This is a genomic window from Natrinema longum (genome assembly GCF_017352095.1).
Taxonomy (GTDB): Archaea; Halobacteriota; Halobacteria; order Halobacteriales; family Natrialbaceae; genus Natrinema; species Natrinema longum.
Genome location: NZ_CP071463.1, coordinates 1,858,093 through 1,914,097, shown reverse-complemented (window position 1 = coordinate 1,914,097; position 56,005 = coordinate 1,858,093). Strand labels below are relative to the sequence as shown.

55 protein-coding genes and 1 tRNA gene (1 of these 56 cut by a window edge) are annotated in these 56,005 nt (G+C 65.5%); 28 read left to right on the top strand and 28 right to left on the bottom strand.

What is annotated here, in order from left to right:
• From pheT to J0X27_RS09410, 3 genes are all read right to left on the bottom strand, one after another.
• On the bottom strand, nt 1-103 hold the 5' end (the start) of the coding sequence (pheT, locus tag J0X27_RS09420) for a phenylalanine--tRNA ligase subunit beta (RefSeq protein ID WP_207268894.1). Its footprint begins 1,661 nt before the window's first position; only the first 103 of its 1,764 coding nucleotides appear in the window; its start codon is at nt 101-103; the stop codon falls past the left edge of the window.
• The gene (gene pheS, locus J0X27_RS09415) at nt 103-1,629 is read right to left on the bottom strand and encodes a phenylalanine--tRNA ligase subunit alpha (protein WP_207268893.1); all 1,527 of its coding nucleotides are present in this window, start codon (nt 1,627-1,629) and stop codon (nt 103-105) included. Before pheS ends, pheT begins: the two co-directional genes overlap by 1 nt.
• A 283-nt stretch (nt 1,630-1,912) precedes the next feature.
• Nucleotides 1,913-3,217: a hypothetical protein gene (locus J0X27_RS09410; RefSeq protein ID WP_425491896.1), complete on the bottom strand. Its 1,305-nt coding sequence runs from the start codon at nt 3,215-3,217 to the stop codon at nt 1,913-1,915.
• Between the two features lie 294 nt (nt 3,218-3,511).
• Between J0X27_RS09410 and J0X27_RS09405 the strand changes: the two genes are divergently transcribed.
• Nucleotides 3,512-5,503: a sensor histidine kinase gene (locus J0X27_RS09405; RefSeq protein ID WP_207268891.1), complete on the top strand. Its 1,992-nt coding sequence runs from the start codon at nt 3,512-3,514 to the stop codon at nt 5,501-5,503.
• Between the two features lie 48 nt (nt 5,504-5,551).
• Here J0X27_RS09405 and J0X27_RS09400 read toward each other — a convergent pair whose 3' ends face one another.
• Nucleotides 5,552-7,141, bottom strand: coding sequence for a tryptophan--tRNA ligase (locus tag J0X27_RS09400; protein ID WP_207268890.1), 1,590 nt, complete (start codon nt 7,139-7,141; stop codon nt 5,552-5,554).
• Nucleotides 7,142-7,332: 191 nt separating this feature from the next.
• A complete protein-coding gene (locus tag J0X27_RS09395; RefSeq protein ID WP_207268889.1) occupies nt 7,333-7,716 on the bottom strand; it encodes an ester cyclase in 384 nt (127 codons plus the stop codon).
• A gap of 578 nt (nt 7,717-8,294) precedes the next feature.
• Here J0X27_RS09395 and J0X27_RS09390 point away from each other — a divergent pair.
• Entirely contained in the window at nt 8,295-9,203 is a 909-nt protein-coding gene (locus tag J0X27_RS09390) for an ornithine cyclodeaminase family protein (RefSeq protein ID WP_207268888.1), read from the top strand.
• Nucleotides 9,204-9,236: 33 nt separating this feature from the next.
• On the opposite strand, the gene J0X27_RS09385 is transcribed toward J0X27_RS09390, so the two are convergent.
• The 5 genes from J0X27_RS09385 to J0X27_RS09365 form a co-directional block, all read right to left on the bottom strand.
• Nucleotides 9,237-10,367, bottom strand: coding sequence for an FtsZ/tubulin family protein (locus J0X27_RS09385; protein ID WP_207268887.1), 1,131 nt, complete (start codon nt 10,365-10,367; stop codon nt 9,237-9,239).
• A gap of 103 nt (nt 10,368-10,470) precedes the next feature.
• Complete coding sequence (gene endA / locus J0X27_RS09380) at nt 10,471-11,535, bottom strand: tRNA-intron lyase (protein ID WP_207268886.1); 1,065 nt, start codon at nt 11,533-11,535, stop codon at nt 10,471-10,473.
• A gap of 111 nt (nt 11,536-11,646) precedes the next feature.
• Complete coding sequence (locus J0X27_RS09375; RefSeq protein ID WP_207268885.1) at nt 11,647-12,423, bottom strand: DUF91 domain-containing protein; 777 nt, start codon at nt 12,421-12,423, stop codon at nt 11,647-11,649.
• Nucleotides 12,424-12,705: 282 nt separating this feature from the next.
• Nucleotides 12,706-12,779: transfer RNA gene (locus J0X27_RS09370), tRNA-Ile, on the bottom strand.
• A 76-nt stretch (nt 12,780-12,855) separates the two neighbouring features.
• Nucleotides 12,856-13,452, bottom strand: a complete 597-nt coding sequence (locus J0X27_RS09365) for an FxsA family protein (RefSeq protein WP_207268884.1) — start codon at nt 13,450-13,452, stop codon at nt 12,856-12,858.
• A 137-nt stretch (nt 13,453-13,589) separates the two neighbouring features.
• Between J0X27_RS09365 and J0X27_RS09360 the strand changes: the two genes are divergently transcribed.
• Together J0X27_RS09360 and J0X27_RS09355 are read left to right on the top strand one after the other, a co-directional pair.
• On the top strand, nt 13,590-15,239 hold the full coding sequence (locus J0X27_RS09360) for a DUF255 domain-containing protein (RefSeq protein WP_207268883.1): 1,650 nt from the start codon (nt 13,590-13,592) through the stop codon (nt 15,237-15,239).
• Between the two features lie 82 nt (nt 15,240-15,321).
• A complete protein-coding gene (locus tag J0X27_RS09355) occupies nt 15,322-16,125 on the top strand; it encodes a TrmB family transcriptional regulator (protein WP_207268882.1) in 804 nt (267 codons plus the stop codon).
• On the opposite strand, the gene mptA is transcribed toward J0X27_RS09355, so the two are convergent.
• A complete protein-coding gene (gene mptA / locus J0X27_RS09350; RefSeq protein ID WP_207268881.1) occupies nt 16,122-17,048 on the bottom strand; it encodes a GTP cyclohydrolase MptA in 927 nt (308 codons plus the stop codon). The two genes, J0X27_RS09355 and mptA, sit on opposite strands and share 4 nt — an antisense overlap.
• Before the next feature lie 450 nt (nt 17,049-17,498).
• Between mptA and J0X27_RS09345 the strand changes: the two genes are divergently transcribed.
• The 4 genes from J0X27_RS09345 (at nt 17,499) to J0X27_RS09330 (ending at nt 21,614) form a co-directional block, all read left to right on the top strand.
• On the top strand, nt 17,499-18,638 hold the full coding sequence (locus J0X27_RS09345; protein ID WP_207268880.1) for a site-2 protease family protein: 1,140 nt from the start codon (nt 17,499-17,501) through the stop codon (nt 18,636-18,638).
• Nucleotides 18,639-18,784: 146 nt separating this feature from the next.
• Nucleotides 18,785-19,705, top strand: a complete 921-nt coding sequence (locus J0X27_RS09340) for a nucleotidyltransferase domain-containing protein (protein ID WP_207268879.1) — start codon at nt 18,785-18,787, stop codon at nt 19,703-19,705.
• 383 nt (nt 19,706-20,088) lie between these two features.
• Nucleotides 20,089-20,853 carry a DNA-directed RNA polymerase subunit epsilon gene (locus J0X27_RS09335; RefSeq protein ID WP_207268878.1) on the top strand — a complete coding sequence of 255 codons (765 nt, stop codon included), beginning with the start codon at nt 20,089-20,091 and terminating at the stop codon, nt 20,851-20,853.
• 107 nt (nt 20,854-20,960) lie between these two features.
• The gene (locus J0X27_RS09330; protein ID WP_207268877.1) at nt 20,961-21,614 is read left to right on the top strand and encodes a DsbA family oxidoreductase; all 654 of its coding nucleotides are present in this window, start codon (nt 20,961-20,963) and stop codon (nt 21,612-21,614) included.
• On the opposite strand, the gene J0X27_RS09325 is transcribed toward J0X27_RS09330, so the two are convergent.
• Nucleotides 21,615-22,451 carry an NAD(+)/NADH kinase gene (locus J0X27_RS09325; protein ID WP_207268876.1) on the bottom strand — a complete coding sequence of 279 codons (837 nt, stop codon included), beginning with the start codon at nt 22,449-22,451 and terminating at the stop codon, nt 21,615-21,617.
• Nucleotides 22,452-22,673: 222 nt separating this feature from the next.
• Here J0X27_RS09325 and J0X27_RS09320 point away from each other — a divergent pair, with 222 nt between their 5' ends.
• The 11 genes from J0X27_RS09320 to J0X27_RS09275 all read left to right on the top strand — a co-directional run bounded on the left by J0X27_RS09320 (nt 22,674) and on the right by J0X27_RS09275 (nt 31,932).
• Complete coding sequence (locus tag J0X27_RS09320) at nt 22,674-23,747, top strand: KaiC domain-containing protein (RefSeq protein ID WP_207268875.1); 1,074 nt, start codon at nt 22,674-22,676, stop codon at nt 23,745-23,747.
• 132 nt (nt 23,748-23,879) lie between these two features.
• On the top strand, nt 23,880-24,119 hold the full coding sequence (locus tag J0X27_RS09315; RefSeq protein ID WP_207268874.1) for an amphi-Trp domain-containing protein: 240 nt from the start codon (nt 23,880-23,882) through the stop codon (nt 24,117-24,119).
• Between the two features lies 1 nt (nt 24,120).
• Nucleotides 24,121-24,483: a hypothetical protein gene (locus tag J0X27_RS09310; protein WP_097380880.1), complete on the top strand. Its 363-nt coding sequence runs from the start codon at nt 24,121-24,123 to the stop codon at nt 24,481-24,483.
• Between the two features lie 204 nt (nt 24,484-24,687).
• Nucleotides 24,688-25,116: a universal stress protein gene (locus tag J0X27_RS09305; protein ID WP_207268873.1), complete on the top strand. Its 429-nt coding sequence runs from the start codon at nt 24,688-24,690 to the stop codon at nt 25,114-25,116.
• Nucleotides 25,117-25,239: 123 nt separating this feature from the next.
• Complete coding sequence (locus J0X27_RS09300) at nt 25,240-26,763, top strand: hypothetical protein (protein WP_207268872.1); 1,524 nt, start codon at nt 25,240-25,242, stop codon at nt 26,761-26,763.
• Nucleotides 26,764-26,943: 180 nt separating this feature from the next.
• Nucleotides 26,944-27,909, top strand: coding sequence for a transcription initiation factor IIB (locus tag J0X27_RS09295; RefSeq protein WP_097380883.1), 966 nt, complete (start codon nt 26,944-26,946; stop codon nt 27,907-27,909).
• An 895-nt stretch (nt 27,910-28,804) separates the two neighbouring features.
• Nucleotides 28,805-29,443 carry an Era-like GTP-binding protein gene (locus J0X27_RS09290; protein WP_207268871.1) on the top strand — a complete coding sequence of 213 codons (639 nt, stop codon included), beginning with the start codon at nt 28,805-28,807 and terminating at the stop codon, nt 29,441-29,443.
• A 5-nt stretch (nt 29,444-29,448) separates the two neighbouring features.
• Nucleotides 29,449-29,850: a DUF2073 domain-containing protein gene (locus J0X27_RS09285; protein ID WP_097381683.1), complete on the top strand. Its 402-nt coding sequence runs from the start codon at nt 29,449-29,451 to the stop codon at nt 29,848-29,850.
• Complete coding sequence (locus J0X27_RS09280) at nt 29,850-30,689, top strand: OapC/ArvC family zinc-ribbon domain-containing protein (protein ID WP_207268870.1); 840 nt, start codon at nt 29,850-29,852, stop codon at nt 30,687-30,689. The genes J0X27_RS09285 and J0X27_RS09280 overlap by 1 nt, the downstream gene beginning before the upstream one ends.
• A 368-nt stretch (nt 30,690-31,057) precedes the next feature.
• Complete coding sequence (locus J0X27_RS18230; protein WP_425491895.1) at nt 31,058-31,150, top strand: hypothetical protein; 93 nt, start codon at nt 31,058-31,060, stop codon at nt 31,148-31,150.
• Nucleotides 31,150-31,932: a DUF7089 family protein gene (locus tag J0X27_RS09275; RefSeq protein ID WP_207268869.1), complete on the top strand. Its 783-nt coding sequence runs from the start codon at nt 31,150-31,152 to the stop codon at nt 31,930-31,932. The genes J0X27_RS18230 and J0X27_RS09275 overlap by 1 nt, the downstream gene beginning before the upstream one ends.
• A gap of 587 nt (nt 31,933-32,519) precedes the next feature.
• Here the strand turns inward: J0X27_RS09275 and J0X27_RS09270 are convergent.
• Entirely contained in the window at nt 32,520-33,098 is a 579-nt protein-coding gene (locus J0X27_RS09270; RefSeq protein ID WP_207268868.1) for a DUF7090 family protein, read from the bottom strand.
• A 441-nt stretch (nt 33,099-33,539) separates the two neighbouring features.
• Between J0X27_RS09270 and J0X27_RS09265 the strand changes: the two genes are divergently transcribed.
• The gene (locus J0X27_RS09265) at nt 33,540-34,220 is read left to right on the top strand and encodes a class I SAM-dependent methyltransferase (protein WP_097380888.1); all 681 of its coding nucleotides are present in this window, start codon (nt 33,540-33,542) and stop codon (nt 34,218-34,220) included.
• A 226-nt stretch (nt 34,221-34,446) separates the two neighbouring features.
• Here the strand turns inward: J0X27_RS09265 and J0X27_RS09260 are convergent, their stop codons facing one another.
• Nucleotides 34,447-35,022: a DUF1684 domain-containing protein gene (locus tag J0X27_RS09260; RefSeq protein WP_207268867.1), complete on the bottom strand. Its 576-nt coding sequence runs from the start codon at nt 35,020-35,022 to the stop codon at nt 34,447-34,449.
• 158 nt (nt 35,023-35,180) lie between these two features.
• Entirely contained in the window at nt 35,181-35,417 is a 237-nt protein-coding gene (locus J0X27_RS09255) for a DUF7127 family protein (protein ID WP_207268866.1), read from the bottom strand.
• A gap of 246 nt (nt 35,418-35,663) precedes the next feature.
• Here J0X27_RS09255 and J0X27_RS09250 point away from each other — a divergent pair, with 246 nt between their 5' ends.
• The gene (locus J0X27_RS09250) at nt 35,664-38,039 is read left to right on the top strand and encodes an ATP-dependent DNA helicase (protein WP_207268865.1); all 2,376 of its coding nucleotides are present in this window, start codon (nt 35,664-35,666) and stop codon (nt 38,037-38,039) included.
• 19 nt (nt 38,040-38,058) lie between these two features.
• Here the strand turns inward: J0X27_RS09250 and J0X27_RS09245 are convergent, their stop codons facing one another.
• Together J0X27_RS09245 and J0X27_RS09240 are read right to left on the bottom strand one after the other, a co-directional pair.
• Nucleotides 38,059-38,556: an FAD synthase family protein gene (locus tag J0X27_RS09245; RefSeq protein WP_207268864.1), complete on the bottom strand. Its 498-nt coding sequence runs from the start codon at nt 38,554-38,556 to the stop codon at nt 38,059-38,061.
• Complete coding sequence (locus J0X27_RS09240; protein WP_207268863.1) at nt 38,553-38,879, bottom strand: DUF7521 family protein; 327 nt, start codon at nt 38,877-38,879, stop codon at nt 38,553-38,555. The genes J0X27_RS09245 and J0X27_RS09240 overlap by 4 nt, the downstream gene beginning before the upstream one ends.
• 447 nt (nt 38,880-39,326) lie before the next feature.
• On the opposite strand from J0X27_RS09240, the gene J0X27_RS09235 reads away from it, so the two are divergent.
• Nucleotides 39,327-41,210 carry an SLC13 family permease gene (locus J0X27_RS09235; protein ID WP_207272063.1) on the top strand — a complete coding sequence of 628 codons (1,884 nt, stop codon included), beginning with the start codon at nt 39,327-39,329 and terminating at the stop codon, nt 41,208-41,210.
• 5 nt (nt 41,211-41,215) lie between these two features.
• On the opposite strand, the gene J0X27_RS09230 is transcribed toward J0X27_RS09235, so the two are convergent.
• The 5 genes from J0X27_RS09230 to J0X27_RS09210 all read right to left on the bottom strand — a co-directional run bounded on the left by J0X27_RS09230 (nt 41,216) and on the right by J0X27_RS09210 (nt 45,948).
• Nucleotides 41,216-41,401, bottom strand: coding sequence for a hypothetical protein (locus J0X27_RS09230; RefSeq protein WP_207268862.1), 186 nt, complete (start codon nt 41,399-41,401; stop codon nt 41,216-41,218).
• Between the two features lie 54 nt (nt 41,402-41,455).
• Entirely contained in the window at nt 41,456-41,767 is a 312-nt protein-coding gene (locus tag J0X27_RS09225) for a carboxypeptidase regulatory-like domain-containing protein (RefSeq protein ID WP_207268861.1), read from the bottom strand.
• A gap of 83 nt (nt 41,768-41,850) precedes the next feature.
• Nucleotides 41,851-42,888, bottom strand: a complete 1,038-nt coding sequence (locus J0X27_RS09220) for an ABC transporter ATP-binding protein (RefSeq protein ID WP_207268860.1) — start codon at nt 42,886-42,888, stop codon at nt 41,851-41,853.
• Nucleotides 42,885-44,747, bottom strand: coding sequence for an ABC transporter permease (locus J0X27_RS09215; protein ID WP_224214607.1), 1,863 nt, complete (start codon nt 44,745-44,747; stop codon nt 42,885-42,887). The genes J0X27_RS09220 and J0X27_RS09215 overlap by 4 nt, the downstream gene beginning before the upstream one ends.
• A gap of 55 nt (nt 44,748-44,802) precedes the next feature.
• Entirely contained in the window at nt 44,803-45,948 is a 1,146-nt protein-coding gene (locus J0X27_RS09210; protein ID WP_207268858.1) for a thiamine ABC transporter substrate-binding protein, read from the bottom strand.
• Between the two features lie 108 nt (nt 45,949-46,056).
• Here J0X27_RS09210 and J0X27_RS09205 point away from each other — a divergent pair, with 108 nt between their 5' ends.
• Nucleotides 46,057-47,169 carry an AI-2E family transporter gene (locus tag J0X27_RS09205; RefSeq protein ID WP_207268857.1) on the top strand — a complete coding sequence of 371 codons (1,113 nt, stop codon included), beginning with the start codon at nt 46,057-46,059 and terminating at the stop codon, nt 47,167-47,169.
• A gap of 89 nt (nt 47,170-47,258) precedes the next feature.
• The gene (locus J0X27_RS09200; protein ID WP_207268856.1) at nt 47,259-47,870 is read left to right on the top strand and encodes a DUF5518 domain-containing protein; all 612 of its coding nucleotides are present in this window, start codon (nt 47,259-47,261) and stop codon (nt 47,868-47,870) included.
• A 66-nt stretch (nt 47,871-47,936) separates the two neighbouring features.
• On the opposite strand, the gene J0X27_RS09195 is transcribed toward J0X27_RS09200, so the two are convergent.
• The 3 genes from J0X27_RS09195 to J0X27_RS09185 form a co-directional block, all read right to left on the bottom strand.
• On the bottom strand, nt 47,937-49,217 hold the full coding sequence (locus tag J0X27_RS09195) for an ABC transporter permease (RefSeq protein ID WP_207268855.1): 1,281 nt from the start codon (nt 49,215-49,217) through the stop codon (nt 47,937-47,939).
• On the bottom strand, nt 49,214-49,978 hold the full coding sequence (locus tag J0X27_RS09190) for an ABC transporter ATP-binding protein (protein ID WP_207268854.1): 765 nt from the start codon (nt 49,976-49,978) through the stop codon (nt 49,214-49,216). The genes J0X27_RS09195 and J0X27_RS09190 overlap by 4 nt, the downstream gene beginning before the upstream one ends.
• Nucleotides 49,979-50,206: 228 nt before the next feature.
• Nucleotides 50,207-50,509: a hypothetical protein gene (locus tag J0X27_RS09185; RefSeq protein WP_207268853.1), complete on the bottom strand. Its 303-nt coding sequence runs from the start codon at nt 50,507-50,509 to the stop codon at nt 50,207-50,209.
• 274 nt (nt 50,510-50,783) lie between these two features.
• Between J0X27_RS09185 and J0X27_RS09180 the strand changes: the two genes are divergently transcribed.
• Genes J0X27_RS09180 through rpiA form a run of 3 tightly spaced genes read left to right on the top strand, consistent with a single transcriptional unit; the run spans nt 50,784 to nt 53,315 of the window.
• The gene (locus J0X27_RS09180) at nt 50,784-51,722 is read left to right on the top strand and encodes an ABC transporter ATP-binding protein (RefSeq protein WP_207268852.1); all 939 of its coding nucleotides are present in this window, start codon (nt 50,784-50,786) and stop codon (nt 51,720-51,722) included.
• Nucleotides 51,719-52,561: an ABC transporter permease gene (locus J0X27_RS09175; protein WP_207268851.1), complete on the top strand. Its 843-nt coding sequence runs from the start codon at nt 51,719-51,721 to the stop codon at nt 52,559-52,561. Before J0X27_RS09180 ends, J0X27_RS09175 begins: the two co-directional genes overlap by 4 nt.
• A 46-nt stretch (nt 52,562-52,607) precedes the next feature.
• Nucleotides 52,608-53,315: a ribose-5-phosphate isomerase RpiA gene (gene rpiA / locus J0X27_RS09170; protein WP_207268850.1), complete on the top strand. Its 708-nt coding sequence runs from the start codon at nt 52,608-52,610 to the stop codon at nt 53,313-53,315.
• Between the two features lie 104 nt (nt 53,316-53,419).
• Here rpiA and J0X27_RS09165 read toward each other — a convergent pair whose 3' ends face one another.
• Both J0X27_RS09165 and J0X27_RS09160 read right to left on the bottom strand, forming a co-directional pair.
• Nucleotides 53,420-53,845, bottom strand: coding sequence for a hypothetical protein (locus J0X27_RS09165; protein ID WP_207268849.1), 426 nt, complete (start codon nt 53,843-53,845; stop codon nt 53,420-53,422).
• A gap of 10 nt (nt 53,846-53,855) precedes the next feature.
• Entirely contained in the window at nt 53,856-54,314 is a 459-nt protein-coding gene (locus J0X27_RS09160) for a hypothetical protein (protein ID WP_207268848.1), read from the bottom strand.
• Nucleotides 54,315-54,435: 121 nt separating this feature from the next.
• Between J0X27_RS09160 and fni the strand changes: the two genes are divergently transcribed.
• Entirely contained in the window at nt 54,436-55,497 is a 1,062-nt protein-coding gene (gene fni, locus J0X27_RS09155; RefSeq protein ID WP_207268847.1) for a type 2 isopentenyl-diphosphate Delta-isomerase, read from the top strand.
• 140 nt (nt 55,498-55,637) lie between these two features.
• Here fni and J0X27_RS09150 read toward each other — a convergent pair whose 3' ends face one another.
• Entirely contained in the window at nt 55,638-55,805 is a 168-nt protein-coding gene (locus J0X27_RS09150; RefSeq protein WP_004267503.1) for a DUF1931 family protein, read from the bottom strand.
• Nucleotides 55,806-56,005 lie beyond the last annotated feature (200 nt).

Here is a 56,005-nt window from a genome sequence, read left to right as displayed (position 1 = left end):
CGAGGCCGAGCCCGAACAGGTCTTCCTGTAGCTCTTCGTCGCTCTTCTCGTCGTGGCCGGTCAGGTCACGCAGTTCGTCGGGGTCGATATCGACCGTGGGCATCAGTAGGTCACCTCCGTTTCGCGCAGCAGTTCCAGGTCACACAGCGTCCCGTGGATGTCGCGGATGTCCTCGAAGCCGTACATCAGCATGAGCAGTCGCTCGAGAGCGAGTCCCCAGGCCATCACGTCACACTCGACGCCCAGCGGCTCGAGCATCTCCTCGCGGAAGATCCCCGAGTTGCCGATCTCGACGAGTTCGCCGGTCGTCGGGTGGGTGCCAAACAGCTCGAAACTCGGCTCCGTGTAGGGGTTGTAGTGGGGTTTGAACTGGATGTCCGTGATCCCGAACTGGGCGTAGAACTCCTCGAAGGTTCCCATCAGATCGCGCACCGAGAGGTCCTCGGCCATCACCCAGCCCTCGATCTGGAAGAACTCGAGCAGATGCGTCGGGTCGAGCGTGTCGTTGCGGTACACCTTCTCGACGCTGAAGTACCGCTGTGGCGGCTCGAGATCGCCGATCTCCTCGCCGGAGAGATAGCGCGTCGACAGCGACGTGGTGTGCCCGCGCAGCGCGAGCGCCCGCGCGAAGTCCTCGTCCCACGGCGAGTGATACCCCTCGCCGTCCGGGCCGACGCCTTCTTTGTGGGCGCGCTCGACGCGGTCGACGAGGTCGTCGGGGAGGTCGTCGATGTGGGTCGGCTGCTCGAGGGCGAACCGGTCCCAGTGGGTGCGTGCGGGATGGTCCTGGGGCATGAACAGGCAGTCGTTGATCCAGAAGTCCGCGTCGACGTGGGGGCCTTCCATCTCCTGGAAGCCCATGCCGACGAGGACGTCTTTGACGCGCTCGGCAGTCTGGCGCAGGATGTGGACCTTGCCGCCGTCGAAGCGCTCGGCGTCGGCCTCGACGTTGTACTCGGAGAACTCGACGTCCTCCCACTCGCCGCTGGTGAGTAGCTCCGGCGTGACCTGACCGACCGTCTCGGCCGTCTCGATCCCCGCCATCAGCTCCGTCACCGCGCGCTCGGTCAGGGTTACCTCGCGGACCGTCGACTCGCGGCGCTCGAGCAGGCCGCGGCGCTCGAGCTGGTCGATAATGTCCTCGTCGACGGCGACGCTATCGACCGGCGCATCGTCCACGTCGTCGAGCGCCGCGAGCGCGTTCGCCTCCGCGTCGGCGTCCGGATCCGCGTCGGCATCGGCGGTGAGCTCGCCGCTGTCGATGACGCCGTAGCCCTTGCGCGCGTAGTTCGAGAGCGCGATGTCGACCGCACCGCCCTCAAGCCCCGACGCACCGATGACCTGCCCCATCGAGACGGGGTCGGCGTCGGCACCGGCCTCGAGGGCGGCCTCGTAGAGTCGGATCTCGGGCAGTCCCGTCTCGGCGTAGTCGTGTCCCTCGTCGGTGAGCGTGACCGTTTCGTCGACGCGTTCGCTGACGGCGACCAGTCCCTCGTCCTCGAGTTCGAAGACGGCCCCGGTGACGGTTTCGGGCGGGAGTTCGGTCGCCGCGGCGAGGGCGTCGACGGACGTTGCCTCGTCCGCGTTCGCGGTCTCCAAGACCGCGACCTGTTGTGCTGGCAGTTGCATTCGCTTGTTCGTATCCCTGCGTGTCGGTTAGTTAGCGGTTCCGATACTGTGCGGGGACGGCTCCCCGCTGGGGCCTCGAACGGTCGGTTTCGCCGCGAGCACTCGATGTGAGGGCTCGCGAGTCCACCGGCCCGGGTCACCGGGCGAAGAAGAAACCGAATCCCGATCGCGGTCGCTGTGGTCGGGTGCCGTCACTGGCACGAACCTGGGATTCGGCTGCCATACTCGAGGCCACTCGTGAGCGGCGTAAAAACGTTGTGATGTGAGCTACCACACGGCAGGACTATCCATCCGAGAGCCGCATCGTCTCGAGCGAGCCCGTCTCGACCCACTCGAATCCCGACTCCTCGGCCGCTGCGGTCGCATCGGGGGGCTCGACGGGGGCACACTCGTCGTCGAACTCGATACGGGTCTCGGTGGGCTCGACGGCCGGTAGCTCCGGGAGGAACTCGTCGTCCTCGAGCAAGCCTCGAACGGAGACCGTTCCACCGGCATCGAGCGCCGCACCGACGGCACGGTAACGGTCGTCCTCGGACTGGGGGTCGAGATCCGTCCCGAACGAGTCGTTCTCGACGCGCGTGGTCGTGGTCGATCCCGACAGCGTCCCGAACTCGGTCGTCCGCGTCGACGACTCGTCGGCCCCCGCCGATCGATCGGGGCGACTCGAGTCGCCCGACGACCGTCCGGAGTCGCCCGTCTCGGTCGACCCCTCAGGACGGGTCCGCGAAACCGACGGCGCGCCGCGGAGTTCGAAGCCGTCGATTTCGCGTCGCTCGTCCGACGTGGACGCCTCCGAGGTCGACGGCCGGGTCGAGTCGGTCGCCGCCGAAGACGGCTCGGCGTCCTCGATGAGGGAGTCGACGCTCCCGGGATCCGGGTCGCTTCGTCCGTGGGTCTCGTACTCGAGTGCCCACGGTGGCCAGGGGTCGTCGTGGGGTTCGAAACCGTGGCTATCGGCTCCGAGTGCCGACGACCCGTCGGGTTCCGCCCCGGGAACGTACGCCGCGAGTCCGTACTCGGGACACAGCGGACGATCGAACGCCTCGATCCGCGGTCCGTACCGCTCGCGGAGTCGCTCGAGTTCGGGTTCGGCCGCCAGCGCGCCACGCCAGCGATCGACGCCCGACGAGAGGAGGACGAACCGTGCGTCGGTCCCGGCGAGGACCGTCTCGGTGATCGTCCACAGGACCGCGGGGAGGTTATCGGATGCGAGGGGCGTTTCGGGATAGGTAACTGTCGCCTCGCGGCTCCGCCCGTGGGGATCGGTCGCGGTCAGTTCCAGTCTCCCGGACGTGGCCGAACTCGCGAACGACCAGCCGATCGCCTCGAAGGCGGCCTCGAGTTCCGCCTCGAGATCAGCCCGTGAGTACCGCGCCGTACAGTCGATTCCACGGTCGCTTCGCGCGATGGTCCGCCGGAGCACCGCCGTCCGATCGACGCCCGTCGAAAGGACGTCGGCCACTGCGTCCTCGAGGCCGTTCTCCTCGGCCGGCTCGCCGGCGAGATCCGTCGCCGTGACACCGAACGATCCGAGGACGTCGGCAGCGACCAGCAGGTCGTCGGTCGGATCGCGGGCGGGCCGAGCCATCACCATTTTTCGTATTCACAACTGACCGTATATATCTTCGTCAGACACGGACCCGTCACCGCGAGCACAGCCGACGTCTCCGCGAGTCGCCGCTCGACGACCGGTCACTCCGGGGGGGTCGCTGCCACAACGTCCAAGACGCTCGATTCCGTCTACACCGACGATGACCGATTCGAAGGGGTATCTCGCTCGGATTCCGGGCTGGGAAAGCGGCCGTGCCGAACGATGGGGTGAGAATCGACGGCTCTCTCGAGGACGGTTCGCGAACGAGTCGAACCGACGTCTCGGCGCTCCATGACCGAACGGACGTCACACGACGAGGAGACGATCCAACGGCGACCCGACGATTGCGAGACGATACAGCTACTGATCGGGGACGACGGGTGTCGAACGACGGTCCGGGACCTGCTGACCGACCGGTACGAACTCACGACCGACCGATCCGTTTCGGATGCGGATCTGGTCGTCGTCGAGGCCGACCGCTTTGCCACGTACGAGTCGGAGTTGCGACGGCGCGCCCGACGACCGGCGTTTTGCCCCGTCGTAGTGATACGTTGCGATCCGCGAGCGGATGCGATGTCGCTGCCGGATCCCCACACCAGCGACGACCCGATACTCGTCGATGCGGTCCTCCGGACGCCACTCGATAGCGCGACCTTCCGGCGTCGACTGCAGTCCCTGCTCGTCCGTCGGCGTCAATCGCTCGCCTTACGAAACCGACAGTCGGCCTCGGCCCAGCGAGACGGGGATCGCCATCGTGTCGACCGGTCCGGGAGTCAGCACGGTCGCGTCGACTCCAGCGACGACCCCGACGGCAGCCCCTCCGGCTCCGTTCCCGCCGTCACGGACGGGGCGGGAGACGACCGGTACGAATCGATCTTCAACCGAACCTACCAGTTCACGGGATTGCTCGAGCCCGACGGGACGGTGATCGAGGCCAACGACGCCGCGCTCGAGTTCGGCGGCATCGACCGTGACGCGGTCATCGGAACCCCCATCTGGGAGGCCTACTGGTTCCGTCGTTCGGAGTCACTCCAGCGGCAGACGAAAGCGGACGTCGAACGGGCCGCCGGCGGTGAGTTCGTCCGCCGGAAGATCGAAGTACAGGGCGCGGACGAAACCGCGATCATCGACTTTTCGATCCGTCCCGTTCGGGACGAACAGGGAACCGTAACGCTGCTCGTCCCGGAGGGACGGGATATCACCGAACTCGACGATCGAAGACGGGAGTTACAGCGGTCCGAACGACGATTCGAGGCCGTCTTCGAGGACCCGAAGATGCTCGCCGCACTGCTCGATCCCGACGGGACGGTCCGTCGGGTCAACCGGACCGCGATGACGTACGTCGAGTCCGACCACGCGGCGATACGGGGCGAGCCGTTCTGGGAGACGCCCTGGTGGGACGACGGCGCAAGGGAGGACCTCCGTCGGTGGATCGACCGCGCGGCGAACGGCGAATACGTCGAATACGAGCGCGAACACGCCGGCAAGGAGGCCGATACGTTCACCGTCGTCGGGACGATCCGTCCGGTCACGAACGACGAGGACGACGTGGTTTCGCTCATCGCCTCCGCCCACGACATCACCGAACGCAAGCGACGCGAGCGCGAACTCGAGCGCACGAACGACCAACTCGAGCGGTTCGCCAGCATCGTGAGCCACGACCTCCGGAACCCGTTGAACGTCCTCGCGGGCTCGCTGGAGATGGCCGCGGAAACGGGCGATGCGGAACAGTTCGATCACTGCCGTGACGCGATCGACCGAATGGACGGACTCATCGAGGACCTGTTGGCCCTCGCACGACAGGGCGAGCACGTCGACTCGCTCGCGGCCGTCGATCTACAACGGCTCGCGGCCGACTGCTGGCGAACCGTCGAAACGAACGCTGGGTCCCTTCGATTCGACGGTTCGGTGACGATTCACGCCGACGAGGGACGAGCGCGCCAGCTGCTGGAGAACCTGTTCCGAAACGCCATCGAACACGGCCCCACGAACCCCGACTCGCAGACCCGACAGGACGCCACGGAACACGGCGACGATGAGATCACGGTCACCGTCGGCGGACTCGACGACGGGTTCTACGTCGAGGACGACGGTCGCGGGATCCCGCCGGACGAACGCCAGCGCGTGTTCGACAACGGCTATTCGACGACGTCCACTGGGACCGGGTTCGGCCTCGCGATCGTCGAGACGATCGCTGAGGCACACGGCTGGGAGCTCCGGCTCGTCGAGAGCGCCGCCGGCGGCGCTCGGTTCGAATTCACCGACGCTACCGAGATCGATTGAGCACGACCGAGCACCGTCCTCGGATTCGAGCGCCGTCTCCGCGCTCGGTCACCGTCGCGGTGACTCGAGTTCGATATCGGCGTCCTCGAGCAGGTCTTCGACCTCCTCGCGTTTCTCCTGGTGTTCCGCGAGGAACTCCCGCATGAGCTGGGCTGCCTGCTCCTTGCAGTCGCCACAGAGCCGTTCGCCGCCGACGCACTCGTCGTAGACCCGTTTTGCGAACTCGTCGTCGTCCCCGGCCAGCAGATAGGCGTAGAGTTCGTAGACGGGACACTCGTCGGCCTTTCCGCCCTTCTCGCGTTGTTCCTCGGCGGTCTCGCGGCCGCCGGTCGTCGCCGCCTTGACCTTGTCGTAGCCGTCTTCGGGATCGTCGAGCAGCGAGATGTGGCTCGCCGGGATCGAGGAGGACATCTTGCCGCCGGTCAGCCCGGTCATAAAGCGGTGATAGATCGACGAGGGGGGCTGAAAGCCGTAGCCGCCGTTGTCGACCTCGACCTCCCGGGCGAGTTCCTCGGCCGCGGCGCGGTCGATCTCGAAGGCGTCGACGTGGCTCTCGTAGACCCGTTTCTCGCCCTCGATGGCGTCGATCAGCGCGTCGAAGGCGTCGTCGGTCGCCCGCCGATCGAAAAAGCGGGTCCGGTGGCGGACCGGCTCCATGCCGGCTTCGTTCAATTTCGTCAGGGCCGAACTCAGCGCGTCCGCGCTTACGTCCAGGTCCGACAGCGGCGTCTCCTCGAGCGCCTCGGCGACGTGGACGCACCGAAGGGTATCGTCGTCGAAGTCGGCGGGGTCGAGTCGCTCGTAGAAGTCGGCGACGAGTGTGCGCTCGTCGTCGTCGAGTTCGAAGCTCGCGTAGGCCTTCGAGACCTTGAAAAAGCGCATTCGCTCGGCGAGGTCACGGGCCAGCCGGACGTGGGGATCCTGGTCCGGGCCGACCGGGATCACGGTCGGTTTCGGCTCCTCGAGTTGCGGGTAGAGGATGTCGGCCATCTGGGTGACGACCGACTGCATGTGGGAAACGTCGGTCTCGCCGTCGAACCCGTAGATCGCCTGGAACTCCGAGAAGTTCGCCTCCGCGCCCAGATCGAAGGCCAGATCCTGCACCTCGCGGTTGGTCGACTGTCGGTAGAGTTCCCCCTCCTCGGGGTCGAAGCCGAGCGCGAGCAACGAGAGGAGGTAGTTACGCGCGTGCTCGTCGATCTCGTCCCAGCTCAGCCCGCGGGCCGAGTTGGCCTCGAGGTCGGCGATCAGGCCGTAGGCGTCGGCTCCCTGCTCCTGGTGCCAGATGATCTCGTCGAAGACCAGCTTGTGCCCGATGTGTGGATCGCCGGTGGGCATGAACCCCGACAGAACGGCGGCCGGCTCGTCGTTTTGCAGGGCCTGCGCGACCGGGCGGTAGTCCCGGTGGCCGAAGATGACGCCCCGACGCATCAGGTAGTGGGGGTTTGGCACCTGCTCGAGTATTTCGTCGAACTCCTCGATGCCGAACTCCTCGAACAGTTTGCGGTAGTCGGAGACGCTCGAAGATCCCCAGGGGTCCAGTGCCATGTCGTCGGCACCAGCGGCACCTCCATCGGTCAGCGGTTCCCCGGTCGTCGGTTCCCCGGACTCCTCCTCGAGTGGGTCGTCTCCGGTCATTAGGTGCGTTTTGACGCGCCAGCGCGCAAAAGCCTTCGGCTTCGCCGACGCCGAAATATTCGCTCAGCGAAACTAAAGAGGGTGGGAACTGGAAATTCACGGGGTGACGATCGGCCCGCAGCCAGCGACGATCCGCGAGCAGGGACGAGGCCGGCGAACGCGCGGGCACCAAATCGGATGAGTAGAGTCAGTTACGGTTCGATGACATCTCGAATCGCACCGCCGGTTCCCGAGGCGACCCAGCGTTCGACGATTTTACCGTCTTCGAACCGGTACCACGTTAGGCCGCTTTCCAGGGACACTTCCTCGCCTGTAACAGCGTGCGTTCCCTCCCAGGAGTACCGTACCGCAACCTCGTCATCCTCGGCGATTACACTTTCAAGTGTCACTTTCAGATCAGGGATTGCCTCCCAGACAGTCTCGTAGAAGGCCGCCAACTCCTCGTAGCTCTCGGCGTTAGCCCCGTGTAGTACGAGGTCTTCACTGTAGTCATCAAGGTACTGATCGCGCGTTTCGGGGTCATTGTGCAGTTCGATCGATTCTCGGAGAATCTCAACGTTTTCTTGGGCAGTCATAACTATTGCGAGTACAATTGGGCGATTAAAATAGATTTGGAATGTCGGAGAAGTATTATTTTATCAACAATAAAATGAGACGGACCGATTTCTGAGCGGGTCGTGTCCGAGATCAACCACCTGACCTGGGATTAACGACTGGATCGATTTGGTACTTGTGGAGCACAAACGGTCACTCGAGTTTGCGATGAAGCCCGATATTCAGATGCACGTGAGTAGTCTATTGCTTTCGAATACATCTTGTTCTTGATGAATTGGGTGTCCACCGCTCTCGTCAAAACAGTTCACTCACAGGTAACTGAGTGAAACCAATAGAAGTCGAGTGCTGCAAAGACGTTCTATAGTCCGCAGGCGGATTTTAACAAATTGTAGAGAGACCAGTAATCGCAGCGACAACTGCTTGACCTATACTGAACGTGGATTTCACGTCTAACTCCGAATAAAGAAACCGTATTACCGACTACTGGTACGAAAAGCCGCTCGAGCACGACGGGGCCGCGATTCCGGGCGAACCGGAGGAGTTCACGAACGGCCTCCGCCCCACACTTGTTATGGTCTCCCCGAGTAATGCGACGATCATGACCGATTTTCCCGTTCTGAGGGACGGCGATGTCTACTCGCAGTTCGACTACCAGCAGGTCGTCGACGCCATGCGGGCCGCGGGGACGCTCGAGGCCCCGCCGCGCTGGCACGTCGACGCCGGCGAGGGCGATCTCGTCTTCACTGCGGGGGCCGCAACCGGCCCGGTCAACGCGGCCGGCTTCCGGCTCTACGAGACCTACACGAGCGGCGACGGCCACACAGAACTGGTCGCGGTCCTCGATTCGACGACGGGCAGGTTCGAGGGGCTGTTCGTCGGTCACGCGATCGGCAGGCTCCGAACGGGCGGCATCGGCGGGGTGGCGATCGACGCTCTCGCCCGCGCTGACGGCGAGACACTCGGAATCCTCGGCTCGGGACACCAGGCTCGAGCGCAGGTCGGCGCGGCGTGTGCCGCCCGCGACTTCAACGAGGTACTGGTCTACAGTCCGACGGCCCAGAGCCGGGCGTCGTTCGCGGAGATGGTCGCCGCCGAGGTCGGGCCACCGGTCCGTGCGGTCGACGATCCCGAACCGGTCGTCCGCAAGGCGGACGCGCTCGTCTGTGCGACCGACAGCGAGGAGCCGGTCTTCGATCCCGGCTGGCTCGAGGCCGGCACCCACGTCACGACGATCGGCCCGCGGTTCCGAGACGGCCACGAACTCCCGCTCGCGGTCGTCGACCGCGCCGACGTCGTCGCCACCGATTCGATCCCACAGGTCGACGACTACGATCGGCCCCACATCGCGACCGACGAGCATCGCGAGCGCCTGGTCGAACTCGCCGACATCCTCGAGGAGCCCCACCTGGGTCGTTCGAACGACGACGATCTCACACTGTTTTGCTCGGTCGGGCTAGCGGGGACGGAAGTCGTGCTGGGAACGCGATTCCTCGAGGCGTTCGGGTAGCGGTTTCGCGGCCGCCGGCGGCCGACATCGAGGTCAGTCGGCCGCAGCCCGTAATTCTTCGAGTCGATCCGATTTCACGCCCGCGAAGACGACCGCCGCGAAGACGCGATCGCCGTCCGGTCGGGGCGCGTCGCCGCCGAGGATTCCCGAGCCGCCGATGGCCGACTCGAGCGTTCGTCGCCCCTCGGCGATCGCCCGGCGGTTGAGCCACGCCGGCGGCCCACCGACGATCAACAGGCCGCGCTCGGCCGTCACGGGATCACACTCGAGGGTGTGCTTGCCGCGGATCCCCTTGCGGACCACGGTCTCGATGGCACTGACTGCCTCGCTCGTCTCGACGTCGGGCTCCGACGGCAGGAGGCCGAGGCCGAACCGCGAGCCGCTCGTTTCGACCGTCTGCTCGCCGTATCCGAGCGTGACGATGGCCGACTCGTCACCCAGAATGCGGCGGACGTCGCTCGTATCGATGACCGTCTGGGCGACCGCACCGTCCGAATCGCCACCGCTGGCGAAGACGGCCGCAACTCGCGTCGCCAGGTTGCGGTTACAGCGATCGCGACCGTCGACGAGCCCTTCGCCAGGGCGGAGCCACGCGTCGGTATCGAACGCGATGATCGCGCTCGCGAGCCCGTCGAGTCGCTCGAGACTCTCGATCGCGTTCGCTGCCGCGTCGGGCCGCGGTGGCCCGTCGTCGGCGTGATCGCTCGTTCGATGGCCAGCACTCGACGTCTCGGCCTCCGCGTCGAACTCCCGGTCGGCAGGCAGCGTCGCGAGGACGTAGACCGGCGCGTCGTATCGACGCTGCAGCGCCGCGACGAGTGCGGGAGCCGTGCCGCCGCCGGTCGCCCCCCCGAGACCGACCGTGAGGAGCACGGCGTCGGCCGCCAGCGAGGTCCCCCGACCCCCCTCGAGCGCCCCGAGCAGTTCGTCGACGGACTCCTGGCCGATCGCCAGCCCTCGCTCGAGGCCGGCGTCGGGATCGCTCGCGTCCTCGCCGTACTGAAACCGATGTGACTCGGGAATGACGGTTCGCGCGAGGTCGTCCGCGTCGGTGTCGAACGCGAAGACGTCAGTGAGAAACGAGTGGTCCGCCGGCTCCGCCGCCCGGATCGCATCGGCGATCCGACAGCCCGCGCCGCCGACGCCGATCACCTCGAGTTGCATGCTCCGATCCTCGGCCGTTGGGGTTTTCAGACTATCGGACACCACGATTCGCCCGTCGATCAGGCTCCCGCTCGCGGGAGTAGACGTCCGACTCGAGGACCGATCAGGGGGTCAGTCGCTCGAGGGACCACCACTCGATCCCCGCCTCGGGATCGACCAGCGCGAACACCATCGTCTTCCGGACGCCGTGGGCGAGCCGAACGTCCAGCGCCAGATCGCGGGGTTCGAAGACGTATCCCGCCGGATGGACCCGAACGAGTAGTTCGGAGTGGCCGAGGTTCTCGACGGAGTCCACGTCGGCGTAGGTCCGGAAATCCGCACCGAATTTGTAGCCCGTTTTCGGAACGACCCCGCGTTCCCGCAGGGCCGTGTAGACGATCAGTCGCCGATCGAACCGTTCCCCCTCGACCTCGCGGCCCCGCTCGCGGACCGTTTCGGATTCGAGATCGATCGCTCCCCGCTCGGCGAGATAGGCCGCCTCGAGCAGGGAACACTGCAGCGTCGGCTCGTCGTACTCCCGGCCCTCGAGAGGTTGGCCGTAGAACGTGTGCTCGTAGAGGGAGGTCGGCGGCTCCCAGACCACGACCCGATCGGCGAGGAGGTCGGCTTCGCAGGCCTCGGGGAGCGTGGCGTCGGAACCGGACGTTCCGGTCGGATCCCGGCGTCCGACCTCGAAGTACGTGATTTCGCTCTCCTCGTCGACGACCGCCAGGACGCCCGGCCGAAGTTCGGCGGCGGGGATATCGGTTCGCTCGCCGACGATCCGCAGGGCGTAGGCGATCTCGCCGTCGCGGGGCCCCTTCCCACGGGGGAAGACCGCGAAGTCCGCCTCGCCGCCGGGCGGGTCCGGCACCCACGGCTCCGCGTTCGGCGAGAGGTAAAACCCCCGCGAGCGCAGATCCGCGTAGACGAGAAACCGGACGCCGAAATCGTCGCCGGGTTCGCGGGAAACGAATTCCCTGAATCCCAATCGCTCGCCGCTTTCTCCGTGGACGACCCGCTCGAGGTCCCCCCGGTAGAGCAGGTGCGCCGCCTCGACGGGCGCGAGCGCGATCTCGTTGCCCTCGAGCGGATAGCCATACCCCCGCGAGTCGTGATACCGCTGGCGCGCATCGCCCCCCACGTAGACGACACCCTCGTCCGTCTCGAACCGCCCCTCGAGTGACATAGCCGGGTTTTGACTGGCTGGCACTAAGTGGCTGCGGATCGATCCCTCGTCGGCTGGGATCGGCTGCTGGCCGGACGACCGTACCGCGACGTCCCACTCGCGCTCGGACGGTCAGTCGTCGGCCGCGGATTCCGTCTCGAGTGGGGCCTCGAGCGCACGGTCGCAGGTCGCGTCGAGACAGCGGATGCCGCTGGCGGTTTCGAACGTCGGGAGCCCGCAGCCGCATTCGCCGTCGACGACGCCGGCGGGAACGGCGAAGCCGGTATCGCAGTCGGGGTAGTGTTCGCAACCGGCGATGAGTCCGCCGCGGCGGAGGATCCGCAGGTCGCCGTCACAGTCCGGGGCCGGACACGGCCACTCGCGGTCGAACGCCTGTTTGACCGCCGCGTCGAGGGACTCACAGCCGCGATCGAGACAGACGTTGAACGCGAGGCCGCGCTCGACCCGCATTTTCGGGAGCCCGCAGTCACAGTCGCACTGTTCGTCCCGAACCGTCGCGTCCGCCGGCACGCCGTACCGATCGCCACAGCCGACGCAGTGGACGCCACTCGAGCGCACGAGCGCGCCCCCGCAGTCGGGACACGTGCCCACGGGCGTGCCGGCCGCGGAGGAGGGGTAATGGGCGAACCCCTCCCGTTCGTGGGCGGCGATCCGCAGCGTCTGCGTGTCCTTTTTCGCCACGAGCGTGAAGCCGTCCCTGCGATCGCTCGAGACGCTGTCGGCCCGCGTCAGCCACGCGACGGGCTGGTAGCCGTCGATATCGTGGACGAGGACGGTGTTGTCCGGCTTGACGATCGTCGTGACTCGTCCGCGATACTCCTCCCGGTCGCTGTCTTCGGCGATGACGGTGCAGTCACCCGCGAGCACGCGGATCGCGTCGTCGATCATGGGAGGTCTGGCCCCGCGTTCGTATTTAAACTCGAGGGCGAGCGCACTCGATCCATCGAAAGCGACGAGAGGCTCGTCGGGACGGAACTCGAGAGACAGGTCAGTCGCCGGCTCGACTCGCGAAATCGCTCGCCGCAAAAATATGGGCCAACTCGGATTTGAACCGGAGGAAGACGGTCCTGCTCGCCTCACTCCGTTCGGCTGTGGGCATGCGACTTCCAGGGTTCAAATCCGAGTTGGATTCAATACTTACGGCTCGCGAAATTGCTCGCCGCAAAAGTATGGGCCAACTCGGATTTGAACCGAGAGCCTCCACCTTATCAGAGTGGCGCTCAACCTAATTGAGCTATTGGCCCGCCGCTCCTTCGTCGCACTCGGTAGTTGCCCGGTGGAACGTTTAAACGTTTCTTTCTCCCGGACCCGTGCGAACCGCTACCGACCGAGGGGATCGTCGTCTGGCTCGTCGTCCGCATCGTCCGTCCGTTCGTCGCCGAAATCGATCGTGTAGGCGTCCTCGTCGTCGCCGGCGACGGAGTATGCATCCTCACCGAGGTCGTACGTTCCGCTATCAGCCGACTCGGTCCGTTCCTGGCCGGGTCCACCCTCCGGGAACCCGAACGTCCAGACGCCGCCGCTGGCGAACCCGCCCGTCTTCTTGTCCGCGTAGGGGACGATCACGAACCGCTTGAGCGCGGCACGGATCGGGATCCGGGTCAGCGGAACGGCGAGCAGGAACCCGATGGCGTCGGTCACCAGCCCGGGCGTCAACAGGAACGCGCCAGCGGCGATCAACAGCCCGCCGTCGAGCAGTTCGTTCGTCGGTGGGGTTCCCTCGGCCATCGACCGTTGCATCTTCCGGATCGTCCGTCGGCCTTCCGCACGGACGAGCAACATCCCGACCAGGCCCGTCAGGACGACGAGGAGGATCATCCCGACCCAGCTGAGGAACCCGAACTGGGTAACGATCACCGCGAGCAACACGGCGTCGAGAAACGGGATGAGCAACAGCGCGAAGATCCACCGGAGCATACCTCGACTAGGCTCCGAAGAGTGAAAATCCTTTACTCTCAGCCCCGCCCGCACCGCGCCCTCGAGCGAGCCGGTCGCGAACGCGGGAGGGCACACGCGAACGAAGGGCTTACCCTCGCCACGTGCGTCGCTCCGATATGGACGATACGACCCGCGTCGAGTGGCGCGAGTGGGGAGCGGCGGCCTTCGACGAAGCGGCGTCGGCCGACCGTCCCGTCTTGCTCTCGCTGACCGCGACGTGGTGCGATCACTGCCACGAGATGGACGAGGAGACGTATTCGGAGCCCCGGATCGCGGCCAACGTCAACGACAGTTTCGTCCCCGTCCGCGTCGACGTGGATCGCTATCCGCGCGTTCGCGATCGCTACAACATGGGTGGGTTCCCCTCGACGGTCTTTCTCGCCCCCGATGGCTCGGTGCTGACAGGCGCGGGCTATCTCGGTCCCGACGGGATGCGACAGGTCCTCGACAGCGTCCGAACCATGTGGCAGACCAAAGGTAGCGGCGCGGCGCGCGTCCCCCGGCCGCTGCGGGAGGACAACCCGCCAGCCGGCGAGTTGGCCCCCGATATCGAAACGGGCATGCTCGGACACCTCACCGACACCTACGACGAGACTGCCGGGGGCTGGGGGGAGAGCCCGAAGTTCCCGCTGCCCGACGCCCTCGAGTTCGCGTTGAAACGCGACCGGGAGATGGCGTTGCGATCGTACGACGCGGTCGGCGCGAACCTGTTAGACGAGTACGACGGCGGCTTTTATCGGTTCGCGACCGATCGCGACTGGTCGGGCCTCCAGCGCGAGAAACTGCTTGATTCCAACGGCGCGCTCGTCCGGGCCTTCGCCAACGCCTACCTGCTGACTGGGAAGGACGAGTACCGCGAGCCAGCCGATCGGACGATCGAGTTCCTGACGACGACGCTGTGGAACGACGAGGCCGACGCGTTCGCGAACAGCCAGGCCCCCGGAGCGGCGGACGCCCACAGTCTCGACGCGACGGATCGAGCCGCTGCCGCCGAGCCACCGGTCGACGACGGGATCTTCGCCGGCTCCAACGCCCTCGCGATCGAGGGGCTGCTCACGTACTACTCGTATACCGACAACGAACGCGCCCGCCGGTACGCCGAACGGGCGCTCGCAACCGTCCGCGAGGACTTGCTCGTCGATGGCGTCGTCGCCCACGCACGCGAAGACGACGTCGAACTCGATCACGACGGCGACGCGGTGTGTCTCCTCACGAACCAGGCCCGTCTGCTGGCGGCACTGACGACGGCCGCGAGCACCCTCGAGACGGAGACGCTCGCGGACGCGACGGCCGTCGCGGAGACGACGATCGACCGGCTCCACGACGAGGATTCGTTCCTCGACGGCCCCGCCGAGGGCGTCGGCCTGTGCGATCGGCCGCTACGGCCGCTCGATTCGAACGTCGCGTTCGCGGACGCGTTGATCGATCTGGCGGCCCTGACCGGCGAGGATCGATACCGCGAGTTCGCACGGGAGACGCTCGAGGCATTCGCCGGGGCCAGCGAGCGCTTCGGGGTCCAGATCGCCCGCTACGCGACGGCCGTCTCCCGACTGCTCGAGGGTCCGCTGGTGATCCGGGTCGCAACCGACCCCGGTTCGGACCTCCATCGGGCGGCGCTTCGGCTCGCGGACCACGAGAAAGTCGTCGTTCCCGACGCCGACGGCCTCGCGGCTGGAACGGCGCGGGCCGAGCGGGGCGATCACGTGTCAGCTCCTGCCGAAACTCCGGCCGAGTTGAGCGAACGCGTTCGGACCGTTCTCGACTGACGCTCGGCTCCCTACCGGCCGAACCCGTCGCATCGCCAAACTACCACAGCGTTTATGTTTCTTCAGTGGATTGCGTTTCGACATGGCCAGTCTCAGGGATCTCGGGCTTTCCGAGTACGAAGCTCGAGCCTACCGATCGTTGCTCACCACCGGCCCCACAACGGCCAAGGAGTTGTCCCGGGCGAGCGACGTCCCGATGGGGCGGATCTACGACGTGTTAAACAGTATCGAACAGTACAACCTGGTCCGGAGCCAGACCGCGAGCCGCCCGAAGAAGTACGTCGCCGTCGAGCCCTCGACGGCCCTCGATCGGTTGCTCGAGGACAAGAAACGCGAACTCGAGGAAAAGGCCGATCAGTACGAGTCGATCGTCGACGACCTCGCCGACGAACTCGACGCGGCCGAGCCGGTCGAAGAACAGTTCTGGACCGCCGCCGTCGGCCCCGAGGAGACGATCGATCTCCTCTTGGAGCGGCTGGCAGCCGCCGATCGGGACATCGTAATGGTGTCCTCACACCCCTCCCCCCAGTGGGACATGCAGGCGGTCAGCGAGGAGATCAACGCCCAACTCGAGGACGCGCTCGATCGCGGGGTCTCGGTCGACCTGTTGATGACTCGCGAGATGGTCGGCTCGATGTCGGAGGAGGTGGGCAGGCGCTACCGGGAGACCTTACAGCAACGCGACGACTTCGACGTCCGCACGCACGACGACGTCACGGGGTCGTTCAACCTCATCGACGGCGTCGAGGTGTGTATCCAGGTACCCAACCCGCTGTCCTCGGGCGAGGCCTTCGGCATGATCGACCTGAAGGATCCGGAGTTCGCCGCGAACGTCCACGAGGAGTTCGTGCCGCGCTGGGAACAGGCCGAGCCCCTCGAGTTCTAGTTGCTGATCTCGTCGCGAAGCGTCCCCATTTCGACGATCCGCTCGGCGTGGGCGTTGTGCTGGTGGATCGACTCGTCGTTGGACTGGCTCATCGTGATCACCGCGTCGTCGGCTAAGTGGTCGAACTCGTCGACGACGCCTTCCGCCAGCGCACGGACGCAGTCCTCGACGAACTTCGCGTCGGCGTGGGCGTCGTAGGTCATGTAGTCCTCGTCGGGCCGCTTCGCGAGGTTGTAGATCCGCGCACTCATCGAGTCCCGAGCGATGTCGATGATGTCGTTCAGATCGACGGACGGATCGCCGTTGGCTTCGACAGTCAGCGTCGCGTGACCCCGCTGGGAGTGGCCAGGCTGTGGCACTTCCTCGAGGAACTCCGTGATCGTCTCCTCCTCGACGCCCAGATCCTCGAGCGTCTGCTTCGCGCGGGCCGTCGACATGCCCTGCGAGCAGGGACAGACGGTCATGCCGGTGACCCGTGCACCGATCTCCTCGCGGGTGCCGTCCTCGGTCGCCGTCGCCGACGCGACGATGTCGACGGTGTGTTGGGTCTCGCGATCGCTGGCAGGGGTCTGTTCGCGCCGCATGAACTCGGCCTCCATCGAGACCTCCGCCCGCGACGTGTAATCGTGGCGCTCGAGGAGCCGTTCGGCGGCCTCGCCACAGACCTCCTCGACGCCGTAGGCCTCCTCGCGGGTGGCGTCCTCCAGGATCTCGTCGATTACTTCCATGTTGCGGCTCATGTCCGCGCCCTTGCGCCAGCCGGGAAGATCGACGAAGACCTCGAACTCGGCAGTGAGAACGATCGGCCGCTTCCCCTCGCGGGCGATCTTGACGAGCTTGTCGACGCCGGTAACGCCGACCTGGCTCAGGCCGACGGTGACGTCGGGTGACGTCGCCTGCACGTCCGGCAACTGATGACTCATTGCCCGCATTCAGGGGAGCGATCGATTCAACCTTTCGGAACCAGTAGTTGTTGGCTCGACGGACCCGATAGTACCGTTGCCGTCTCGAGCGGGTCGTCGTTTCTTTAAGTGGTTCCCGTCACAAGGTGAAGCTATGACGGGGCGACCGCCGTTCTCTAGTTCGTTACTTCGGTAGTCGCGATGCGTTCGTTCTCGAGAGTCGGCTGTCTCCCGCTCGCGAACGGTTCGGAGATCGGTCGATGCGAAATACGGTTGTCACTGAACGTCACTGTCCACCCGATCGCACGACAGGGTTGCGAGCAGCGTGAATCGGTTCGGTGGCTCCGATCGCTTTCTTACGGGCAGCAGACCGCTCCGGAGGGACTGTGATTATCTCGCGCGAATAAACGCTGCGGACCATCGAAGAATCGCTTTCAGGTCACCTAAGGCCCCGAGGTCCTAGCAGGACGTGTGCGAAGTTACACTATCACGGAGATCTGGGAGATTCCTATTCGAATCAACACTTCGTTGCTGATCTTCCTCCCGATCCTCGCGTGGCTCATCGGAAGCGGCCAGCAGATCGAACTGTACGCCGGGTTCATCGAAGGGTTCACCGGTGTGGGATTCGACCTCTCCAGGCTCCGGGCCGGGGCGATGCCGTGGCTCATCGGTATCACGGCAGCAGTCGGCTTGTTCGTGAGCGTTACCCTGCACGAACTCGGCCACTCGTGGGCCGCACTACGGTATGGCATCGAAATCGATTCGATCACCCTGTGGATCCTCGGCGGGATAGCGTCGCTGAAAACGTTCCCGAAGGAGTGGGACCGGGAGTTCTGGATCGCCATCGCCGGCCCCATCACGAGCGTCCTCATCGCCGCCGTCTGCTATGCGGGCGTGCTCGTCGCGCCGACCTCTCTCCACGCGGTGCGGTTCGTCGTCGGCTATCTGGCGGTCACGAACCTGCTACTGGCAGGGTTCAACCTCCTTCCCGCCTTCCCGATGGACGGCGGACGGATCTTCCGCGCCCTCCTGGCTCGCTCCCGTCCGTACGGCACCGCAACGCGAATCGCGGCGCGGGTCGGGGTCGCGTTTGCGTTCCTGTTCGCCATCGTCGGCGTCTTCACCTTCCAGCTCATCCTCCTCCTGCTCGCCTTCTTCATCTACGGAGCCGCGACGACGGAATCGCGATCGGTGCTCCTCGACGAACTGCTCGAGGGAATCACGGTCGGGGACATCATGACCAAGGATCCCCCGACGGTCTCGGCCGACACGACGGTCGAGGAGTTCGGCGACCAGCTGCTTCGCGACCGTCGGTCGATCCATCTGGTGACGGACGATGCCGGGGCGGTCATCGGTGTCGTCACGCTCGCGGACCTCCGCACGGCTCGCGGCAACGACCGCGGGACGACCCGCATCGAGGACGTGATGGAGGCTGTGTCCCGCATCGAGTCGACCGCCGACGCCTTCGAGACGCTGGCCGTTCTGAACCAGTCGGGGAACGCGAACGCACTGGTCGAGGAGAACGGGGAACTCGTCGGTGTGCTCTCGAAAGCCGATTACGCACACGCCATGACGGTTCGACGTGGCTTCGGGAGTGAGGTCGCGGGGTAGCCCACTCGCCGGGGCGACAACTGTGAACTCACGTAACAGCGCCGTCCGGATCGTTCTTTAAGTGTCTCCCGTCACAAGGTGAAGCTACGAAGGGCATTTGGCACGCCGGCGTTCTCTCGTCTCCGTTCGACACTCGAGCCACAGCCATGGCCACTGTTCTCCCACGCATCCACGAAACGGTCGACGACCACCTGCGGGCGATCGAACGTACGTACGACGTCGCGGTCGCCGTCGCGGTCGCCCGCGGGAGCCACGCCTGGGGCGGGGCGAGCCCCGACAGCGACTACGATGTCGGCTTCGTCTACGCGCCGACCGATCTGCGCCGATACGCCCATCTCGAGGGTCCCCCCGAAACGATCGTCGAGGACCGAAGCGAGTTCGAATATCAGGGCTGGGACGGACGGACGTTCGTCCGACTGCTTTCCGAGTCGAACGAGAGCGCGATCGACCTGCTGCGGAGCCCGATCCGGTATCGACGCGCGTACGACCTCACCGACCTCGCCGACTACCTCGAGCGGACCTACAACCCGATCGACCTGTATCACACGTGGCGTGGCATCGCGACGAGCAACTATCGCAAGTACATCTCACAGCATCTGGTCCGCACCGACGACGAACTCTTCCCGATCGTCGACGCCGACGACGAGGCGTTCGTCGTCGAAACCGACAACGGAACGATGACCGTCCCGGCCGACGACGAGCGGTTTACCGAGACGCAAACGAAACCCACGGTGAAGCGAAATCTGACGATCTATCGAGCGGCGATGTCCGCGTACTACCTCGAAGAAACCGGCGAGCGTGGTGACCACGAGTTGCCGGCCCTCGAGTTCGAGCGGTTCCTGGACGAGCAGGCACCGACAGTCTTCGACCCCGAGCGGATCGAACGCGCTCGCGAGCTGCTCGAGCGGAAACGAAGGGGTGAGGGCGGAGTCCCGATCGGCGACGCCGTCGGCCGCGAGTTCGCTCACCCACCGACCCCGATCGACCCCGAAATACACGCGAGAGCCGGCCCCGAGACCGAACGGCTGGACCAGTATCTCGACGAGTTACTCGCAGCCGTCCAGTAGCGACTTCGGTCGTCGATCCGCGGGTCCATTTAAGTATCTCTCGTCACAAGGTCAGGCTACGACGGGAGAGACGCCCCCGGTTTTGCGGGAGATTCGATTCACCACAGCCCGGGCTGTCGGCAGTCCGACACTGCTCGATGGCTGGTCGTCCTTCGAGCGACCGTCGTTTAAGTACCTCTGGTCACAAGGTGAAGCTACGAAGGGCTTTTCGCGGACGGACGGTCCCGGTCACGAAGTAGAACGTCGCCGATACCGGAGCGACAGCGCCAGTCACGTGCGAGATCTCCTTTGCACACGTTCCTGTTAGAAACGTTGTGTGTCCGGTTTCCAAGGGTATTGCGCGGAGCGAGCCTTTTTTACTCTCCCTCTCCGAGCGACAGACGATGCAAGACGACGGTGCCGACCCGAGTCCCGATTCCGAGCGACCCGTTGGGGCTGCAGACGGCGTCGCCCCCGACGACGAGCGCCGCCTCGAGACCCGTCCGGGGTCCGGGTCGCTCTCGCGGGCGGACGTCCAGCGCGATTCGACGGTCCGCCGGTGGGGCGTCGTCACGCCGAGCGCGACGGTCATCGGCCGCGCGGAGTCGCCCGAGGGTGACCTCTCCGAGAGCGTGCGCCGCCTCCACGACGAACAGCACGCGGCGACGCCGGGCTACAGCGAGCGCGCCCACCGTCTCGACCGGCTGCGAACCACGCAGGCGCTATGTAACGCCCTCGAGGTGACGCCCTGGCAGCGCGATCTCGCGCTCGGCGTCATGGACGAGATCGACCTCACCGAGTTCGGGAGCCAGCGGGCGATTCCCAAGGTCGCACTGGTCGTGATCCGTCACGTCGTCGACGTCGACCGACAGCAGTACTTCGGGCTCGACGAGATCGACGCGCAGGAACTGTCCGCCGACCGGATGGAGGACCTGTTCACACAGTACCGGGCCCACGACATTACCGACGAAGAGTCGTTCAAGCGGCTCGCGGCCGAATACGGGCTGGATACGACCAGCCTGAATCGCCTGCGCCGGGTCCTCAAATCCCAACTCGACGACGAGCTGCCCGCGTACGGTCACAACCCCTACCGAGATCCGAACCTGCCGGACGTGACGAAGTCGAATGCCGACAGTGCGAGCCGGGTAGCGACCGGAACCGAGAGCTGACCGCCCGGAGAGCGACTCCTCGAGCCGCGTCCGTGCCTCGTCTCGGCTGGCCGTCGCTCGACTGCCGGTGACCGGCGACTTTTCCGTAACGGACACCTACCGAATCCATGGCTGACGCCGATACCGGATCGACGCCGGAGACCGGGGATCGACTAACGATCTACGCGGACTACGTCTGTCCGTTCTGTTATCTGGGGACGCGCTCGCTCGAGCAGTACCGCGACGGTCGCGACGAGCCACTCGCCGTCGAGTGGCATCCCTTCGACCTGCGACGCGGGAAGCGAAACCCGGACGGCTCCATCGATCACGACGCCGACGACGGGAAGGACGAGGGCTACTACGAGCAGGCCAAACAGAACGTCCGTCGGCTACAGGAGGAGTACGGCGTCGAGATGACGCTGGACATCGCGACCGATATCGATTCGTTCGACGCGCAGGTCGCCTCGTGGTACGTCAACGGAGCGTATCCCGACCGCTGGGAGGCGTTCGACGAGGCGATCTACACGGCGCTGTGGCAGGACGGACGCGACATCGGCGACGTCGAAGTACTCGCCGACCTCGCCGACGACGTCGACCTACCGGCCGACGAGATTCGCGAGGCGATCGCAGACGAGAGCCGCCGGGCCGAACTCGAGGATCGATTCGCCCAGGCCCAGCAGACGGGCATCACCGGCGTTCCGACCTTCCTCTCGGACGGGCACGTCGCCCGCGGCGCGGTGCCGCCGGAACACCTCGAGCGACTCGTGGAAGGCGACCAGTAACTACTCCAGTTTGTCGAGCGCGTCGAAGAAATTCCCCCGTGGGCCGACGAGCCTGACGGATTCGGCGGCGAGGGAGACCGATACCGTCGACGGGGGCTCGAGGCGCTGTCGGTTGCGGCCGTCACTGATCACGTACGCGGTGTCGGTGTCGGAGACGGTGAGGGTGAGTTCGGTGTCCGGTTCGACGACCAGCGGCGGCATCGACTCGGTCGCGGCCATTTGCGTGACCACGAGGGTCTCCGCAGTCGGGTGGAGGAGTGGCCCCCCCTCGCTCAAGTTGTAGGCGGTCGAGCCCGTCGGCGTGGCCACGAGCACGCCGTCGGCGTGGCTCTCGGCGTACTGCTGGCCGTCGACGCGGATGTCGACGGTCGCGCCACCGCCGTTCCCCCGGCGGGGCCCGTGGACGACGACCTCGTTGAGGGCGGGCTCGAGCGTCCAGTCCTCGCCGACTCCGGTCGCCCGGAGCCGCGTCAGTTCGCGGCCCGCGACGGTCCCCGTTTCCTCGAGTTCGGTCACGAGAGCAGTGACGACGTCGACCGCATCCGCGGGCGCGACGGCGTTGAGGAAGCCGACTTCGCCGAGGTTGATCCCGAGAAGCGGCGTCGAACCCACCTCGCGGGCCGTGAACAACAGCGTTCCATCACCGCCGATGCTCACGACGAGGTCACGACCCGCCATCGCGGCGACCGGGACGGCCGTCGCCTCGAGTGCCTCGCCGGTCGCTTCGTCGACGACGACGTTCGACCCCTCGCGCTCGAGGGTCTCCACGAGGCTCCCGGCGAGTGTCTGTGCACGTTCGTTCTCACGCTGGGCGACGATTCCGACGGCAACGTCCATCGTCGGCGGATACCCGCCCCGTGATGAAAAAGCCACGCTTGTCCCGCCGACAGCAACAAAGTTAATCCGGTTGGAACGACTTCGGATACGTGAACTCCCGCGACGATTCCGTCGCAGTGTCACCTATGGCCACCGTCTACTCGAGTACCCCCCGTCACGTCGCTGTCGTCACCAGCAGTCGGATCCGCCAGCGACGCTCGCCCAAGACCGGACCCACGCCGGGTGGTCGCCGTGAGTGACGACACCGACGACTGGTTCGAACGGGCACTCGACGACGAGGAGACGGACGAGGAGCGAACGCCGCCGACACCCGAAGCCGAACCCACCGCTAGCGACGGTTCGGCGGGCGACGACGCCGGCAAGCACGACGCTGACACCGAGTCGAACTCGACACGGGAGGGGGACGTGGCGGAGGCGACCGACGACGATGACCCCCTGTTCGAGGAGGAGTTCGGCGACGCCCTCCAGGACGTCGACGCCCCGATGACCGACGCTGCGGCCGATGGGGCCGCTACCAGCGGTCCCGAGGGGTTCGACGATCTCGATTTCGTGTTGGGGGGGAGCGACGAACCCGACTTCGACGAGGAGATCGACTCCGAACTCTCGCGACTCGAACTCGGCATCGAGGGGCTCGATCGGATGATCCAGGGTGGCGTTCCCGAGCGGTCGCTCATCGTTACGATGGGCAGCGCCGGAACCGGCAAGACCACGTTCGGCCTCCAGTTTCTCACCCACGGACTCGAGCAGGGCGAGCGAGCGGTCTTCATCACGCTCGAGGAAAGCCGCGATCGAGTCATCAACAGCGCAACCGAAAAGGGATACGCGTTCGACGAGTACGTCGCCGACGGCCAACTCGCCGTCGTCGACGTCGATCCGATCGAGATGGCCAACAGTCTGGCCTCGATCCGGAACGAACTCCCCACGCTCGTCGAGGAGTTCGACGCCTCGCGGCTCGTCCTCGACTCGGTTTCTTTGCTCGAGATGATGTACGAGGATCGAGCGAAACGTCGCAACGAAATATACGATTTTTCCCGGAGCTTGAAGGAGGCAGGCGTCACCGCGTTGTTGACGAGCGAGGCATCCGAGGAGACGCCTTACGCCTCCCGATACGGCATCGTCGAGTATCTCACGGATGCCGTCTTCGTCCTCCAGTACGTCCGGCCGGACGACTTCCGGGAAACCCGGATGGCGATCGAGATTCAGAAGATCCGCGACGCCAACCACTCTCGAGAAAAGAAACCGTACGAGATCACGGCCGACGGGATCTCCGTATATCAGCAAGCCAACCTGTTCTAGCGACCGGTCCCGCGAGGCAGTGACCTAGCTGGGGAATCAGTCGTCCGTTACAACAGCGGTTCCGGCAGTAACAACGTGTTAGGAACACGTTTGCAGCCCATACTTTTGCGGGCAGCTGTTCGATATCCCCGCATGGCGCAACGGACGACAGCCGACGAGACGCTCCCTCGAGACGAACTCGCCGCCTACCTCCAGGAACTCGCGACGGAGTTCGGGCAAAGCGAGGAGGCAGTCACCGTGCCGGTCGGGAACAAGAACGTGTCGCTCGACCCGCCCCAGAACGTCGACGTATCCGTCGAGGTCGTCGAACGCTCGTCGATGCTCCGGGGGAACCGTGAGACGGTCGAGATCGAACTGAGCTGGAAACCCTAACATGGCTGCCGCCGACTCCGTCCTGATCTTCGTCCTGAGCCTGCTCGTGGGAACGATCGGTATTCTCGCAGGCGCGCGGCTGGTGTTAGACCGGGATGCGAGCGTCGTGAACGCGGCGGTGACCGCGCTGATCGGCGCGGTCGCCTGGGCGATTACGAGTTTCTTCGTCGGGTGGGTTCCCATTCTGGGCGTCCTGTTGATGTTGATCATCTGGGTCGGGGTCATCAACTGGCGCTATCCCGGTGGCTGGGGATCGGCGGTCGCGATCGGCTTCATCGCCTGGATCGTCGCGGTCGCGATCGTCTACGCCTTCGCCGTCGTCGGGTTCGTGACGCCCGACGCACTCGGCATTCCAGGCGTCTAGGTGACACACGTCGAGACGGCTGGGGCCCACACGTTGACGGCGTCGGCTCGAACCGGTGGGGCCTCGAGGGCAGGACGAACCGGACCACAGCCGCCGTGGTGGGCCCGACGTGGACCCGAGACGCGGTTCGACGCGATGTTCCCAGCCAGGGGAACGGAAGGAAACCCCTTTTTCCGTCCGGGCGAGTGGTCTACGTAGACAGCGATGTACGAGACGATCCTCTTTCCGACGGACGGCAGTGAGCACGCGGCGACCGTCGCGGACCACGCGATCGACGTCGCGGCCACCAGAAACGCAACCCTGCACGTCCTTTCGGTCGTCGACGACCGCGCGTTTCTCGTGCTCGACGACGACCGCATCGAGCGCGTCCGCGAGGACCTCGAGACCACCGCTCGCGAGGCGGTCGACGAGGCGGCGACGCGCGCTACCGATCACGGCGTCGAGACAGTGACCGCCGTCGAAACCGGCCACCCCGCCGAGTGTATCGTCGATTACGCCGCGACCAACGGGACGGATCTGATCGTCATGGGAACCAGCGGTGACGAGTACGAACGCAACGTCGTCGGAAGCGTCTCCCAGCGGGTCGTCCGCGAGGCCCCCGTTCCCGTCACCACCGTCGGACCCGGCGTTTGAATAGCCGCCCCCCTCGAAACGACAGGGACGACGATGTGCTCGGTCGAAATCGTCCCTCTCGGAGGGAAACATATCGTCTCGGGCAGATAGTTTGATGTATTCCCTGTCGCTAGCTATGGATAGATGCGCCGCTCGATCGTAATCACGGTCGTTTTGCTCGTTCTCGCGTTCTTGCTCGTCGGAGGACCGTCGCTGCTGGTGTCGCTGTCAGCCGACCAGACCGCACCCGCCACGACGACCCAGACCGAGGCGAAGCCGACGCCGGAACTCGTCTCGCTCGAGGACTCCGAAAGCAGTTTCTGGCAGTATCTCAGCGCGCGGGAAGGGTTCAAGCGGACGAGTCCGATCAACGTCGTCGTCCGCGGCGACACCGACGACGTCGAGCGCGTCCTGACCAACGCCAACGACGGCGACTGGTCCGAAATCAACGAATCGGAGGAAGAAGCGCTCCCGGATACCTACTCGCTTACCGGCGGGAACGAATCAGACAACGAAACCGAGCCGACTAGCGGGAACGAATCCGATAACGAAACCGATCCGACCGGCGACGGCGAAATTGAAGCGATCGACGAAAACGGCACCGAACCAGCGCCGAACAACTCGTCGACGAACGCCACCGACGACGCGCCGCCGGCCGAACCGCTGGGTCCTGCCCCGAATCTCGACTGGGGGCAGGCCGACGGTGGCACTCGCTATGCGTACGTCGACCCTGGGCCGAACGAGAGTGGCTACTGGACGACCGAAACCCGCCAACTCGAGGACGGCGACTACTACGGACAACGATACCACATTCGACTCTACGAGAGCCCCAACGAGGACGACGACTGGGTCATCATGCAGACGCACTCGGAACACTTCGACTGGTTTACGCTCCGTCACCGCGTCCACGGCTCACAGGACGCCCAGACGAAAGTCGAGAACGACTTCATGGAACACCCGCGAGTCGACGTCCAAGAGAACGTCCACCGAATGTATCTCGACAACAGAAACTCCGCCGACGCCGACGGCTGGGCGACCGTCGTCGAACTCGCCGGGCTGCTGGTCGTTCCGACGATAGTCGGGGTCCGAACCCGCAGACGCCACGCCAGCGGTCCCGCCGGGACCGGCGAGTCCACGAGCGAACGCGTCGCCCAAGGGACAGCCACCGCGATCGACGACCACCTGACCGACGTCGATCGCCGCCGGCTGGTCGCCGCCTACGCCCGTCTCGAGGCCGGCCACGTCCTCCTCGTCTTTACGATCCTGGCGCTGTATCTCGGCGTTCGAATGGGTGGGCTCGCCCTCGAGCGCCAGGCCGGGTTTCTGACGCCACACCAGATCGCCGCGCTGTTGTACCCAGTGATCGGGATCGGAATTCCGGTCGCAACCTATCTGCTCGCACGCGGGCTCACGCGACGACTCGACGCCGCCGTCGTCGCCGCCGGCTCGCTCGCAGTCGCGATCTGGCTCGACTACAGCCTGCTCGGCGTCAACGCGCTCCCGGTCGATGTCGTCCTCCAACGGATGCTCGTCGTCGTTGCACTCGGCCTGATCGCCGCCGGCGCTGCCAAACGAGCCACTCGGCGGTCGAAATTCAACGATATGCTGCTCGTCGGCACGGTCATGTGGGTGCTCGTACTGGTCGGAACGCTCTTCGGGTACGTTTGAACTCGTCCGGGACGTTCGAAACCCGTCCCAGTAGGATTCGGTCCTCCTCGAGACCGTCGTTTCCCCTCGAGATCGTCTTTGTCGGCCGGGAAGCCGGAATATGGGATCCGAGCGATCGATCCGGGCGCGTGTCTTCGGTGGCGAGTCCTTAAGTCCTTGGAACATCGTTATCAACATGAAATGGCAAGCCCCACCCGTCAGCGCGAACGCGATCCTGAAACGACAACCAAAACACAGGAGTCGGAGCGTGAACGGGTGTGTGACGAGTGTGAGAGCGGGACGCTCGTCAAAAGCGAAGATCAGGGCGAACTCGTTTGCGATCAGTGTGGACTCATCGTCGAACAGGCAAACATCGACCACGGGCCCGAGTGGCGTGCGTTCAACCACTCCGAACGCCAGAACAAGTCCCGCGTCGGCGCGCCGACGACCCAGACGATGCACGACAAGGGGCTAACGACGTCGATCGACTGGAAGAACCAGGACGCCTACGGTCGGTCGATCTCCTCGGACAAACGCAACCAGATGCGCCGCCTGCGAAAGTGGCAGGAACGAATCCGAACCAAAGACGCCGGCGAGCGGAACCTCCAGTTCGCCCTCTCCGAGACCGACCGGATGGCCTCCTCGCTGGCGATCCCGCGATCCGTCCGCGAAGTCGCCTGCGTCATCTACCGGCGCGCACTCGACGAAGACCTCATCCGCGGCCGCTCGATCGAGGGCGTCGCGACCAGTACGCTCTACGCTGCCTGTCGCATGGAAGGTATTCCCCGATCGCTCGAGGAAGTCGCCGCGGTCTCACGGGTCGAGCGCAAGGAGATCGGCCGCACCTATCGCTACGTCGCCCAGGAACTCAACCTCGAGATGGAGCCAGTCAACCCCAAGAAGTACGTGCCCCGCTTTTGCTCGGAACTCGAGCTCTCCGAGGAAGTCCAGGTGAAAGCAAACGAGATCATCGATACGACGACCGAGAAAGGACTGCTCTCCGGGAAGTCGCCGACCGGCTACGCCGCCGCCGCGATCTACGCAGCCTCGTTGCTCTGTAACGAAAAGAAGACCCAGCGAGAGGTATCTGATGTCGCACAGGTGACGGAAGTCACCATTCGGAACCGGTATCAGGAACAGATCGAGGCGATGGGAATTCACGATTGATCTCCACCGGAAGGTAGAGGGAGAATCGACGGATCGGAACGGAATGAGCGCGGTGGGAGCGTAGACGCGCGGTTTTCGACCTCGTTTTAATATCGATCCGATACAGAACTTCACTCCGCTATAGACTCGGGATCGCGTAAGGTCCGCCGTCGGGAGAAGTTACAGTCAGTTCGGGTCAGCGAGTGAGAGTGCGTTTGATGGATCGTGGGATATCGGGAGTGGCCCCCCACCCCTTCGTTTCAGGTGGAACGAGTCACAGAGGTGGGTGGGGGTTCGATGGCATTTTTGGACGGGAAGTTTTATGTCTATGGCGAGGAAACAGTATCCGCAGAACTAGCAGACCGAATTACTTTACTAGGGTATTGTTTGTATTTACTAGTTCCTGCTAGAACTGCTTCTCTTGGCTGCCTAGGTTGCTAGACTCGTTCCTATATTACTAGAGCGATCGCTATCGGTGAATTCGCCGCCGAAATCACCCTGAAACCCGACTCGAGTCGAAACACGGGGCTGGACTCCCCTCGATCGGGACCGTTCATCCCATTTCCTCACCCACTCCCTCGTCACTCTCCACTTGAAACGAAGGGGTGGGGGTCTCGGAACACGGACAGCCGTTCTATACTAGTACGATATTATCTATCGTGGTGTGCGGTCTTCTGGCACACTCTGGCATACGATGCATAGCACTCTCTGGTGTAGGATGCATAGTATCCTGACACCCGTTCGCAACCAGCTATCGTTTCGCCTCTGACGCTCCGATCCGTCTTACAGATTCGAGGACAGTTACCGTCGATACTAATTCGGTGTCGTCGAATATTCTATACGTCTGACGTAGGCTTAAGTGGGTACAGTTTGTAGTACGCGCAGATGCACCCCGCGGTGCTGGAGGGCCCAATAGATGGGACTGTTCACAGAACTCAAAGATAGTATCTCTCGGGCTACGGATCGCCTGTTTTCGGAACAGGAGCCCAAACGAATCGGTATCTACGGTCCGCCCAATGCTGGCAAGACGACGCTCGCAAACCGTATTGCTCGTGACTGGACCGGTGATGCAGTGGGTGCGGAGAGTCACGTCCCCCACGAAACGCGTCGTGCACGCAGGAAGGAAGACGTCGAGATCGAACGGAACGGAAAGACGGTGACGATCGACATCGTCGACACGCCCGGCGTGACGACGAAAGTCGACTACGAAGAATTCACCGACGAGATGGACAAAGAGGACGCCATTCGCCGTTCCCGCGAAGCGACCGAGGGGGTCGCCGAGGCGATGCACTGGCTCCGAGAAGACGTCGACGGCGTCATCTACGTTCTGGATAGCGCGGAGGATCCGATTACGCAGGTCAACACCATGCTGATCGGCATCATCGAATCCCGCGAGCTCCCCGTTTTGATCTTCGCGAACAAGATCGACCTCAAGGAGTCGAGCGTCAAGCGGATCGAGGACGCCTTCCCACAGCACAAGACCGTCCCCCTCTCGGCGAAGGAAGGCGAGAACATGGACGAAGTGTACGACAACATCGCGGAGTACTTCGGGTGACCACGATGCCAAAAGCAACCAACGCGGACGACTCGGACGCACCCGACGGCGTACAGATCGACCTGATCAGCGGCGAGCGCATGGACGGAATGGCAACGATGGAGAAGATCAGGATGATCCTCGACGGCGTCCACGACGGCAACATCGTCATCCTGGAGGAAGGTCTGACGCCCGACGAGGAAAGCCGGCTCATCGAGGTCACGATGGCCGAAATCAGCCCCGACGAGTTCAACGGGATCGAGATCGAGACCTATCCCAAGTCCGAGACCAGGGATTCGTCCCTGCTTGGCCGTATCATGGGAAGCGACGCGGGGGAAGCGAAGCTGACGGTGATCGGTCCTGCCAATCAGATCGAGACGCTCCACAAGGACGAAACGCTCATCAGCGCGCTCGTGTCCCGTAACTAATGCCACATCAGTGTACGAACTGCGGCCGAACGTTCGCCGACGGCTCCAAGGAGATGCTGTCGGGGTGTCCCGACTGTGGCGGGAACAAGTTCCAGTTCGCGCCGCCGACGGCCGCAGCCGAATCGTCCACCGGATCCGCGGACTCGGGAGCGGGCGATACTGCGAGCCCGCCAGCGGAGGCTCCCGCTTCGGAGTCGGACAGCGTCACGACGCGTGCCGCGGAGACGGTTCGCGACTGGGTGTCCGCTGAATCCTCTCCGGGTTCCGACGACTCGAGCACGACGCCGGAGGGAGGGTTCGACGAGTGGCCCGAGACGGCACGCCGACCTGCCGATCGAGCTGGTTCTTCGGAGGAGACGGCCAATGACTCCTCGAGTGAGACCGAGGCCGACGACCGAGCGGAATTCGACGGGAGCGACGACCGAGCGGAAGCAGAGTGGTCGACGCGGTCCGATCGTGAGACGACCGCGACGATGGCGACCGACGAGAACTCGGCACAAGCGGACGCCCGCAGCGATGTCGTTCCTACGGACGATCTGCCATCTCACGCCGGCGATGCCGACGGTAGCGACGACGCCGACGGGAGGGACGATACCGACCAGCCGCCGGAGCACGGTCGCGTCGTCAGCGAACCCAGCGGTCAGCGACCGTCGATCGAAGAACTGCGTGCGGAACTCAACGAACAGTTCGAGAGCATCAAGATCGTCAGGCCGGGACAGTACGAACTCAATTTGATGGAACTCTACAACCGCGACGAGTACATCATCTCGCTGCAAGAAGACGGCCGGTACGTCATCGACGTCCCGGATTCCTGGCACGGCGACGACGGCGACGAGTAACCTCGACGATAGCCGGACGCGATCACGATCGGGCATCCCATCTCCGCTCTCCATACCACCGGATCGTTTCGACTGCACGCTGCGGCTCCCCTGAACTTCCCGTTCTCCTCGAGACAGTCTCCGTTCCACGCGAAATCATCGTCTGGTCCCGGTGAGCCGACCGATCGGCCGAGCGGTCGATCATTGCTATCGGCTACCGCTCGGGTATCACGGTGTCGACGAGAAACGATGGGGTACCGTCTCCCGAGGGTGGTCGTACTCCCGACTCAGTCTGGAAACCGCGGTTTCCACGTCGGAGAGCGAGTGGAACCGACCGAGTGCGAGCAGAGACAGGTGGATTTAAGCGACGCCGACACCACCCCACGAATATGAGTACCGCAACCAAGGTCGTTCTCGCCACGGTCGCCGTATCGGCGTTGCTATCGATCCTGCTCGTCTTCCAGGGAGCCCTCGGCGCCTGATGTTTCGGGCTCGAGCGCTTTCGGACCGGGTCGAGGCCGTCCGCGAGACCCGCACGCCCGACGTGCAGGTTCTCGACTGCGAGCGGGATTTCGAGACGTTGGCCCCCGCACAGGCCGAGGACCTCGGCTTGCTCGTCGATGCACTCGAGCCGGCGAGCTACCCCGACGCCTGGCTGCCCGACGACGCGCCGACCCTCCTGGCCCGGTATGCGAGCTCGGATTTCACCATCGGGATGCCGGGGGACGGCAGCGTCGTCTGGACCCGTCAGACCGAGCCGCCGATCGTACTCGTCAAACCGCGGGTCGAGGGCTCACCGGAGTCGTTCGTCGACTTCCTGATCGCCGAAGCGCTCGTTCAGGTCGACCTCGAGGTGCCCGAACAGTTCATCGGCTTTTTCGAGGAGACGTATCGTGACCTCGATCGCGCGGTCGCGCTCGACCCGAACGGGACGTACCAGGTCGCGGCGGCGCTGTACGACGGGTGGGTCGGGCTCCAGACGCGCGATGTCTTCGCGGACTGGCACGACGAGCATCCGGAACTCGCCGACGCCTGGCAGGACGCGGGGACGCGACTCGAGGACCGCGTGTCGGGGCTCCCGCGTGCGGTCGCGCGCGGCGAGACGGACTTCGCGGACGCGACGGAGCTGGCGTGTGCGGCGATCAAGCACGCGGTCGAACTCCCGGCTCCCTTCGCGGCGCTCGATACCGAGGCGTATCTGGACCACGGACCGGAGTACGCGGTCCAGTGGGCCCAGAAGACGTTCGACTCGCTCGAGGAGTAGCGATGTCGCCCCATCGGTTCGGCTCGAGTCTCCGCGGCGTCGTGTCGTCGTGTTTTGGCGGCCTCGAATCCCGTCTGTTGGGTTGGCATCCGTCGATGTCCGTCTATTGAGTCGGTGTCCGTCTGTTGAGTCGATGTCCGTGTGCCGTGCACAGCGGGAAGTAACACGGCGGGCGTCCTGCTCTGGCTGGCACCGGTGAAGTTCCACGCCCTCCCCAACCGATTCGTTCGCGACTCGAGGGGTTCACGTCGTTCACCCCCGCTCGTCGCTCACTCATCCCTCGCGTGCGTTCGACCGACAGTTCGCCATCGTCTCGCGGTTCCCTCCGGTCACCGCTCGCTTCCGTCGGCCCTCACGTCGTTCGGGCCTCCCCGTGGCTCACTGTCGGTCAGCACGCGCCACCGCAGACGGTCGTTCAGTATGCGCTTCTGTGGGTTTCCGGTAGGTGCTCTGGGTATCTGGGGAGGAGCGGTAGCGGTGCTCTGGGCAGGTCCGTTGGACCGGTACCGCTGTTTCGAACCGTTCCGGTACCCTGTCGGGACCTCTCGTGGCGCTCTTCGTGGGAACCCACGACGTCATGGTGGCGCTCAGAACTCGGCGTCGACGCTGCCGTCCTCGTCGAGGTCGATGATCCCGTCGAACAGGGCACGGAACTCGTCGACGAGCGCTTCGTCGTGGGGTTCCTCCGAGAGATGAAAGAGACCGACGGCGTCGTGTTCTACGAGCAACTCGAGGATCCGTTCGACGGCCTCGAGGGCCTGCTCGTCGCCGGCGTAGTAGGCGAGTTCGGTGACGGAGTCGAAGCTGATGCGGAGTTTGCCGTCGTGGTCGGCGAGGAAGCCGTCGATGTGGTCGACGATACCGTCGACGTCGTCGGGGGCGGCGACGTAGTGGACGGTGTCGGAAGAGCGCCGGGAGTAGCCGCGTTCGATGCTCAGCGTATCCAGAATTTCGGCACGCTCTTCGTCGACGTCGTAGTACTCGAGTTTCTGCCTGACTTCACGGGCGGTGGTTCGGGTCGAGACGACGAGGAAGTTGTCGGTGTCGATCTTGAGGAAATCGGTGTCGATGCGGTCGGTTTCGCCGGTGCTCGGATGCAAGAGGAGGACGCCGGTCCCACCCGGTACCGTCTCCGGTGTGCCGTCTATTTCAAGCGCATACTCCATAGTGGCGTGAACAACTTTCGGCACTCCCTTAAGCGTGCGGATGTCTCTCCTGTCGGGGAATTAGTTCCGGAACGGAAGGAAGGGTCTGGCAAACTGGCGAGGGTGGGACAGTACGACTCACCGAGCGTCGAACGAAATCCGGATGCCCACGGATTTCGGTCACCGACGACCCTTCACTCCCAATGATTTAGGCAAGCCTAAAGAAACTGTCGGTGGTTCTCGGTTCCGTGAGAACGGTGGGCATCCCCCGAGGAGCGTCCCCGAAACGAGGAGTTCGGCTCGTGGGATCGGCTCGCGATACGCGCGTTACGCTCGACGTCGGCCCTGGACACCACTGCGTGGCAGTGTGGCGTGGCATCTCTGAATACCAGTCCGCGAATCGAACCCGACGACTGTGTGGATGCGAACGCGTTTAGGCCCGCGGACCCCACAATCCGTCATATGAGCGTACGCGAGGAGTTCGACGACTGGGCGACGAGCGGCCGCGACAAGGGTATGGAGGACCGCCACTGGCACACCGCAAAGCACGCCCTCGCGCGGATGCCGGTCGAAGCCGGCGACACCGTTCTCGATCTCGGTTGTGGCAGCGGTTACGCCGGGCGCGCGCTTCGTGACACGAAAGCCGCCGGCCGGGTGTATGGTCTCGATGGGTCACCCGAGATGGCCCGCAACGCAGCGGGGTACACCGACGACGAGGCCGTCGGCTACGTCGTCGGGGACTTCGACGACCTCCCCTTTGCCGACGACTCGATCGATCACGTCTGGTCGATGGAGGCGTTCTACTACGCGGCGGATCCCCACCACACGCTCGAGGAAATCGCACGGATCCTCCGACCCGGCGGAACCGTCTACTGTGCGGTCAACTACTACGAGGAGAACGTCCACTCCCACGAGTGGCAGGAGTTCATCACCGTCGAGATGACCCGCTGGGACCGCCAGCAGTATCGCGAGGCCTTCCGCGAAGCGGGGCTGTCCGTCGCCGAACAGGACACCATCCCCGACCGCGAGATCACCATCCCCAGCGAAGCGGAGTTCCCGACCGACGACTGGGACAGCCGCGAGGAGATGGTCGAGCGCTACCGCGAGTTCGGCACGCTGCTTACCGTCGGCGTTGCCCCCTGACACCGGAGGATCCGTTTCGCTGGCCGAATCGCCGGTCGGAACCCCCTGGTTTCCACTCGAGGTACGAGATCGATGGGCACAGGCCGTCAAGCATCAGTTGACTCGAGTCGAAACCCACCCCTCTCCGGTGGGAACCGCTACGGGCGCGATCGGTCACCGTTTTCGAGGCGGAGGCCCACTCTCAACGAGCGAGGTTGTCGTCCTCGAGCGAAGGAGGGTGGGTCACCTACTCGTGCTGTTCGCCGGCCGGAATCGTCACGTCGAGCCAGTTCTCCTCGGGCGGGAGCGGGCAGTCGAACGTCTCGCTGTAGGCACAGAACGGGGAGTACGCCAGGTTGAAGTCAACGACGAGTTCGTCGCCGTCCTCGAGATCCCGCTCCGGTTCGAGTTCCATGTACCGACCGCCCTGGTAGCTCTGCTGGCCCGTCGTCTTGTCCCGGAACGGGACGAACAGCGGCTGTTCGTTCGGACTCTCCTGTCGGTAGGCCGCGAGTTCGAAGGTGCCGTCTTCTAGGGCGTCGTCCTCGCGGTCGAGTTCGAACGCCAGCGTCGCGACGCGGAGATAGCGCATCTCTCGGCCCGCGGTGGTGTCCATCAGGACGACCTCGGGATCGTCGTGGACCGTCGCCGTCGCGGTCACGCGGTAGGTCGGATCCGGATCGAAGTACTCGAGTCCCTCGAAGTCCTCGCGCTCTTCGGGCGGGATCGGCGACTGCGGGTGATCGGCGAAGAACTCGTCTTTCTCGGCGCGTTTCGACTCGAGTTCCTCGCGCCAGCGGTCGACGTCGATGGCATCGCTCATAGTCGGGGTAGTCGACGGATCCGGGAAGGCGTTGCGTTTCGGTCCAGTCCGTCTCAGGAGACCGGTGTGGACACCGCAAAAACGCTTACGGGACGGTCAAACCACAGGACGAGCGACTGAGAGTCGAATCGGTGGGTGGTGCCGGGTCGAACGTGGCGTTACTCTTCGATCGTGAGCACGCCGTTTCGAGCGGAGACGTCGCTCGCCTCGGGCGGCAATTCGAACTCGAACTGGTCGTCGTCCGCCACGATGATCGCAGTCGAGCCCACGACGTCGACCGAAATGTCGGCTGCCGTGTTACCGAAATCGACGGCGATAACGCTGCCGGTGTCGTATTCGAACGTGCGAACGACGGCGTCTCGATCGACGTTCTCGAGTGAGTGCGGGACTTTCACACGTGACCGTAGGGACTCAGCTAAGTAAAGCATCACGCCGACAGCAATCGAGGGGACGACAGTTAGAGACGGAGATCCGTTCGTCCCCGTTCCACTACCGTCTATCGGCTCGAGTCGTGACGAAGCGCCGTCGCGGGTCTCCCTCGAGAGACTCGTCTCGACGCTCGGATCCCGACCTTTATCACTCGAGGCGGGGCCACTCCAGTCCGTCAACGCTATGACTGACCGACGATGAGTACTGGCAGCATGACGGACTGGCGGACAGTGTTCGGCCACGAGCAGCCCTACGAGCCTCAGGTCGACGGCATCGAGACGGCCATCGACACCGGGCAGGAAGGCGGCTACACCGTCATCGAGGGTGCCTGTGGCACCGGAAAGACGATGATCGCGCTCACGGCGGGGATCGACCTCGTGCGCGATCCCGACACTGACTACGAACGCGTGCTCGTGCTCACGAGCGTCAAACAGCAACTGCGCCAGTTCGAAGCGGACCTCGAGACGATCAACGAGACCCTCCCCGCCGATTGGGACCCGATTTCGGGACTCACGCTCGTCGGGAAGGCCGACGTCTGTCCGTACAACCGTGAGAACGCGGCGGGGATCGACGACGGCAACGTCTACGATCGCTGCGAGACCTTGCGGGATCGCACCCGCGACCTCACCGGCGAGGGCGGCGACACGACGGCCAAAAACCTGGCCGCTCGCGCCCGAAGCCAGCAGATCGGGCTGGCCGACAGCGGCAGCGGGTCGAAAAACACGTTCCTCGAGACCGCGGGCGAACCCACGCCCTACCCGCCCGAGCTTCCCGAGTACGGTGAGGGTGGTCCCGTCGGGGCCGAAACGGAGTACTGTCCGTTCTACGCGCAGTACCTCGAGGACCTGCCCGACGACGAGGAGAACGGATCGGCCGCAGAAGCAGTTCCCTACGACTTCACCGACGTGGGGATGGTCACGCCCGAGGACCTGGTCGCCCGGTCGGTCGCACACGGCACCTGTCCCCACTCCGTGATGGGGGCTGCCCTCGGCGAGGTCGAGGTCGTGATCGGGAACTACTACCACGCCTTCGATCCGCGGACGGTCGGCTCCTTTACCGGCGCGCTACTCGACGAGTCGACCTTCGTCGTCTGCGACGAAGCCCACATGCTCGAGCCGCGCGTGCGCGATCTCGTCAGCGACGGGATCGCCGACAGCACGCTCCGGGACGCCGAAACCGAACTCTCGCGGGTCATCCAGCCAATCAAGTTCGAACGCGAGGGACGGCAGGCCGAAGGTGGTTCCAAGACCGCCGACGCCGACCTCGTCCGCGGAGAACTGACCGATAGCGACGTCTCGTTCGAGGAACTCAATCGAACGCTCGAGTTCGTCCGGGACCTCCGGGAGGAACTCGACCGCCGGGTCAGGGCCCATCTCGACCGGAACTACCGGGGCTGGCAATCGAACCTGACCGACCTTCACGACGAGGAGATCCCGCTCCGCGACCCGGGCGAGCCCGCCGAGGACGAACTCTCGGAGTGGGCCAGGGAGGCGGGCTACGGCGACGCCGACTGGGTCCGCGCCGAGGCCGTCGGCGCGATCGTCGAACGAGTCCTGAACGAGGCCGAAGACGAGGACCGAACCCGCGCCGCACCCGCCGTCGGGCGCGTGCTCGGGGAGTGGTATCGCCGCGGCCACACCGACTACTTTCGAGAGATCGAACTCGAGCGCACCTGGGACGACACCGAGCCGGCGGACTCGTGGCGGCGGGCCTACAACGCGCGTCTCTCGTTGCACAACTGCGTGCCGAGCGACGCCATCGGCGACCGCCTCGGACACTTCGGCGGCGGAATACTCATGAGTGCGACCCTCGAGCCGATGGACGCGTTCACGGAAGTCACGGGCCTCCAGTACCTCGCCCGCGAGGAGGACCGGCCGGTCGTCGAGCGCCGGTACGGCCTGCACTTCCCGGCGGAGAACCGCGAGAGCTTCGCGGTCGCCGCGCCGAAGTTCACCTACGACAATCGCGGGAGTCCGGGCGAAGACAATCCGACGCGACGATCCTACGCCGACGCGATCGGGAAGGTCGCCCGGCTTCCCGGCAACGTCCTCGTCGGGATGCCCAGTTACGCCGAAGCCGAGTGGACCGCCGGCGTTCTCGAGGATCGGGTCGACAAACCGGTCCTGCTCGATGCCGCGAGCGACGACGAGACGACCCAGTCGCTCAAAGACGAGTTCTTCGCGGGCGAGGGGAAGGTACTCGTCACGAGCCTCCGGGGCACGCTGACCGAGGGCGTCGACTACAGCGGCGACCGCCTCGCCGCCGCGGTCGTCTGTGGCGTGCCGATCGTCAACACCTCGAGCCCGCGAACCACGGCCGTTCGCCGGGCCTACGACGACGAGTTCGGCGACGGCTTCACGTACGCACTCACGATTCCCGCAGTCCGGAAGGCCCGGCAGGCGATCGGCCGCGTCATCCGCAGCCCCGAGGACGTCGGCGTTCGCGTCTTACTCGACGAGCGCTACGCCCGTGACAGCTGGGACTCCGTTCGGCCGTACCTTCCCGACGACGGCGAGTTCCAGACGGTGAGCCCGGACATGCTCGACGTCGGCCTCGAGCGCTTCCGGGGGCGGCTCGGGTCGCGGTAACGGCCAGCGCCCTCGACGTTCAATCGTCGGACCCGGACTCGAGTGGCACGCGGTTCCCGTCCGGATCTCGCTTTCGCTCCGCGAGCACCCGTTCGACGATCTCGCTGCTCGAGTACACCTCGGTTCCGTCGGGTTCGAGTCCGCTCGCGCGTTCGACGCGGCAGTCGATCCCCCACTCGGCGAGCAGCCGTTCGATTTCGTCGTCGTCGTGGTGCTGGTCGTGCCCGAGGACGAGCACGTCGGGATCGATCTCGCGGATCGGAACCGAGAAATCCTCCGGGTGGCCGAGCCGGGCGTGATCGACCGCCTCGAGCCCCGCGACGACGGTGCGTCGCTGTTCGCCCGACAGGACGGGTGCCGGTTTGTGAGTGACGCTCTCCGCACGGGCAACGACGACGTGGAGTTCCTCGCCCATCGTGGCGGCTGCCTCGAGGTAGTGGACGTGCCCGGGATGGAGAAGGTCGAAGGTGCCCTGTGCGACGACGCGGGTGGCCTGTGGTGGTGCGCTCTCAGTCATAGCGATAGTTCGTGGCTAACGGTCATGTCCGCCGTTTCTGCGTACAGCGAGTACAACAGGATCCCGAACCCGAGTGCGGTGGCCCCACTCTGGATGGCGACCCCGAGCCCGACCGGATTGCCGACGCCGAGGCTCCCGCCGAACAGGTGGACACCCCCGCCGAGGAGCGACCCGACGACGATGACGCCGAAGCCGACGGCGACCGCTCGCAGTGCGGTGGCACCGGTTCGTCGGAACGCTCGATAGGCCAGCAGTGCGACTGCACCACCTGTCAGTACCGTCGCCGTGTTCGCGGTCGCGATGAAGAGCGTGTAGTCGTTCATGGCTCGTCTTCGAGTCGATATCCACCGCTCGGTTCGGTGCCCGGAACTCGACTCCGGCCCTCGAGGCTCGACCACAGTCGCGATGGGGGACGAACTCGAGCGATGGCCGTCTCCGTACGCGTTCGTCCTCGAAGAACGCACTTGAGTGCCGTGTTCAGTTCCCACTCGAAAGGAATTCTCACGAAGATGTTCACGAAACGGTCGTGGGACCGCCGTCTCGGTCTGCGTTCTCCGTCGATCCCCCGCCGCTTCAGGTGGAGATCGGTTCGACGCGTGGGAGTACCGCCACACGGCTCTCGATTCCACGGCGGCTATGGTCCCGAATCGGGGGGTTCAAGCGGGGGGAGTAACGAACCCGTACTATCAACCGTGATCGGCGTTCTCTCCTCGGCTCTCGGGATCGCTCCGCTGGTTGTGGAGTCCGGCGGTCTCACTGCGACCCCACAGATGCTGGTCGTGTTCGGGATCATCGCCCTCGCGCTGATACTGTTCGTGACCGAGTGGCTGCCCATCGACGTGACCGCCATCCTGATCATGGTGTTGTTGATGGTCCTGGGTGCCGATGGCGTCGTGAACTTCACCGAAATCTCGACGGCTGAAGGGACCTCCGGGTTCTCCAACTCGGCGACGATCACCGTGCTGGCGATGCTCATTTTGAGTTCGGGGATCAGCCAGACGGGTGTCGTCCAGATCATCGGCCGCAAGATGTCCGCGTTCGCCGGCGAAGACCTCGACAAACAACTGCTCGCCACGATCGGCGTCAGCGGCCCCATCTCCGGGTTCATCAACAACACGCCGGTCGTCGCCATCCTCGTGCCCGTCGTCTCCGACATCGCCCACAAGGGCAAGACTTCGCCGTCGAAACTGCTGATTCCGCTCTCGTATGCCTCGATGTTCGGCGGCATGCTCACGCTGATCGGCACCTCGACGAACATCCTCGCGAGCGACGTCTCCGCGCGCCTCGGCGCGGAGTACCCCGAACTCCACGCCTTCTCGATGTTCGAGTTCACCAAGCTCGGCGTCATCGTCCTCCTCGTCGGCAGCCTCTATCTCATGACCGTCGGCCACCGGCTGCTCCCCGAGCGGGTCCCCGTCGACGAGGACTACGTCACGGAGTACGACATCGAGGAGTACCTGACCGAGGTGATCGTCGACGAGGAGTCCCCGATCGTCGGCTCGACCGTTGCCGACGCCATCGACCGCGTCGCGTTCGACGCCGACATCCTGCAGGTCGTCCGCGACGGCGAGGAGTTCATCGAACCCATCGGCCAGAAAACCATCCGAGCCGGCGACACGCTCCGGCTGCGGGCCGACCGGCCGACCGTCCAGCAACTCGTCGAACGCGAGACGCTCACGATCGACGGCGGTCCGGAGACCGACGCCGAACTCGAGCCGGACGAGATCCCCGACCGCACGCTGGTCGAGGTCGTCGTCCCTCGGGGCTCGTTCCTCGTGGGCGAGTCGCTCGAGACGTCGACGTTCCGCCAGCGCTACGACGCGACCGTGTTGGCCTTCCGCAGCCGAGGGGAGACGGTCCGCAGCGACATGGACGAACGCCGCATTCGGGTCGGCGACACGCTGTTAGTCCAGGCGGCACCCGACAGCATCGACCGCCTCTCGCAAAACGACGACTTCATCGTCGCCCACGAACCCGAGGAACCCGACTACCGCACGGAGAAGATCCCCCACGCGGCGGCGATCATGGCCGGCGTCGTCGGCTTCGTCGCCGTGCCGTGGGGGGCGGTCGGGACCACCCTCGCCGGTCTGACCGGTGTCGGCGCGTTCGAGGCGATGTCGGCGCTCTCCCTGCCGATCCTCGTCACCGCGCTCGCGGGCGTCGTCGCGATGGTCGCGACGGGCGTGCTCAAACCGACGGAAATCTACGACGCCGTCGAGTGGGACGTGATCTTCCTGCTGGCCGGCATCATCCCGCTGGGGATCGCCCTCGAGCAGACCGGCGGGGCAGACCTTCTGGGCACGCTCGTGGCCGCGACCGGGACCTATCTGCCGGCGCTCGGTGTGCTCTGGGTGTTCTACCTCGCGACGGGGCTCATCACGGGCGTCATCTCCAACAACGCGAGCGTCGTGTTGATGCTCCCGGTCGCCGTCGAGACCGCCGACCAGATCGGCGCGAACCCCTTCGCGTTCGTGCTGGCGGTGACGTTTGCGGCTTCGACGGCGTTCCTCACGCCCGTCGGCTACCAGACGAACCTGTTCGTCTACGGGCCGGGCGGCTACAAGTTCACGGACTTCGTCCGCGTCGGCGCGCCGCTCCAGTTGCTCCTCTCCGTCGTGACCGTCCTCGGGATCGATTTCTTCTGGGGGCTGTAGCGACGCTACTCCCCACCCGTCGTCTGCTCTTCGTCGGACTCGTCGTCGTCGGTTTCGGCGTCATCCGTCTCTTCCTCGATCGGCGGTTCGTCCTCGTCCTCCCGTTCGAGGGCCTCGTCGAGTTCACGCTCGCGCTGGCGCTTTTCGGCGTCGTCGGCCTGCTCGTCCCGACTCTCTTTGGTGTCTGCCATGGTACGCCACACGGCGGCGGCCGGGATAACCCTGTGCCATGCCATTACGCGGTGTTACCGGGAGCCGATCGAACGATACGGCCGGAGCGCGGCCGCGTTCGGGACGACCCGAACGAGCCTCGACGCCGGCTTGTACGCCACGCGGTCGGTTGGGGACTTCGCGGCGGTGAGTTTCCAGAACCCCGGCGAACCGAACTGCAGGTTACACAGCCCGCGTTCGTCGGTTCGTGTCGATTTCGTCTCCGTCGAGACGATGGCTCCCTCGACGGGCTGTCGCCGGTCGTCGCGGACCCGGACGGTGATCTCGGTCCCGACGTCGACCTCCCGCCGCCCGACGTCGATCCGGAGCTGTCGAGTGATCTGCATGTGGACCGCTACCAGTGCTGGCCGGAAAAGAAATCACCTGCGTGTTCCGGCATGCCGAGCGGCTCCGGTAGGTCGGGTGCGAATCAGTCTTGGGCGATGACGTGTGCGTCGTCGGGTGCGAACCCGACGGTCAGTTCGTCGCTCTCGGGGACATCCGGAAGCTGGAGGACGATCCTGCGACCGTTCCAGCGGCCGTTGACCCGGACGGTTTCCCCGAGGAACTCGCTGGTTTCGACCGTCACCGGCAGCCGGTTGTGATCGGCGGCCTGCGAGAGCGCTCCCGGCCGCACGCAGAACGTGGCGCGATCGGTTCCGTCGGGGATCGCCGGCAGCGAGAACGTCTCGCCGTCGATCGCTACCTGCGAGTACTCGCCGTTTCGGCCCCGTACGTCGCCCTCGAAGACGTTGTTGTCGCCGACGAACTCGGCGACGAACCGCGTTGCGGGTTCGCGATAGATCTCCTGGGGTCGACCGACCTGCTCGACCCGGCCGTCGTGCATGACCGCGACTCGATCGGAGATCGCCAGCGCCTCCGCCTGATCGTGGGTGACGTAGACGGTCGTGATCCCGAGCTCCGACTGGATCCGCGTTACCTGCCGGCGCAGCGATTCCCGAAGCTGGGCGTCGAGTGCACTCATCGGCTCGTCGAGCAAGAGGAGAGCCGGTGCCGGCGCGAGTGCACGAGCGAGCGCAACTCGCTGCTGCTGGCCGCCCGACAGCGACTCGGGATCGCGCTCGCCCATCCCCTCGAGATCGACCAGCTCGAGTAGGTCGGCGACGCGTTCGTCGACCCCCGTTCCGGCGGGAGGGTCTCGAAATCGAAGGCCGTAGCCGACGTTTTCGGCGACGCTCATGTGTGGAAACAGTGCGTAGCTCTGGAAGACGACGCCGACGTCGCGCTCCTCGGGCGGGACGCCGGTCATCTCCCGGTCGTCGAAGCGGACGGCCCCGTCGGTCGGTCCCTCGAAGCCGGCGATCGTTCGAAGGGTGGTCGTCTTCCCGCAGCCGGACGGACCCACGAGGGTGAAAAACTCCCCGTCCCGGACCGTCAGATCGACGTCCTCGAGCGCAACGGTGCCGCCGTAGACCTTCGAGACGCCCTCGAGAGCGAGTTCTGTCATCCCTCGAACCTCCCGCCGACGCGGTCGACGACGACGAAGCTCGCGGCCGTGACGAACAACAACACCGTCCCCATGGCGATCGCGGGACCGGAGCGGCGGCCGAGATACCGCTCGACGGCGACTGGCATCGTGTAGGTGTCGCCCCCGCCCGCCAAAATCACCGTCGAAGAGAACTCACCGATCGAGATGGCGAAGGCGAAGGCCGCGCCGGCGATGATCCCGCTGGCGACCAGCGGCAGCTCCACGTCTCTGAGCGCACGATACCGGGAGGCCCCGAGCGCACGCGCGGACTCGACGAGGGCCGGATCGAGATTGGTGAGCAGCGGCGAGACGTTCCGCGTGACGAAGGGGTAGGCCGCGACGGCGTGGGCGGCGACGATCGCGACCGCGCCCGTCACCTGGAAGCGCCAGCCGCCGGGCAGCGGAATCCCGAAGACCAGGCCCTGCAAGAGCCCGATCCCGAAGACGACCCCGCTGACCGCCAGCGGCAACATCGCGACCGCGTCGACGATCGCCCCGCTGCGACCGGCGCGGGTCGTCACCACCGAGACGACCACGCCCATCGGCACCGCCACGGCCAGCGTCGCGACGCCGAACAGCAGCGAGTTCCGGACCGCGATCCACGGCAGGGTCTGGTACGATGCCCCCTCGAGCTGGCGCTCGAGCAGGAAGGCGTAGTGGCGACCCGTGAGCCCGCTGCCGTCCGTGACGCTCCCGAGGACGAGACTCGCCATCGGGCCGACGAAGATCACGACGGCGACCAGTCCGTAGCCGACGATCGCGAGCCGACGGGGCGACAGTGCCGTCCGCAGGTCGGGAAAGAGCGGCGTCCGAGAGGGCGCGGTGGCCCCTCGAGCGAGCCCCGACTGTGCGGATTCGTACCGGAGGTAGGCGTAGGTCAGGGCCAGCGAGAGGATCGTCTCGAGGATGGCCAGCGTGGCGGCCTCGGCGTAGGCCAGCTGGCGGACCCGGTCGTAGATCCAGACCTCGACGGTCGCGAGCTGGAGCCCGCCCAGCGCGAGGACGATGGGGAACGTCATGAACGTGAAGATGAAGGTCAGGAGCGCGCCGGTCAGGACCGCGGGCAGCAGTTGCGGGACGACCACGTCGCGGAACGCACGCCGCGGACTGGCCCCGAGACTGCGGGCGGTTTCGACGGTCCGAACGTCGACGGACTCCCAGGCGGCGACGGTGACGCGAGCCACGAGGGGCGCGTTGTAGAACGCGTGAGCGACGATCACGATCGCTAACGGATTCCACTCGATGAACGGATACGGGCCGAGTCCGACGGTTCCGAGCAGCTGATTGAGCGTTCCCGCCTCCCCGAACATCGCGTAGAAGCCGACGGCGACCATGATCCCCGGCAGGACGAACGGGAGGATCGTCAGCGAGCGCAGCGTCCGTCGACCCCGGAACTCGTAGTTCGCGAGGACGTAGGCGGCGGGCAGCCCCAGCGCGACGCTCGCGATCGTCGACAGCACCGCCTGATAGGCCGTAAAGCCGAACAGTCCCGTTCGAACACCCGGCGTCTCGAGGACGGGCCACGGTATCGGCACCGCGATTCCGGGGATCGGATACTCGACCGAGACCGAGATCGAGACGGCTGCGAGCCAGCCGACGAGCGACTCGAGGTGCGTTCCCACGGCCAGGGGGTCCGCGAAGACCTCGGCGAGCACCCCGACGTAGAACGGATCGGTGAGGACCGCCCGAAAGAACGCGAGCGTCACCGCTCCGTCGTCGACCACGGCGTTGACGAAGACGACCCCGACCGGAACGTAGAGCATGACGGCGAGAACGGCGGCCGTCACCAGTGCCGTCAGCGAGAGCGCGTGGCGCTCGAACCAGCGGTACGCGGCCACAAATCCCCCACGGGGCCGCGCTCTACGCCCGGATCCGCCCGCTCGAGACACGGTATTACCGGCCGGCGAACTCGCGTGCCCACTCTTCGACCCAGCCGTCGAGGTTGCCCCGAAGCTCGTCGTAACCGACCGTTACCGCCTCCGACGGCTCGTGTGCGTACTGGTCGAACTCCTCGTCGAGTTCGACGTGTTGGGACTCGACGGCCGGGAACTGGACGTTCCGCTGGGCGATCTCGGCCTGTGCATCGCTCGAGAGGGCGAAATCGAGGAACTCGTAGGCGAGGTCGACTTCGCTCGCTCCCTCGAAGATCCCCATTCCCTCGGGGTTGGCATAGCCCTGCCCGTCCGGGAACGCGATCTGGTGCCGGCTCATGTCGTAGCCTTCCGCGCTGGCGAACACCTGATCGGTCGAATACGAGACTACCATCGGGCGCTCCTCGTTCATGTACGAGCCGTAGTAGGATTCGGACCAATCGTCGAGCACGCGAACCCCGTTGTCGTCGAGGGCGCGCCAGTACTCGAGGTAGCCGTCCTCGCCGTAGGCGTCGATCGTCCACAGCAGAAACGCTCGACCCGGATCCGAGCTCTGGGCGTTCTGTGCCAGCAGTGCGTCCTCGTAGGCGGGTTCCGTCAGGTCGTCGAGCGTCTCGGGCGCGTCGACGACGGTTTCGTCGTAGACGAGGCTGATGTAGCCCGTATCGTAGGCGAGCACGCGGCCGTGTGGATCGCCCATGTCCAGGCCGTCGCGGATCCGCTCGGCGCGGTCGATGCGGTCGACGTTCAGCTGCCGGAAGAGACCGCCGTCGTCGAGGGTGTCGTCGATCCGGACGAGGTCGTCGACGTTGAGTCCGAGATACACGTCGGCTTCGATCCCGGCGTTTTGTTGTGCTCGATTGATGTACTGATTGACCCCTTCGCTCGGGACGGTCCAGTTCAGTTCGGCGTCGGGATACGCCGCCTCGAAGGCCTCTTTGAGCCACGGGCCGGCGGGGTTGTCGCCGTCGACCATCGACTCGTAGGTCGCGACCTGTAACTCCCCCTCGAGATCCGGGTTCTCCGGCTCGGGATCCGGCGTCTCCGAATCGGACTCCCCGTCCTCGGTCCCGTTGCCCTGCTCGTCCCCCCCATCGCGGGTCAAGCAGCCAGCGACGCCGGCGAGTGTACTTCCACCGACCGCGCCGACGAACGTTCGACGTTTCATTACCCAGTGGTTGTACTGGGTAGTCTTAAGCCCCGTGATCGCCGCCGTTCCGTTCCGACGCCCGTCTCAGAGCCGAAAGACTTTGTCGCTCGGCTGAGACTCACCGCTGTGTCAGAGACCACGGGGGACTCGCGCAGGCGTCGCCGCTACGTCCTCGCAGGTATCGTCGTCGCACTCGGCGTCCTCACCGGCGGTATCCTGCTCCAGGTCCTCGGGACGATCCTGTTCGCGCTCACCGTCGCCTACGTCCTGTTGCCCGTCCAGGGCTGGCTCGTCAGACGCGGTCTCACGGAGTGGACGGGCGCGCTCGCGGCGACGCTGATCGGCTTCCTGACTGCGGTCGCGGTCTTCACACCGATCGTCGTGGCGCTGTACTTCCGCATCGAGCCGATACTCGAGGCCGTCGAGAGCCTCCCGCGAGAGCTGTCGATCACGGTCCTCGAGTCGACGCACACGCTCGAGGCCGGCGAGGTGCAGGCGCTCGCGGTCGACTATCTCAGCGGCGCTGCGACGTCGCTCGCGCTCGAACTGCCGGTGCTCGCGATCAAATTCGCGCTGTTCGTCGTCCTCCTGTTCGGGCTGCTACTCAAAGGCGAGGAGGCGGGTCGAGCCGCCGTCGCACCGGTCCCACACGGCTACCGTGACGTGGTGTACGCGCTGGCCAAGCGAGCACGCGAGACGCTGTACGCGATCTACGTCCTGCAGGTCGCGACCTCGGTCGCGACGCTGGCGATCGCCTATCCGCTCTTCTGGGTGCTCGGATACGACGCCGCGCTGACGCTGTCGATCACCGCTGCGGTGTTGCAGTTCGTTCCGATCATCGGTCCGAGCATGCTCATCGCGCCGATCACCCTCTATCACGTCGCCGCCGGCGATCTCCTCGCGGCGACCCTGATCGGGGTGTTGGGTCTCGTACTCATCGCCTGGCTCCCCGATATCGTCGTCCGACCGCGGCTGTCCCGTCGTTCGGCCGGGTTGCCCGGGAGCCTCTACTTCGTCGGCTTCACCGGCGGTCTGTTCACGCTCGGGCCGATCGGGATCGTCGTCGGCCCGCTGATCGTCGCGGTCTTCGTCGAAGCCGTCGACCTCCTCTCCGACGAGGTCAACCCCGACGCCACGTTCGCGGACCTCGTCGAGGCGGACCTCGAGACGCAGTCGGACGACACCGTCGACACGGAAACGACGTTCGAGGAGTCGGAGTCCCGCACTGTCGACGACTGATCGAAGTCCCGTTTTCCCCGGCGTCGGCCGCCGGCGACGCGACCCCATCGACCACCGACACTTTTCTCGCTGCCGGTCGTTCGTTCCGTATGGTCCGCAGCCGAACCATCATCAACGCGATCGTCGGAGCCGTCGTCGGCGTCGTCCTCTCATTTATCCCCTTCTCCACCGTTCTCGGCGGCCTCGTCGCCGGATTCCTCGAGGGACCGGACGAACGGGCCGGCGCGATCGTCGGCGCGCTCGCTGGCGCGATCACCTTCCTCCCGATCGCGGCGGGTGCGTTCCTCGTCTTCGGGTTCCTCGGGATCGGCATCGGCTTTGGCTTCCCCGCCGAAGGGGTCGCCGTCCTCTTCGTCCTGTTCGTCGCCGGGTTGCTCTTCCTCCTCGTCTACACCGTCGGCCCGTCGCTACTCGGAGGCTACCTCGGAGCGTACCTCGCGCGGGAATACCCCGAGCGACGGCGGCGGACTCGAGAGACGATCGGGTTCGAGACGGAGCAGGCTCCGGCTCGCGCCCCGTCTCGCGTTCAGGGGCCGGACTCGGACCGCGAACGGGATTCGAGCCAGGAACCGATGACGGACTCCGATCGGGAGCCGGATCGGTACTCTGACCCGGAGTACGAACCGAACTCGGACCGGCGATCGGGTCCGGATCGAGAACGGGACCCGGACCGCGATCGTGACCGAGGCCTGGACCGCTGATCCGACCGCATCCGGTCTGCTGTCGACACCCACAGCGGGTCGCGACTGGGCCGGCACTCCTGTCAGTCACTCGTATCTGAGCGCGTCGATCGGATCCGTTCGTGCTGCCCGCCAGGCCGGGTACAGCCCTGCGAGGATGCCAACGACCATCCCGACGACGATGGCGAGTGCGACGTACTCGAGGGGGTAGACCAGCGGCAGATCGACGTACTGCGCGCCGAGATAGCCCCCGACCAGGCCGAGGGCGGTCCCCAGGATCGAGCCGATGACGCCGAGAATCACCGCTTCGGTCAGGAACAGACCGAGGACGTCGCGGTTCTGCGCGCCGACGGCTTTCATGATGCCGATCTCGCGGGTCCGCTCGGTGACGCTGACGAGCATGATGTTCGCGATCCCGATCGACCCGACCAACAGGGAGATGGCCGCGATCCCCACGATGAAGTTCCGCAGGAGATCCAGCACGTCCTGCAGCTGGCTGAGCAGTTCCGTACTCGTCCGGAACTGGACCTCGAGGTCGTCTCCCAGCAGTTCGCTCGCGTCGGACTCGTCGCTCTCGAGGTAGGCGGTCGCGCTCTCGCGGGCCGCGTCGATGTCGGACTCGTCGGTCGACGGGGCTTCGATGATGATCGCGAGGAAGCGGGCGTCGTCGCTGTTCGTCTCCGTCTCACCGCCGTCCCCGCCGAGTCCGATCCCCGACGCCTGTTCGGTGTAGTAGGGATCCGTCGGCACGTAGACCCGCGGGGAGGACTCGAATCCCTCGAAGGGGCTCTGGCCCTCGCTCGTATCGGTGATGCCGACCACCTCGAGCGTCGTTCGCTCGCCCCCGAGGAGGGTCACGGTGAGTTCGTCGCCGACGGTGACGTTCTCCGCGAACTGATTCGCCGCCGCGGGGTTGAGCACCGCCTCGCGTTCGCCCATCTCGAACTGTCTCCCCTCGGCCAACCGCTCCTCGCGGATGTACGACGGCCCCGAGGCGATCAGTCCGTTCCCCTGAACGACCGTCTCGTCGCCGTTCGAGATCGCCTGTGTCTGAATCGTCGCGTAGCCGTAGGCCGCCTCTACGTCCTCGAGGTCCTCGACCGCCTCGAGGTCGTCGCCGGTGAAGACGGGCTGTGCGCCCGCCAGCGGGCCGCCCTCGGTGTCGGGTTCGGCGGCCCAGCCGTAGACGTTGCGCTGGTCGTCGGGACTGATGTCACCGATGATGCCGGCCTGCAGGCTCGCGCCCAGCGTGACGAACGCGATCACCGCCGCGATGCCGATCACGATCCCCAGCGTCGTCAGCGCCGACCGGAGTTTGTGTCCGCGGATCGACCGCCAGGAGAGGCGCAGGCTCTCGAGGGGGTTCATTCGGGATCGACCCCCGGCCCCGGTTCCCTGCTAGAACCCGAATTCCGGCTCGAGACGCCGCTCGTGGCTCCCTCGTCGAGTTCCTCGATTCGCTCGATCTTCCCGTCGAGCAGGTGGACGATCCGGTCGGCCCGCTCGGCGACGTGGCGCTCGTGCGTGACGACGAGCATGGTCGTCCCACCCTCGTGAAACTCGTCGAAGAGATCCAAAATATCGGCCTCGGTGTCGGTATCGAGGTTCCCGGAGGGTTCGTCGGCCAGTACGATCGCCGGATCGTTGACCAGCGCCCGCGCGAGGGCGACCCGCTGGCGCTGCCCTCCCGACAGTTCGTTGGGCAGGTGGTCGGCCCGGTCCCCGAGGCCGACGCGCTCGAGCAGGTCCCGCGCTCGATCTCGGCGTTCGGGCCGATCGATCCCCTGAAACAACTGCGGCAGTGCGACGTTCTCGAGGGCGTTCAGCCGGGGCATCAGGTTGAACGTCTGGAAGACGAAGCCGACCTCGGTGCCCCGCAGTCGCGTCCGTTCGCGGTCCCCGAGTGCTCCGATCTCCTGCCCGCCGACTGCCACCGTCCCCTCGGTGGGCGTGTCGAGACAGCCCACGAGGTTCATCAGCGTCGACTTTCCGGAACCGCTTGGCCCCATGATCGCGGTGTAGGAGCCACGGGCGACCTCGAGCGAGATGCCATCGAGCGCGTGGACGGGTTCGCCGACGCGGTAGGTCTTGCGGACGTTCGAGAGGGCGACCGCCGTCTCCTGTGCCATGTCGGGTCGTCCACGGACGGCTCAAAAAAAGTTCGGCGCAACGATGTGTGTCGTGTGCGTGAAACCGGACCCGTGGCTGGGGGCTCGAGTGTCGATCGATGCTCGGGCGATCCGGCAGTTATACTACTGGATAGCAGTCAATACGAAGCCGGTCGCGAATGTGGGGTCGTCACCTGCGGGGACGGTCGCAGACATGCGATCGGCTTCACGTCGTTCTGTCGAGCAGTATTACCACTCGCCGCCAGCGGTTCCCCCTTGCATCGGTTCCGACGCCGTCTCGTCACCGCGGAGGACGACGTACAGAATCAATGCGACGATGCCGAGCGGAAACGCGAGCAACAGCAACGCGCCGATACCGACCGCCCACGCGAGTTCGTTGTTCTCGCGCTTCGACGCGTCCTTGTACACCCAGTAGGCAGCGCCGATCGTAATGAGCAGTGCGAGGAGCATCCCGATCGCCATGGCGATGAGGACGTTCGTCCCGATCTCCTCGGCACCCGCCTGTAACGGGAGGGTCGCGAGCAGTCTCATTCGTCCACCTCACGTGCAGGGCCGACCGACCGACCGCTGAGACAGCCGGCCGGTCGAGCGCCACGTCGTCGGTACCGATCGGTATCGATTCGGTCGCTGGAACCTGGATCGAGTTCGGTCATCTGTTCGATCACATTTGATATAGAAGTAACACGTTATATACCCCTGTTGCCCGTTTTCTGTCGCTGAAATCACGACGACGTTCAAACGCGATTCCCGATGTTGAAGACCGAAGCAAGCTATTTGTATGATACAATTGTACGGCAGTTAAACTGTGCCCGCTATCGACATTTCCTCCGTGACGAAACAGTACGCGACCGAACGGGCGCTCGACGATCTGACGCTCACCGTCGAGCGCGGCGAAATATACGGCTTCCTCGGGCCCAACGGGGCGGGGAAGTCCACGACGATCAATCTCCTGCTCGATTTCATCCGGCCCACCGCGGGCGAGGTACGGGTCTTCGATCTCGACGTGCGAGCCGACAGTCTCGAGATCCGCAACCGGACCGGAATCCTCCCGGAAGGCGTCGACCTCTACGACCGGCTCACCGGCCGCCAGCACGTCGAGTTCGCCATCGAATCGAAAGGGGCCGACGACGACGCCGACGCCCTCCTCGAGCGGGTCGGCATCGGCGACGCGGCCGAGCAGAAAGCCGGCGGCTACTCGAAGGGGATGGCCCAGCGGCTCACCCTCGCGACGGCGCTGGTCGGCGACCCGGATCTCCTGATCCTCGACGAACCCTCGACGGGACTCGACCCGAACGGTGCCCGCCGGATGCGCGAGATCATCCGCGAGGAGAACGCCCGCGGCGCGACGGTCTTTTTCTCCTCGCACGTCCTCGGTCAGGTCGAGGCGGTCTGCGATCGGGTCGGCATCCTCCGGGACGGCTCCCTGATCGCCGAAGACACCGTCGAGGGGCTCCGCGAGGCCATGCCCACCCAGACCCGACTTCGCGTGACGCTCGATCGGATCCCCGACGACTCCGCGGCCGCGCTCGAGGCGCTCGAGTCGATCGACGGGGTCTCGTCGGTGACGCCGGAGGACCGGACCCTCGTCGTCGCCTGCGAGGATCGGGCGAAAACCACCGTCTTGCACACCGTCGAGGAGTACGGCGTGACCGTCGAGGACTTCGAAACCGACGAATCGAGCCTCGAGGACTTGTTCGTGGCGTACACGTCCGACGATTCCAACGGAGCGCAGGTGGTCCGATGAGCGCGATCGCCGTCGCGAAGAAGGACTTCCGCGATGCCGTCCGATCGCGCGTGCTGATCGGGCTGACAGCGTTGTTCGCCCTGTTTACCGCCGGCGGTGCGTTCGTCGCGTCGTGGGCCTCGGAGCTCTTCGAGGAAGGCGGTGCCCAGTCGACGATCGATCTGATCCTCGCGTTACAGACGCCCGCGGGGTTTCTCGTCCCCATCATCGCCCTGATCGTCGGCTACGGGGCGATCGCACGGGAGCGAGAGAGCGGCAGTCTGAAGTTCCTGTTGGGACTCCCCCACCGCCGTCGGGACGTCGTTCTCGGGAAGGTGCTCGGCCGGACGGGCGTCGTCGCCGTGTCGATCCTGGTCGGCTTTGCCGTCGGTCTGGCGGGACTCTTCGCGTTCGTCGGCTCGGTTTCGCTCGTCGACTACGTGGCCTTTACGCTGGTGACGGTGTTGTTCGGGTTCGTCTACGTCTGTATCGGGGTCGGAATCTCCTCGCTGACGCGGTCGACGACGCGGGCGGCAGTCGGCGTGATCGTCGTTGTCGTCCTCTTTTGGTTCCTCTGGGGGCTCGTGGGACAGGCGCTGCTCTTCGCGACCGAGGGAACGCTGCTCGTCCAGTCGCTTCCGGACTGGTATCTCGTCTACAGCTCGCTCCCGCCGGGCACCGCCTACGGCTCCGCTATCAGTGCCGTCCTCGGTGAGACCCAGCTGGCGCTGACGACGATGTACGACATCGAAACCGTGCCCCTCGTCGCTCGGCCGTGGTTCGGCTTCGTCCTGCTTGCGATCTGGGCGCTCGTCCCGCTCGGAGTGGGACTCTCGTGGTTCGACCGCGTCGATCTGTGAGCGCGAAGCTACAACGCTTTTGCCGTCGCCGCTCGGTTGGACAATCATGAAGACGGATGGCGGTTCCAGCGCAGCGAAACGTCGCGCCGGCGAACGGGCGGCCGAGGCGGTCGAGGACGGATTCGTCGTCGGACTCGGTACCGGCTCGACGACCGCCCACGCGATCCGGGCGATCGGTCGGGCCGTCGACGACGGGCTCGATGTCCGCGGGATTCCGACCTCGTTCCAGTCCCGGCAGCTCGCGCTCGAGGCCGGAATCCCCTTGACGGAGCTCGATGCGGTCGACGGCGTCGACCTCGCGATCGACGGCGCGGATCAGGTCGTCGACGATCCCGAGTCGGCCGCTTACGGCGCGCTCATCAAGGGCGGCGGGGCGGCCCACGCACGCGAGAAGCTCGTCGACACGGCCGCGGATCGGTTCGTCGTCGTCGCCGATCCCTCGAAACTGACCGATCGACTGCACCGCTCGGTGCCACTCGAGGTCCGTCCCGACGCCCACACCGTCACGGCCGATCGGGTGCAGGCGCTGGGCGGCGAGCCCACGCTCCGGGACGCCGAGCGAAAGGACGGCCCCGTCGTGACCGACAACGGCAACCTGGTCGTCGACTGTGCGTTCGGGCCGATCGACGACCCCGACGGACTGGCGACGCGACTCTCGCGGAGTCCGGGGGTCGTCGAACACGGACTGTTCGTCGGGGTCGCCGACGCGACCTACGTCGGCACCGACGACGGCGTCGAGGTCCGCCGTTACTAGTACGGGCCGCTGTCAGTGATGGCGACCCCACGACCCGGCTGTGGAGTTCCCGGTCACTCGGGACGGCAGCCCGTCCAACGCGACGTCGACTGCGGCCGGACGGTTCACTGCCGTCCGTCGCGGTGTGTCACGTCCGCGTCCGTCGGCGCGTCGACCCGCCGTGCGAACAGCCCGGCGGTCAGGTACACGACGCCGAGCAACCGCGCCGCGGGCACGACCCACCGTTTCACCTCGAGTTCGTCGGCGTTCTCGTAGGCCAGCCCGAGGTTCAGTTCGACGACCGTTCGCGGGAGGAGTGCCAGCACGAGCCCGTAGACGGCGAGCGCCGTCTCGAGGGCCGCCGGGAGCCCCGCTTCGCGAGCGCCCACCCAGCAGAACGCGATCCCCTCGAGTCGAGCCATGGGGAGCGTCCAGGGGCGGCGTCGGCCGGCGTCGGGCTCCTCGAACGCGAGTCGTTCTCCGTAGTCGACGACCACTCCGGGCGCGACGAGCTCGAGGATCCCGAACGCGATCACGAGTGTTCGTCTCATCGGGTGCCCTTCACCGGCTCGAGCGGATCCGGAACCGACGCGACGAGCGACTCGAGTCGTCGGTCCCCGCATCGATCGTCGGCTCCTCGCCTGTGCTCCGCGAAAGCAGCGTGACGGTCAGGTAGAGCACCCCGAGCAGGCGCGCTGCGGGAACCACCCACGGCTGGAGTTCGAGCGCATCGGTATCGGCGTAGACCAGATGCTGGCTGAGCGCGATGATCGGTCGGGGGAGCAAGACGAGCACCAGGCCGGCGAGCCCGAGCATCGCAGTGACGAGCGTCGATCCCTGTCGGCCACGGACCAGCAGCCAGACGAAGACGAGCCCCTCGAGTCGCGCGCCCGTCAGCGCCAGCGGCCGTCGCTGGGCCGCCGCGGGATTTCGAAGGCCGATCCGCTCGCAAGCCTCGATGACCGGCTTCGGCCTGACGATCTCGAGGAGCCCGAAGCCGATCAGGAGCGTGCGTAACATGTGTCGAGCTACCACGGGGAGGGGCAAAAAACTCGAGTCGGAGCCGTGCTCGGAGCGACCGAACTGACGTATGGACACCTTTTCTAGCGTGGTCCTATTCGTCTCCAATAGAGAGGATTCAATGCCCGAGACATCCAACAGGAAAGACGATCACATCCGTATCATCGAGACCGAAGACGTCGAGACGACCGGTGCAGGGTTCGCGGATATCGAACTCGTTCACGAGGCGCTGCCGGAGAGTCACCGCGACGAAATCGAGACCACGACGACGCTGTTCGGACACGAACTCGCGGCCCCGATCGTCATCGAGAGCATGACCGGCGGCCACCCGAACACGACGAAGCTAAACCGGGCGCTCGCGGCGGCAGCCCAACGAACCAACGTCGCGATGGGCGTCGGCAGCCAGCGTGCGGGCCTCGAACTCGACGACGGGGACGTCCTCGAGTCCTACACGGTCGTTCGGGACGCCGCACCCGACGCCTTCCTCTACGGTAACGTCGGCGCGGCGCAGTTGCTCGAGTACGATGTGGACGACGTCGAGACGGCCGTCGAGATGATCGATGCCGACGCGATGGCGATCCACCTGAACTTCCTGCAGGAGGCCGTCCAGCCGGAGGGTGACATCGACGCCCGTGGCTGTCTCGCAGCGATCGAGCGGGTCGCCGACGAGCTTTCGGTTCCGGTGATCGTCAAGGAGACGGGCAACGGGATTTCGCGGGAGACGGCGACTCGACTCGCGGACGCTGGCGTCGATGCCGTCGACGTCGCCGGGCAGGGTGGCACGACCTGGTCGGGAATCGAGGCCCATCGGGCGGCTGCGGTCGACGCCGACCGACAGGAGCGACTCGGCCACCTGTTTCGCGACTGGGGTATCCCGACCGCGGTGAGCACGCTCGAGGCCGCGGCGGTCCACGACTGCGTGATCGCAAGCGGCGGCGTCCGCTCCGGGCTGGACATCGCCACGGCGATCGCGCTCGGTGCTCGCGCCGGCGGGCTCGCGAAGCCGTTTCTCGCGCCGGCCGGGCAGGGGACCGACGCGGTCGTCGAGTTGATCGAGACGCTCGTCCTCGAACTCCGGACGGCGATGTTCGTCACCGGCTCGGCGTCGATTTCGGAGTTACGGGGGGCCGAATACGCCGTGCTCGGTCGTACGAAGGAGTACCTCGAGCAGCGACAGCACTGACTAGAGTAGCAACTGAAACGATTCACACACTGATCGCACCGCTGTCGTGCGATCAGGTGTGCAATGACTTTCAGTTGTCCTATCGCTTCGCTCGCCGCTACTCGGCGTAGCGTCCGAAAAAATAGCGCACGGGTCGGCCCTTACAGGTCGCGGGGCTGGACCGTCTTCCGGTCGTTGGCCTCTGCTCGGCGGGCGGCGTCCTCGAGAAGCTCGTCGACTTCCTCGTCGAGTGCGTCGTAGAAGTCCGAGGCGACGTTTTTGTCATCGAGCGCTTCCTTTACGGCGGCTTTGACGATAAGATCTGCCATACGATGTACCCGTTTCCCGTTACTACATATATGTCTTATGGTTAATCCTGGAAATACGGGGGTTGCAGGTGTTGACCCGCCCGTTTCGACACCCAGATCCACCGGAAAGTATTTGTTTGATGAGCGGCCGACCGGGGTTTCGGAGCGCGCAGCCTCCGGCATTCGGCTCGCGCGCGGGGCTCCGGGGCTCGCACGCACGT

Excerpts from the sequence above, each read along its gene's own strand:
- J0X27_RS09270 (WP_207268868.1), bottom strand. The coding sequence starts at position 33,098 with ATGGAGTATGCGCTTGAAATAGACGGCACACCGGAGACGGTACCGGGT.
- J0X27_RS18230 (WP_425491895.1), top strand. The coding sequence starts at position 31,058 with ATGAGTACCGCAACCAAGGTCGTTCTCGCCACGGTCGCCGTATCGGCG.
- J0X27_RS09245 (WP_207268864.1), bottom strand. The coding sequence starts at position 38,556 with ATGACTGAGAGCGCACCACCACAGGCCACCCGCGTCGTCGCACAGGGC.
- J0X27_RS09335 (WP_207268878.1), top strand. The coding sequence starts at position 20,089 with ATGCAAGACGACGGTGCCGACCCGAGTCCCGATTCCGAGCGACCCGTT.
- pheS (WP_207268893.1), bottom strand. The coding sequence starts at position 1,629 with ATGCAACTGCCAGCACAACAGGTCGCGGTCTTGGAGACCGCGAACGCG.
- J0X27_RS09295 (WP_097380883.1), top strand. The coding sequence starts at position 26,944 with ATGGCAAGCCCCACCCGTCAGCGCGAACGCGATCCTGAAACGACAACC.
- J0X27_RS09260 (WP_207268867.1), bottom strand. The coding sequence starts at position 35,022 with ATGAGCGATGCCATCGACGTCGACCGCTGGCGCGAGGAACTCGAGTCG.
- J0X27_RS09375 (WP_207268885.1), bottom strand. The coding sequence starts at position 12,423 with ATGATCGACGACGCGATCCGCGTGCTCGCGGGTGACTGCACCGTCATC.
- J0X27_RS09305 (WP_207268873.1), top strand. The coding sequence starts at position 24,688 with ATGTACGAGACGATCCTCTTTCCGACGGACGGCAGTGAGCACGCGGCG.
- J0X27_RS09410 (WP_425491896.1), bottom strand. The coding sequence starts at position 3,217 with ATGGCTCGGCCCGCCCGCGATCCGACCGACGACCTGCTGGTCGCTGCC.
- J0X27_RS09150 (WP_004267503.1), bottom strand. The coding sequence starts at position 55,805 with ATGGCAGATCTTATCGTCAAAGCCGCCGTAAAGGAAGCGCTCGATGAC.
- J0X27_RS09225 (WP_207268861.1), bottom strand. The coding sequence starts at position 41,767 with ATGCAGATCACTCGACAGCTCCGGATCGACGTCGGGCGGCGGGAGGTC.
- J0X27_RS09275 (WP_207268869.1), top strand. The coding sequence starts at position 31,150 with ATGTTTCGGGCTCGAGCGCTTTCGGACCGGGTCGAGGCCGTCCGCGAG.
- J0X27_RS09195 (WP_207268855.1), bottom strand. The coding sequence starts at position 49,217 with ATGAACCCCCTCGAGAGCCTGCGCCTCTCCTGGCGGTCGATCCGCGGA.
- J0X27_RS09265 (WP_097380888.1), top strand. The coding sequence starts at position 33,540 with ATGAGCGTACGCGAGGAGTTCGACGACTGGGCGACGAGCGGCCGCGAC.
- fni (WP_207268847.1), top strand. The coding sequence starts at position 54,436 with ATGCCCGAGACATCCAACAGGAAAGACGATCACATCCGTATCATCGAG.
- J0X27_RS09290 (WP_207268871.1), top strand. The coding sequence starts at position 28,805 with ATGGGACTGTTCACAGAACTCAAAGATAGTATCTCTCGGGCTACGGAT.
- J0X27_RS09165 (WP_207268849.1), bottom strand. The coding sequence starts at position 53,845 with ATGAGACGAACACTCGTGATCGCGTTCGGGATCCTCGAGCTCGTCGCG.
- J0X27_RS09160 (WP_207268848.1), bottom strand. The coding sequence starts at position 54,314 with ATGTTACGCACGCTCCTGATCGGCTTCGGGCTCCTCGAGATCGTCAGG.
- J0X27_RS09365 (WP_207268884.1), bottom strand. The coding sequence starts at position 13,452 with ATGCTCCGGTGGATCTTCGCGCTGTTGCTCATCCCGTTTCTCGACGCC.
- J0X27_RS09360 (WP_207268883.1), top strand. The coding sequence starts at position 13,590 with ATGGACGATACGACCCGCGTCGAGTGGCGCGAGTGGGGAGCGGCGGCC.
- J0X27_RS09325 (WP_207268876.1), bottom strand. The coding sequence starts at position 22,451 with ATGGACGTTGCCGTCGGAATCGTCGCCCAGCGTGAGAACGAACGTGCA.
- J0X27_RS09280 (WP_207268870.1), top strand. The coding sequence starts at position 29,850 with ATGCCACATCAGTGTACGAACTGCGGCCGAACGTTCGCCGACGGCTCC.
- J0X27_RS09175 (WP_207268851.1), top strand. The coding sequence starts at position 51,719 with ATGAGCGCGATCGCCGTCGCGAAGAAGGACTTCCGCGATGCCGTCCGA.
- J0X27_RS09300 (WP_207268872.1), top strand. The coding sequence starts at position 25,240 with ATGCGCCGCTCGATCGTAATCACGGTCGTTTTGCTCGTTCTCGCGTTC.
- J0X27_RS09235 (WP_207272063.1), top strand. The coding sequence starts at position 39,327 with ATGCTGGTCGTGTTCGGGATCATCGCCCTCGCGCTGATACTGTTCGTG.
- J0X27_RS09340 (WP_207268879.1), top strand. The coding sequence starts at position 18,785 with ATGGCCACTGTTCTCCCACGCATCCACGAAACGGTCGACGACCACCTG.
- mptA (WP_207268881.1), bottom strand. The coding sequence starts at position 17,048 with ATGAGTCATCAGTTGCCGGACGTGCAGGCGACGTCACCCGACGTCACC.
- J0X27_RS09385 (WP_207268887.1), bottom strand. The coding sequence starts at position 10,367 with ATGCAACTCGAGGTGATCGGCGTCGGCGGCGCGGGCTGTCGGATCGCC.
- J0X27_RS09355 (WP_207268882.1), top strand. The coding sequence starts at position 15,322 with ATGGCCAGTCTCAGGGATCTCGGGCTTTCCGAGTACGAAGCTCGAGCC.
- J0X27_RS09210 (WP_207268858.1), bottom strand. The coding sequence starts at position 45,948 with ATGAAACGTCGAACGTTCGTCGGCGCGGTCGGTGGAAGTACACTCGCC.
- J0X27_RS09315 (WP_207268874.1), top strand. The coding sequence starts at position 23,880 with ATGGCGCAACGGACGACAGCCGACGAGACGCTCCCTCGAGACGAACTC.
- J0X27_RS09185 (WP_207268853.1), bottom strand. The coding sequence starts at position 50,509 with ATGAGACTGCTCGCGACCCTCCCGTTACAGGCGGGTGCCGAGGAGATC.
- J0X27_RS09390 (WP_207268888.1), top strand. The coding sequence starts at position 8,295 with ATGACCGATTTTCCCGTTCTGAGGGACGGCGATGTCTACTCGCAGTTC.
- J0X27_RS09400 (WP_207268890.1), bottom strand. The coding sequence starts at position 7,141 with ATGACCGGAGACGACCCACTCGAGGAGGAGTCCGGGGAACCGACGACC.
- J0X27_RS09330 (WP_207268877.1), top strand. The coding sequence starts at position 20,961 with ATGGCTGACGCCGATACCGGATCGACGCCGGAGACCGGGGATCGACTA.
- J0X27_RS09250 (WP_207268865.1), top strand. The coding sequence starts at position 35,664 with ATGACGGACTGGCGGACAGTGTTCGGCCACGAGCAGCCCTACGAGCCT.
- J0X27_RS09395 (WP_207268889.1), bottom strand. The coding sequence starts at position 7,716 with ATGACTGCCCAAGAAAACGTTGAGATTCTCCGAGAATCGATCGAACTG.
- J0X27_RS09200 (WP_207268856.1), top strand. The coding sequence starts at position 47,259 with ATGGTCCGCAGCCGAACCATCATCAACGCGATCGTCGGAGCCGTCGTC.
- J0X27_RS09310 (WP_097380880.1), top strand. The coding sequence starts at position 24,121 with ATGGCTGCCGCCGACTCCGTCCTGATCTTCGTCCTGAGCCTGCTCGTG.
- rpiA (WP_207268850.1), top strand. The coding sequence starts at position 52,608 with ATGAAGACGGATGGCGGTTCCAGCGCAGCGAAACGTCGCGCCGGCGAA.
- J0X27_RS09230 (WP_207268862.1), bottom strand. The coding sequence starts at position 41,401 with ATGGCAGACACCAAAGAGAGTCGGGACGAGCAGGCCGACGACGCCGAA.
- J0X27_RS09285 (WP_097381683.1), top strand. The coding sequence starts at position 29,449 with ATGCCAAAAGCAACCAACGCGGACGACTCGGACGCACCCGACGGCGTA.
- J0X27_RS09220 (WP_207268860.1), bottom strand. The coding sequence starts at position 42,888 with ATGACAGAACTCGCTCTCGAGGGCGTCTCGAAGGTCTACGGCGGCACC.
- J0X27_RS09240 (WP_207268863.1), bottom strand. The coding sequence starts at position 38,879 with ATGAACGACTACACGCTCTTCATCGCGACCGCGAACACGGCGACGGTA.
- J0X27_RS09405 (WP_207268891.1), top strand. The coding sequence starts at position 3,512 with ATGACCGAACGGACGTCACACGACGAGGAGACGATCCAACGGCGACCC.
- J0X27_RS09190 (WP_207268854.1), bottom strand. The coding sequence starts at position 49,978 with ATGGCACAGGAGACGGCGGTCGCCCTCTCGAACGTCCGCAAGACCTAC.
- endA (WP_207268886.1), bottom strand. The coding sequence starts at position 11,535 with ATGTCACTCGAGGGGCGGTTCGAGACGGACGAGGGTGTCGTCTACGTG.